53 protein-coding genes (1 of these 53 only partly in view) are annotated in these 57,321 nt (G+C 60.5%); 17 read left to right on the forward strand and 36 right to left on the reverse strand.

Translation table 11 applies throughout. From position 1 onward, the window contains the following. Positions 1-125: 125 nt before the first annotated feature. The gene (locus QO033_RS23205; protein WP_268987217.1) at positions 126-479 is read left to right on the forward strand and encodes an SDR family NAD(P)-dependent oxidoreductase; all 354 of its coding nucleotides are present in this window, start codon (positions 126-128) and stop codon (positions 477-479) included. 10 nt (positions 480-489) lie between these two features. On the opposite strand, the gene QO033_RS23210 is transcribed toward QO033_RS23205, so the two are convergent. From QO033_RS23210 to QO033_RS23220, 3 genes are read right to left on the reverse strand one after another with little or no spacing between them, the layout of a single operon-like run. After that, on the reverse strand, positions 490-1,656 hold the full coding sequence (locus QO033_RS23210) for an acyl-CoA dehydrogenase family protein (RefSeq protein WP_142494837.1): 1,167 nt from the start codon (positions 1,654-1,656) through the stop codon (positions 490-492). A gap of 16 nt (positions 1,657-1,672) precedes the next feature. Then, a complete protein-coding gene (locus tag QO033_RS23215; RefSeq protein WP_027264384.1) occupies positions 1,673-2,911 on the reverse strand; it encodes a thiolase family protein in 1,239 nt (412 codons plus the stop codon). 16 nt (positions 2,912-2,927) lie between these two features. Continuing rightward, entirely contained in the window at positions 2,928-3,716 is a 789-nt protein-coding gene (locus tag QO033_RS23220) for an enoyl-CoA hydratase/isomerase family protein (protein ID WP_028288592.1), read from the reverse strand. A 113-nt stretch (positions 3,717-3,829) separates the two neighbouring features. Here QO033_RS23220 and QO033_RS23225 point away from each other — a divergent pair, with 113 nt between their 5' ends. Beyond that, entirely contained in the window at positions 3,830-4,933 is a 1,104-nt protein-coding gene (locus QO033_RS23225) for a CaiB/BaiF CoA transferase family protein (protein WP_036540260.1), read from the forward strand. 25 nt (positions 4,934-4,958) lie between these two features. On the opposite strand, the gene QO033_RS23230 is transcribed toward QO033_RS23225, so the two are convergent. The 18 genes from QO033_RS23230 to QO033_RS23315 all read right to left on the reverse strand — a co-directional run bounded on the left by QO033_RS23230 (position 4,959) and on the right by QO033_RS23315 (position 25,705). After that, positions 4,959-5,747 carry an SDR family NAD(P)-dependent oxidoreductase gene (locus tag QO033_RS23230; RefSeq protein ID WP_028288590.1) on the reverse strand — a complete coding sequence of 263 codons (789 nt, stop codon included), beginning with the start codon at positions 5,745-5,747 and terminating at the stop codon, positions 4,959-4,961. A gap of 13 nt (positions 5,748-5,760) precedes the next feature. Beyond that, the gene (locus QO033_RS23235) at positions 5,761-6,552 is read right to left on the reverse strand and encodes an ABC transporter ATP-binding protein (protein WP_028288589.1); all 792 of its coding nucleotides are present in this window, start codon (positions 6,550-6,552) and stop codon (positions 5,761-5,763) included. A 61-nt stretch (positions 6,553-6,613) separates the two neighbouring features. Continuing rightward, positions 6,614-7,852: an ABC transporter substrate-binding protein gene (locus QO033_RS23240; protein ID WP_051630972.1), complete on the reverse strand. Its 1,239-nt coding sequence runs from the start codon at positions 7,850-7,852 to the stop codon at positions 6,614-6,616. 34 nt (positions 7,853-7,886) lie between these two features. After that, positions 7,887-8,939 carry a branched-chain amino acid ABC transporter permease gene (locus tag QO033_RS23245; protein ID WP_028288587.1) on the reverse strand — a complete coding sequence of 351 codons (1,053 nt, stop codon included), beginning with the start codon at positions 8,937-8,939 and terminating at the stop codon, positions 7,887-7,889. Positions 8,940-8,942: 3 nt separating this feature from the next. Next, the gene (locus QO033_RS23250) at positions 8,943-9,827 is read right to left on the reverse strand and encodes a branched-chain amino acid ABC transporter permease (RefSeq protein ID WP_028288586.1); all 885 of its coding nucleotides are present in this window, start codon (positions 9,825-9,827) and stop codon (positions 8,943-8,945) included. Between the two features lie 15 nt (positions 9,828-9,842). Then, entirely contained in the window at positions 9,843-11,798 is a 1,956-nt protein-coding gene (locus QO033_RS23255) for an AMP-binding protein (protein ID WP_233145719.1), read from the reverse strand. Positions 11,799-11,844: 46 nt separating this feature from the next. After that, positions 11,845-12,624 (reverse strand): ABC transporter ATP-binding protein, encoded by a 780-nt coding sequence (locus QO033_RS23260; RefSeq protein WP_028288584.1) that lies wholly within the window; start codon positions 12,622-12,624, stop codon positions 11,845-11,847. Between the two features lie 211 nt (positions 12,625-12,835). Continuing rightward, positions 12,836-13,675, reverse strand: a complete 840-nt coding sequence (locus QO033_RS23265) for an FAS1-like dehydratase domain-containing protein (RefSeq protein ID WP_028288583.1) — start codon at positions 13,673-13,675, stop codon at positions 12,836-12,838. Between the two features lie 10 nt (positions 13,676-13,685). Continuing rightward, positions 13,686-14,849, reverse strand: a complete 1,164-nt coding sequence (locus QO033_RS23270; RefSeq protein WP_028288582.1) for an acyl-CoA dehydrogenase family protein — start codon at positions 14,847-14,849, stop codon at positions 13,686-13,688. Positions 14,850-14,852: 3 nt separating this feature from the next. Beyond that, positions 14,853-15,662: a citryl-CoA lyase gene (locus QO033_RS23275; RefSeq protein ID WP_284483206.1), complete on the reverse strand. Its 810-nt coding sequence runs from the start codon at positions 15,660-15,662 to the stop codon at positions 14,853-14,855. Further along, positions 15,647-16,561: an SDR family NAD(P)-dependent oxidoreductase gene (locus QO033_RS23280; protein ID WP_028288580.1), complete on the reverse strand. Its 915-nt coding sequence runs from the start codon at positions 16,559-16,561 to the stop codon at positions 15,647-15,649. Before QO033_RS23280 ends, QO033_RS23275 begins: the two co-directional genes overlap by 16 nt. Before the next feature lie 12 nt (positions 16,562-16,573). Beyond that, positions 16,574-17,533 carry a hydroxymethylglutaryl-CoA lyase gene (locus QO033_RS23285; protein WP_028288579.1) on the reverse strand — a complete coding sequence of 320 codons (960 nt, stop codon included), beginning with the start codon at positions 17,531-17,533 and terminating at the stop codon, positions 16,574-16,576. Between the two features lie 4 nt (positions 17,534-17,537). After that, positions 17,538-19,544 carry an acetyl/propionyl/methylcrotonyl-CoA carboxylase subunit alpha gene (locus QO033_RS23290; RefSeq protein ID WP_142494836.1) on the reverse strand — a complete coding sequence of 669 codons (2,007 nt, stop codon included), beginning with the start codon at positions 19,542-19,544 and terminating at the stop codon, positions 17,538-17,540. A gap of 10 nt (positions 19,545-19,554) precedes the next feature. Next, on the reverse strand, positions 19,555-21,162 hold the full coding sequence (locus tag QO033_RS23295; RefSeq protein ID WP_028288577.1) for an acyl-CoA carboxylase subunit beta: 1,608 nt from the start codon (positions 21,160-21,162) through the stop codon (positions 19,555-19,557). Further along, positions 21,159-22,550, reverse strand: coding sequence for a phenylacetate--CoA ligase family protein (locus tag QO033_RS23300; RefSeq protein ID WP_028288576.1), 1,392 nt, complete (start codon positions 22,548-22,550; stop codon positions 21,159-21,161). Before QO033_RS23300 ends, QO033_RS23295 begins: the two co-directional genes overlap by 4 nt. A 27-nt stretch (positions 22,551-22,577) precedes the next feature. Then, positions 22,578-23,738 (reverse strand): acyl-CoA dehydrogenase family protein, encoded by a 1,161-nt coding sequence (locus tag QO033_RS23305; RefSeq protein WP_028288575.1) that lies wholly within the window; start codon positions 23,736-23,738, stop codon positions 22,578-22,580. A gap of 9 nt (positions 23,739-23,747) precedes the next feature. Next, positions 23,748-24,527 carry an enoyl-CoA hydratase/isomerase family protein gene (locus QO033_RS23310; protein ID WP_028288574.1) on the reverse strand — a complete coding sequence of 260 codons (780 nt, stop codon included), beginning with the start codon at positions 24,525-24,527 and terminating at the stop codon, positions 23,748-23,750. Next, the gene (locus QO033_RS23315; protein WP_028288573.1) at positions 24,524-25,705 is read right to left on the reverse strand and encodes an acyl-CoA dehydrogenase family protein; all 1,182 of its coding nucleotides are present in this window, start codon (positions 25,703-25,705) and stop codon (positions 24,524-24,526) included. The genes QO033_RS23310 and QO033_RS23315 overlap by 4 nt, the downstream gene beginning before the upstream one ends. A 126-nt stretch (positions 25,706-25,831) precedes the next feature. Between QO033_RS23315 and QO033_RS23320 the strand changes: the two genes are divergently transcribed. Together QO033_RS23320 and QO033_RS23325 are read left to right on the forward strand one after the other, a co-directional pair. Beyond that, positions 25,832-27,832 (forward strand): NADPH-dependent 2,4-dienoyl-CoA reductase, encoded by a 2,001-nt coding sequence (locus QO033_RS23320; RefSeq protein WP_142494838.1) that lies wholly within the window; start codon positions 25,832-25,834, stop codon positions 27,830-27,832. Between the two features lie 26 nt (positions 27,833-27,858). Further along, on the forward strand, positions 27,859-29,379 hold the full coding sequence (locus QO033_RS23325; protein WP_028288571.1) for a class I adenylate-forming enzyme family protein: 1,521 nt from the start codon (positions 27,859-27,861) through the stop codon (positions 29,377-29,379). 461 nt (positions 29,380-29,840) lie between these two features. Here QO033_RS23325 and QO033_RS23330 read toward each other — a convergent pair whose 3' ends face one another. Together QO033_RS23330 and QO033_RS23335 are read right to left on the reverse strand one after the other, a co-directional pair. Continuing rightward, on the reverse strand, positions 29,841-30,545 hold the full coding sequence (locus tag QO033_RS23330) for a glutathione S-transferase family protein (RefSeq protein WP_204114574.1): 705 nt from the start codon (positions 30,543-30,545) through the stop codon (positions 29,841-29,843). Then, positions 30,542-30,976 carry a DoxX family protein gene (locus QO033_RS23335; RefSeq protein ID WP_028288569.1) on the reverse strand — a complete coding sequence of 145 codons (435 nt, stop codon included), beginning with the start codon at positions 30,974-30,976 and terminating at the stop codon, positions 30,542-30,544. The genes QO033_RS23330 and QO033_RS23335 overlap by 4 nt, the downstream gene beginning before the upstream one ends. A gap of 98 nt (positions 30,977-31,074) precedes the next feature. Between QO033_RS23335 and QO033_RS23340 the strand changes: the two genes are divergently transcribed. After that, positions 31,075-31,503 (forward strand): MarR family winged helix-turn-helix transcriptional regulator, encoded by a 429-nt coding sequence (locus QO033_RS23340; protein WP_043753647.1) that lies wholly within the window; start codon positions 31,075-31,077, stop codon positions 31,501-31,503. Positions 31,504-31,590: 87 nt separating this feature from the next. Here QO033_RS23340 and QO033_RS23345 read toward each other — a convergent pair whose 3' ends face one another. The 6 genes from QO033_RS23345 to QO033_RS23370 all read right to left on the reverse strand — a co-directional run bounded on the left by QO033_RS23345 (position 31,591) and on the right by QO033_RS23370 (position 37,246). Then, on the reverse strand, positions 31,591-32,091 hold the full coding sequence (locus QO033_RS23345) for a DNA-3-methyladenine glycosylase I (RefSeq protein ID WP_204114573.1): 501 nt from the start codon (positions 32,089-32,091) through the stop codon (positions 31,591-31,593). A gap of 305 nt (positions 32,092-32,396) precedes the next feature. Next, positions 32,397-32,852 carry a PaaI family thioesterase gene (locus tag QO033_RS23350; protein ID WP_027264411.1) on the reverse strand — a complete coding sequence of 152 codons (456 nt, stop codon included), beginning with the start codon at positions 32,850-32,852 and terminating at the stop codon, positions 32,397-32,399. Between the two features lie 21 nt (positions 32,853-32,873). Beyond that, on the reverse strand, positions 32,874-33,578 hold the full coding sequence (locus tag QO033_RS23355) for an AraC family transcriptional regulator (RefSeq protein ID WP_229669253.1): 705 nt from the start codon (positions 33,576-33,578) through the stop codon (positions 32,874-32,876). 4 nt (positions 33,579-33,582) lie between these two features. After that, complete coding sequence (locus QO033_RS23360) at positions 33,583-34,437, reverse strand: SDR family oxidoreductase (RefSeq protein ID WP_218394044.1); 855 nt, start codon at positions 34,435-34,437, stop codon at positions 33,583-33,585. Next, on the reverse strand, positions 34,434-36,371 hold the full coding sequence (locus tag QO033_RS23365; RefSeq protein ID WP_204114571.1) for an AMP-binding protein: 1,938 nt from the start codon (positions 36,369-36,371) through the stop codon (positions 34,434-34,436). The genes QO033_RS23360 and QO033_RS23365 overlap by 4 nt, the downstream gene beginning before the upstream one ends. A gap of 113 nt (positions 36,372-36,484) precedes the next feature. Then, positions 36,485-37,246, reverse strand: a complete 762-nt coding sequence (locus QO033_RS23370; protein ID WP_204114570.1) for a glucose 1-dehydrogenase — start codon at positions 37,244-37,246, stop codon at positions 36,485-36,487. Between the two features lie 89 nt (positions 37,247-37,335). Between QO033_RS23370 and QO033_RS23375 the strand changes: the two genes are divergently transcribed. Continuing rightward, positions 37,336-38,736 carry a TetR/AcrR family transcriptional regulator gene (locus QO033_RS23375; protein WP_284483207.1) on the forward strand — a complete coding sequence of 467 codons (1,401 nt, stop codon included), beginning with the start codon at positions 37,336-37,338 and terminating at the stop codon, positions 38,734-38,736. On the opposite strand, the gene QO033_RS23380 is transcribed toward QO033_RS23375, so the two are convergent. Genes QO033_RS23380 through QO033_RS23405 form a run of 6 tightly spaced genes read right to left on the reverse strand, consistent with a single transcriptional unit; the run spans position 38,718 to position 43,701 of the window. Continuing rightward, positions 38,718-39,119, reverse strand: a complete 402-nt coding sequence (locus QO033_RS23380; protein WP_204114568.1) for a PaaI family thioesterase — start codon at positions 39,117-39,119, stop codon at positions 38,718-38,720. The genes QO033_RS23375 and QO033_RS23380 overlap by 19 nt on opposite strands. Further along, positions 39,119-39,601, reverse strand: a complete 483-nt coding sequence (locus QO033_RS23385) for a PaaI family thioesterase (RefSeq protein WP_204114567.1) — start codon at positions 39,599-39,601, stop codon at positions 39,119-39,121. Before QO033_RS23385 ends, QO033_RS23380 begins: the two co-directional genes overlap by 1 nt. A 12-nt stretch (positions 39,602-39,613) precedes the next feature. Further along, positions 39,614-40,426: an enoyl-CoA hydratase-related protein gene (locus QO033_RS23390; protein ID WP_321170059.1), complete on the reverse strand. Its 813-nt coding sequence runs from the start codon at positions 40,424-40,426 to the stop codon at positions 39,614-39,616. Next, positions 40,410-41,264: an SDR family NAD(P)-dependent oxidoreductase gene (locus QO033_RS23395; protein WP_057796873.1), complete on the reverse strand. Its 855-nt coding sequence runs from the start codon at positions 41,262-41,264 to the stop codon at positions 40,410-40,412. The genes QO033_RS23390 and QO033_RS23395 overlap by 17 nt, the downstream gene beginning before the upstream one ends. A gap of 9 nt (positions 41,265-41,273) precedes the next feature. Continuing rightward, positions 41,274-42,473: an acyl-CoA dehydrogenase family protein gene (locus QO033_RS23400; RefSeq protein ID WP_204114565.1), complete on the reverse strand. Its 1,200-nt coding sequence runs from the start codon at positions 42,471-42,473 to the stop codon at positions 41,274-41,276. A 13-nt stretch (positions 42,474-42,486) separates the two neighbouring features. Further along, positions 42,487-43,701: an acyl-CoA dehydrogenase family protein gene (locus QO033_RS23405; RefSeq protein WP_204114564.1), complete on the reverse strand. Its 1,215-nt coding sequence runs from the start codon at positions 43,699-43,701 to the stop codon at positions 42,487-42,489. A 134-nt stretch (positions 43,702-43,835) separates the two neighbouring features. On the opposite strand from QO033_RS23405, the gene QO033_RS23410 reads away from it, so the two are divergent. From QO033_RS23410 to QO033_RS23430, 5 genes are read left to right on the forward strand one after another with little or no spacing between them, the layout of a single operon-like run. Next, positions 43,836-44,621 carry an enoyl-CoA hydratase-related protein gene (locus tag QO033_RS23410; RefSeq protein ID WP_204114563.1) on the forward strand — a complete coding sequence of 262 codons (786 nt, stop codon included), beginning with the start codon at positions 43,836-43,838 and terminating at the stop codon, positions 44,619-44,621. Between the two features lie 21 nt (positions 44,622-44,642). Beyond that, the gene (locus QO033_RS23415) at positions 44,643-46,442 is read left to right on the forward strand and encodes an acyclic terpene utilization AtuA family protein (protein WP_043753627.1); all 1,800 of its coding nucleotides are present in this window, start codon (positions 44,643-44,645) and stop codon (positions 46,440-46,442) included. 12 nt (positions 46,443-46,454) lie between these two features. Then, on the forward strand, positions 46,455-47,924 hold the full coding sequence (locus QO033_RS23420) for an acetyl-CoA carboxylase biotin carboxylase subunit (protein ID WP_043753624.1): 1,470 nt from the start codon (positions 46,455-46,457) through the stop codon (positions 47,922-47,924). Continuing rightward, positions 47,912-48,427 carry an acetyl-CoA carboxylase biotin carboxyl carrier protein subunit gene (locus QO033_RS23425; RefSeq protein WP_028288558.1) on the forward strand — a complete coding sequence of 172 codons (516 nt, stop codon included), beginning with the start codon at positions 47,912-47,914 and terminating at the stop codon, positions 48,425-48,427. The genes QO033_RS23420 and QO033_RS23425 overlap by 13 nt, the downstream gene beginning before the upstream one ends. Before the next feature lie 2 nt (positions 48,428-48,429). Further along, positions 48,430-50,037 (forward strand): acyl-CoA carboxylase subunit beta, encoded by a 1,608-nt coding sequence (locus QO033_RS23430; RefSeq protein ID WP_138424259.1) that lies wholly within the window; start codon positions 48,430-48,432, stop codon positions 50,035-50,037. A 111-nt stretch (positions 50,038-50,148) separates the two neighbouring features. On the opposite strand, the gene QO033_RS23435 is transcribed toward QO033_RS23430, so the two are convergent. Further along, positions 50,149-50,760 (reverse strand): acyltransferase, encoded by a 612-nt coding sequence (locus QO033_RS23435; RefSeq protein WP_204114562.1) that lies wholly within the window; start codon positions 50,758-50,760, stop codon positions 50,149-50,151. A 253-nt stretch (positions 50,761-51,013) separates the two neighbouring features. On the opposite strand from QO033_RS23435, the gene QO033_RS23440 reads away from it, so the two are divergent. From QO033_RS23440 to QO033_RS23465, 6 genes are all read left to right on the forward strand, one after another. Further along, positions 51,014-52,198: a lipid-transfer protein gene (locus QO033_RS23440; RefSeq protein WP_204114561.1), complete on the forward strand. Its 1,185-nt coding sequence runs from the start codon at positions 51,014-51,016 to the stop codon at positions 52,196-52,198. 24 nt (positions 52,199-52,222) lie between these two features. Next, entirely contained in the window at positions 52,223-53,053 is an 831-nt protein-coding gene (locus QO033_RS23445) for an SDR family NAD(P)-dependent oxidoreductase (protein WP_204114560.1), read from the forward strand. A 179-nt stretch (positions 53,054-53,232) separates the two neighbouring features. Next, positions 53,233-53,862, forward strand: coding sequence for a TetR/AcrR family transcriptional regulator (locus tag QO033_RS23450; protein WP_057817049.1), 630 nt, complete (start codon positions 53,233-53,235; stop codon positions 53,860-53,862). A gap of 4 nt (positions 53,863-53,866) precedes the next feature. Further along, positions 53,867-55,465: an acyl-CoA carboxylase subunit beta gene (locus tag QO033_RS23455; RefSeq protein ID WP_204114559.1), complete on the forward strand. Its 1,599-nt coding sequence runs from the start codon at positions 53,867-53,869 to the stop codon at positions 55,463-55,465. A gap of 9 nt (positions 55,466-55,474) precedes the next feature. Continuing rightward, on the forward strand, positions 55,475-56,269 hold the full coding sequence (locus QO033_RS23460; protein WP_138424255.1) for a crotonase/enoyl-CoA hydratase family protein: 795 nt from the start codon (positions 55,475-55,477) through the stop codon (positions 56,267-56,269). Further along, positions 56,266-57,321, forward strand: partial view of an acetyl/propionyl/methylcrotonyl-CoA carboxylase subunit alpha gene (locus QO033_RS23465; RefSeq protein WP_284483209.1) — the 5' portion only. It continues 948 nt past the right edge of the window; 1,056 of the gene's 2,004 nt are visible here — the first part of the coding sequence; the start codon lies at positions 56,266-56,268; the stop codon falls past the right edge of the window. The genes QO033_RS23460 and QO033_RS23465 overlap by 4 nt, the downstream gene beginning before the upstream one ends.

Consider the following 57,321-nt stretch of genomic DNA (forward strand, 5'->3'; position numbering starts at 1 on the left):
TGACGGCCGTGTGCAACGATACCGGCGCGGCGACGATGATCGCCGCGCAGTGAACGAGCAGCACCAGCTATGAAGAAGCAGGTGGACGCCAGTTCCTACACCATCTCCCGGGACACTACCCACGTATCGCCGCCAAAGCGATGATTGATGCCGGACGCGGGGGCTGTATCGTCAATGTCGCCTCGATTCTGGGCACACGGGTGGCCAGCCATGTGTCCGCCTATGCCGCGTCCAAGGAAGGGCTGATTCAACTGACCCGGTCTCTGGCGCTTGAATGGGCGCGGCATGGCATCCGGGTGAATGCCATCTGCCCCGGTTATATCGAAACCGACCTGAACCGTGAGTTTTTTGCCACTGACGCGGGACAGGCATTGATCAAACGCGTCCCGCAGCGCCGGTTGGGGCATGATCCGTTGGCCGCCCCCCCGGACCGGGGGCCTACGATAAGGCGACCGGGAATCCCCGGCCGCAATTCTTAGAGTCACGATTTCAGAACGCGTTAAGCCCGGTCAGGTTGCGCCCGATGACCAGTTTTTGGATTTCGGTGGTGCCATCGGGAATCGGCATGACCTTTGCATTGCGGAAGTGCCGTTCAACGGGGAACTCTTTGGTGATGCCGTTGCCGCCGTGGATCTGCACCGCTTTGCCGGCGATTTCGACGGCCATTTCGGTTGCATACCATTTCGCCATCGAGGTCTGGGTGTCACAGCGCACGCCCAAGTCCAGAAGTTGCAGCCCGCGCTGGCACAACAGGCGCGCGGCATCCAGGTGCGTGGCCATGTCGGCCAAGTAGCCTTGAATCAACTGGTGCCCGCCGATCGGCTTACCATGTTGTTGGCGATCCTGCGCATATTTGACGGCACATTCCAACGCCGCCTGCGCTATGCCAATGCTCGTCAGGCCGACAAACACGCGAGCGCTCTCAAACAGTTTCAATGTCTGGAACAGGCCGCCGCCTGCATTACCCAGAACATGGTCAGCGCTGGTTTCGGCACGGTCGAAAAACAATTCGCAGGTCGATGCACCGATAAGCCCCAGCTTGCGCAATTCGCGGCTCTCGTAGTTGCCGGTATCGCGGTCGACGATGACCATGGAAATACCGTCGTCCAGATTGCAGACAACGATGGCGAAATCCGACTGGGCCCCATTGGAAATCCAGAGCTTCTGGCCAGTGACGAAAATCTTATCGCCCTCGCGGTCCGCACGTGTCTTGACCTCGCGTACGTTCGAACCGACCTCTGGTTCGGAAATACAGGTGGCACAGATCCGTTCGCTGCGCAGGAGCGGCTTCAGATAGGCCTCTTTCTGCGCCACATTTCCCAAGAGGTTGACCGCGAACACGGCATGACCCTGAATCAGCACCGCGATTGCCAGATCGGCCCATATCCGGGCCAGTTCCTCGTATAGGATGCCATAGGTCATGCGGTCGATTCCGGCACCGCCGTCCTCTTCGGGGATCAGGCCGCTGATCAGCCCGAATTCCTCGACCTTGGCGAACAGGGACTTCAGGGTTTTCGCATCGGGGGGGTGGCCGAGGTTCTCGTATTTCTCGGCCAGCGGCGCGAACTCTGCCTCGGCCATCTTGCGGAAGTTTTCCAGCAACATGCGTTGCTCATCTGTATAGATTGCCTGAGCGGCGGCGATCACGTTTTCCATGGTTCGTCTCCTTGTTTCAACGGCCCAGAATGGTGACGCAGGCGGCCGCTTCTTCTACCCCGTGCAACCCCCCGCCGTTTTCGGCGATGGCGTTCTTTGCCCCTTCGACCTGACGCGCGCCAGCTTCGCCGCGCAGTTGCGTGACCAGTTCGAAAACCTGCCCTATCCCTGTGGCACCGACCGGGTGGCCCTTGGATTCCAACCCGCCCGAGGGGTTCACCGGAATGCGTCCACCGATCTTTGTCTCGCCGCGCAGACTGGCGGGACCGCCCTCGCCGAATTCGACAAATCCGAGGTTCTCGATCTGGATCACTTCGCCCACGGCCGTGGCGTCATGCACTTCGGCCACCGATATATCCTCGGGGCCGATCCCGGCCTGTTCATAGGCCTCAAGCGCGGCAAGCCGGGTCAGGTGGTTCTTGTAATCTTCCGGCGGACGATCGGTGCCCGAGCGCAGGATCGCGGCCTTGACCTTGATCGCGCGCGCGGGATCTAGGCCCAGACGTTTTATCCCCTCGCCGGTGCATAAAACGGCCGCAGCGGCCCCGTCCGAGATCGGGGCGCACATCGGCAGGGTCAGCGGATAGGTGATCGGCGGCGCGGCCAATACCCGATCGACGCTCATGGCTTCTCGGTATTGCGCCAGTGGATTATGCACGGAATGCGCATGGTTCTTGGCGGCGACGGCGGCGAACTGTTCCTGAGTTGTGCCAAAGGTCTTCATGTGCAGCCGGGCGAAGCCTGCGTAGACATCCATGAACACGCTGTAGGGCTTGGGCGATTTCGATCCTTCGGGTTCCTCGACCCCTGCACCCAGATCGGCCAGCCGTTGCGCGACCTCTTCGCTGTTGCTGACGTCCCAGCCGCTGTCGAAGGCCGAAAACATCAACGCACGGTCGTCAGAATACATCTTTTCGGCGCCCACGGCGAGACAGCAGTCGCCATTGCCGGCCTTGAGGAAATCGACTGCCAGTTTGAACCCGGTCGAGGCGCTGGCGCAGGCGTTTTCGACATTCACCACCGGAATGCCCTGAATGCCCATTTCACGCAGCGCGATTTCGCCGCGGATCATGTGCTGGCCCTCCATGTGGCCCTGCACCGCGTTCGAGAAGAATGCGCCGTCGATACGATCTGCCGTCACTCGGGCATCGGAAAGCGCGGCGGCGACGGCCTCGCCGGTCATGTCCTTGATGGTTTTGTCCCGGAACTTTCCGAACGGCGTCATCCCGATGCCAACGATGTAAATGTCCTGCATCGTTTGTCCTCCTGACCTAGTATCCGCGAAACTGCGGTTTTCGTTTTTCATTGAACGCCGACAGACCCTCGTGCATGTCCCAGGATCGCATGTGCGCGCGCAGGTTCAGCATCTCTTCGGAAAGCGCGGCGGTTTCGTCCACGTCCAGCGACCGATTGGCAACCGTCTTCATGCGGCGTAAGACCGCCGGGCTTTTTTCTGCCAGCCTGTCGGTAAAGGCCTGCACCGCTTGTCGCAGGTCTTCGTCCGCGATGACCTTGTTCACCAGTCCCCAGTCCATCATGTCCCGTGCCGAAACGTTCTCGCCCGAGAACAGCAGGTATTTCGCGCGGTTCAGGCCAATCCTACGCGGCAGGATCGCCGCACCGCCGGCCCCGGGAAAGACGCCAAAGTTGGAATGTGCGTCGCCCAGTTGCGCGCTTTCGGCGGCAAAGACCAGATCGCAGGCCATCACCATTTCCAAACCGCCCGCCATCGCCAGCCCGTTCACTGCGGCGATCACCGGTTTCGGGCCATGTCGCATCAGCCCAAACGTGTGATCGACAAGATCCAGAAGATCCGGCTCGCCTGGTGCATGTTTGGCGCCAGCAACTTCTTTCAGATCGGCACCGGCGCAGAATGCCCGGCCAGAGCCGGTCAGGACAATTGTACGCACCCCATCGTCGGCCAGCGCCGATTCCAGTGCTGCCGCCATCTCGCGCAGCATCTGCGTTGACATTGCGTTGAGCTGTTCGGTGCGCTGGAAGGTAATCCATTCAGTTTTTGCGACCCGCTCAACGAATAGCGTCTGCTTTGCTTCACTCATGCTAAGCTCCTGATAATTATACATATTATTGGTTTTTCGCCTTGTCTTTTGCGGCGATTTGCGCTGCACTCGGGCGGACCCGCACGTGGAAAACAAAAGAGCTGGAGATTGATATGAGCACTGCACCCCTGGCCGGCCTGAAAATTCTCAGCCTTGCCGAACAGTTTCCCGGTCCCTATGCCACAATGCTGTTGTCCGACATGGGAGCCGAGGTGATCATGATCGAACGACCGGGTGTCGGCGATCCGGCCCGGCAATTTCCGCCCTTGTTCCGGGCACTGAACCGAGGCAAGCGCAGCGTTGCGTTGGATCTGAAATCGGCCGAGGGGCTGGCACGGTTTCGCGAACTGGCCAAGGAATCGGATGTCATCGTCGAAGGGTTCCGCCCTGGCAAGCTTGCGGCCTTGGGTGCCGGTTTCGAGGACATGCGTAGTGTCAACTCGCGGCTGGTTTATGTATCGATTTCGGGTTACGGGCAGGACGGCCCCTATCGTGACAGGGCTGGCCATGACCTGAGCTATGAAGGGGTTGGCGGTTTGCTGGCCGATCAGGCCGATGCAAAGCAGCCCGGCCCTGTGCCGCCGATCCCCCTTGCGGATGTTGGCGCGGCGTTGTTCGCGGCGATCGCAATCCTGTCGGCGGTGGTGTCGAGCCAGCGCACAGGGCAGGGGCGTTACGTGGACGTGTCCATGTCGGATGCGGTGGTTTCGATGTTGACCGCATTCCTCGTTCCCGCCGCCAATGGAACACCGCTGGGCGAATTTATCGCCGAGCCGGGCTATGGCGTGTTCACCTGCAAAGACGGCAAGCTCTTGACCTTGTCCATCGCGCATGAGGACTGGTTCTGGAAACCGTTCTGCGATGTGATCAACAGGGCGGATCTTGCGCCGTTGACAGGCCGCGACCGTGTCGCCCGCAAGGCCGCGCTGCGCGAAGAAATCGCGGCGATTTTGGTCAACAAGACGCGCGCCGAATGGGGCGACCTTCTGGATAAGGCGGGGGTGCCATGGGGTCCGGTCAATTCCCTGGTCGAAACGTTGGACGACCCCCATGTGCGTGCGCGCCAGCTGCTGCGCAAGATTACGCATGACGGCGGCAAGGCCGAGACTTTTATTGTCCAGCCGTTGAAATTCGATGGTTTCGAAACCGCGATACCGGATCTGCCCCCCGAGCTCGGGGCAGATAATGACAGCGTTTTTTCGGACAGCTCCAACTAGAGGCGGCAGCCGTCCGATGGCGGCTCTAGCAGGCAAAAGAATACCCGCCATTCACCGGATAAGTTTGACCGGTGATCCAGCTGGCAGCATCCGAGCAGAGGAACAGGATCATTCCGGCGGGGTCTTCCGGCTCGCCCAGACGGCGGATCACGTATTGCGACAATGCCCGCTTCTCGGTCTCTGCATCCGGGATCAGGTCGGCGACAGCCGGAGTTCTTGTGCCCCCCAAGGCGACGCAATTCGCGGTGATCCCGAACCGACCACCGGCTTTTGCAATTGCCCGCATGAAGCCGGCCGCGCCGGCCTTGGCGCCGGAGTAGACCGCCAGATGCGGCTCGCCCACGCGGCCCGCGTCGGAGATGACTGTCACGATGCGCCCATAGCCGCCCTTGACCATCAGGGGCATTGCGTGACGGGTGCAGTTCAACACGCCGTCGAAATTGGTCGCCATCCAGCGCTTCCATTCCGATGGGTCTGAGTCCCAGAAGGGCACCAGATCATCGAGCCGCGAGGTCGGCCCCGCGTTCCCGGCGTTGTTGACCAGGATATCCACGCCGCCGAACGCGGATTGCGCCTCGGCGAAAGCTGCGCCGACCGCCTCGAAGTTCGAGACGTCAAAGGCGATTGGCAATGCCTTGGCGCCAGCTGCTTCAACTTCTGCGGCAACGCTTTCCGCCCGATCGGCGTGAAAATCATTGATCACAACAGCGCCTGCGCCATGTTCCGCCAGATAAAGCGCGACCTGCCGGCCCACGCCCTGTCCGGCGCCGGTCACCAGCGCGGTGCGGCCCTTGATATCCAGGATGGTGCTCATGAATTCCTTCTCCTCAGCCCAGCCATCTCTTCCGGCGGCGATAGTGTTTGATATCTCGATAGCTTTTGCGCTCGCCCGATGCGGTGACGCCGAGATAGAATTCCTTGATGTCCTCGTTGTCAGCGAGCTTGTCGGCAGGGCCGTCCATCACGATCCGGCCGTTCTCCATCACATAGGCATAGTCGGCGATCGATAGCGCCGCGGCGCTGTTTTGTTCGACCAGGAAGAAGGTCGTGCCTTCTGACTTGAGCTGCTTGAGCACTTCATAAACATCCCGGATCATCATCGGGGCCAATCCCAACGACGGTTCGTCGATCGCGATGATCTTGGGGCTGGCCATCATGGCCCGGCCGATCAGCAGCAGTTGTTGTTCGCCACCAGACATGAAGCCAGAGGTGCGGTTGCGCAGGTCCGCAAGCCGGGGCATCAAGGTGTAAACATGGTCCAAGCGCTTTTTCAGCTCGGCGGAGTTGGGCACCATGTGCCCGCCGACGATCAGGTTTTGCTCTGACGTCAGATGCCGCAAAACGCGCCGCCCTTCCATCACATGGATGAGACCGTTCTTCACGACTTCCGAGGCTTCCATGTTCTGAATGGGAGTTCCGTCCAGAACGATGGACCCCGCCGAAACGGTTCCATCCTCGGATTTGAGCGTTCCCGAGATGGCTTTAAGCGTCGTGCTTTTTCCTGCGCCATTGCCACCGAGCAGAGCAACACATTGTCCCGCACGGACTGTCATGGACACGCCTTTGAGCGCCAGGATGACGTCGGAATATGTCACCTCTACGTTGTTGAGTTCCAGCATGGTCATATTGCCCGGGGCTAAGGATCAGAACGGGCGCCGCGACTGCGGCGCCCGGATTAATTCACCATTTCTCAACTTGCGGAACGTCGACACCCGTTGCCGCGATGGTGATTTTCCCATCTTTGACGGTGCCCACATTCACTTTGAGGCCTTCCAATGGGAACGGTGCTTCTGGCGTAAAGGACAAGGTCGGCAGGAACCCATGGGTTTCTTCGGTGGTGATCGGTTTGGCAAAAAGCGCCTCACGTACCATCTCTCCGGTCAGGCCCTCGGCGCCGTTCGCCTCGATCGCGTGATCGATCACGGTCACGGTATAGAGACCCTGAGATACGCCCATTGCGGTCACGACGTTCCAAGGTGCTTCGAGTCCGTAATCGGCAACCAATGTCTCGTAGAATTGTCGCGCGGGAGTGTCCTCATCGGCCGCAATCGCCATGCCGTAGGCTTCAAAGTCCCCCTCCATTTGCTCAAGCCCGCCAAGCGCGCCACCCGAGGCTGGAAGCCCGTTATGCGAACTCATCATGATCGGGATGTTCGCCCCGTTGGCCTGCAGCCCACGTTTCGCGGCAACCACGATAGAGGTGTTCGTTTGGATTACCAGCGCCTCGGCCCCGGCTCGTACAACGCGGCGCATTTGCCCCGTCAGATCGGTGGGTTGAACTTCGGTATAGATGACCTCGACGAGGTCGATCTCCTCGGGGTGCTCTTCGGCATAGAGTTCAAGGCCCTTTGCCATGTCGACATAGGCAGGCGATGCTTCGGAGGCGAGGATCGCAACCTTGAGCGGTTCGTCTCCTCCGCGCTGTTCACGCATCCAGTTTAGAAAGCCGACACTTTCGTGCGAATAGGTCGGACGTGGGTTGAAAATCCAGGCATCCGGTTGCCAGGCAAAGCCGTAGGCCGCTGTGGCCATGAACATCGGGATTTTGTCTTCCGGCAGGCGTTCGGAAAGGGCCGCGACGTCAGGCCCGCCGAGGCCGACAACCGCAATCGGGTCCAGTTCCGATTTGATCCCGGGCCAGAGACTTGCCACCTGTGCCGCGTCATAGCGGGTTTCGTAGTTTTTGTAGTTCAGCGTGACGCCAAGTTCCTTGCCGCGGGTTTCATTCCACCAGGTGAACACAGCTTCGCGTCCGCCTGCCAGGATGGGCATGATGTCAGCATAAGGGCCGGAAAAGTCCGACAGCAGGGCCAGATTATAGGTCTCTTCGGCCTGCGCCTTCAAAGGCATGGTCGCCGCGGCCGCCAAGGCAGCCGCTGCCAGTAAGCCGCGAAGACCTCGATTCGATTGGTAAGTCATATTCTTCCTCCCAGGTTTAGAGCCGCTCTATTTCTCAGTAAGGAAACGGCCAGATACGGTATGACGACTTCAGGATGTTCCAGCGGTGCATCAGCCCCTTGGGTTCGAGGATCATAAACAATGCGATCACGCCGCCAAGAACGACATTCATGCCAGCGAACACGATGTCACCGCCAAGGAATGATACCGAGTCGGCGATATTGGGGCCGACCGTCGCGATAATTTCCTGGATGATGCGGATAATGAAGACGCCGATCAGGGCCCCCACGATTGAACCCATCCCGCCGACGATGATCATCGCGACGAAGAAGATCGAGTGAAACAGGGTGAACTGGTCTACCCCCACGAAGCGGATCAGATAGGCCCAAAGCGCCCCGCCGACGCCCGCATAGAAAGCGCCGATCAGGAAGGCATTTGCCTTTGTGGCCGCGACATTGATCCCCATTATACCCGCGGCCACGTCATCATCCCTGACCGCCACGAAGGCACGGCCGAAGCGTGACCGAACGATCCCGAACGCGCCCGCCACCATGATCGCGGTCACGGCGAAATTCAGATAGAACTGCGAAGATTCGCTGACAAATCGCTGCCCGAAAAGCTCGGCCGGGGGCACGGTGATACCGTTCGATCCACCCAGCCAGGTTGACGGCAGGTTCAATACGGCAAAGTGGAACAGGAACTGAGCTGCAATCGTGGTCAGTGCCAGATAGAACCCCTTGATCCGCGCCGCGGTCAAGCCAAAGAGAAAGCCGAACAGCGCAGCCGAGAGCCCGGCCAGAGGAATGGTCAGCAGAAACGTAAGGCCGGTCTTCGAGGCCAGTATCGAGGCCGTATAGGCGCCGACCCCCATGAACGCCGCCTGACCCAGGTTGATCTGGCCCGCATAGCCGGTGCAGATCTGAAGCCCGACGGCGATGACGGCGCTGATCATCATCATATTCAGGATAGCGATGATACGGCTGCTCACCAGGTAAGGCGCCAACAGCAGTAGAGCCATGAATACGACGAGGGCCAGAAACTGCCAGCGCGTTCGGATCAAACGTCTGTCACTGCGATAGCTTGTCGGGAATACGCCAGAAGGATCCATGGATTACACCCGTTCGATTGTGCGCCAGCCGAACAGGCCGGTCGGCCGGATCAGCAGAATGGCAAGCATTATGATATATGGAACGACACTGCCGAGCGAGCCACCGATCAACGGATCAAGGTAGTTGGTGGTCAAGCTCTGCGCGATGCCGATGATTATTCCTGCCAGGATAAGCCCGCCGATGGATTCCAGCCCGGCAAAGAGCGCCACCGGCAGGGCCGCGAACCCGATATCCGAGGCCAGGAAGGTCAGCGATTTGCCGCTGAGAAAGATCATCGCACCAATTGTGGACAGGATTGCCCCGAGAACCCAGGCAACGGCAATCGAGCCTTTCACCGAAATGCCCATCGAGGAAGCTACGACGTGGTCCTCCGCCACAGCGGTCATACGGAGGCCGGACCGGGTCCGGTTGAAGAACCACGACAGGCCGACGGCCGCGACAATGGTGATGATCCCACCTATCAGGAGGTTCATCGGGATCAACATATCGCCGAGGAACAAGGGTTTCAGCGGAAAAATGATCGGGAAGGGTCTTACCGCGGGACCGAACACAAGCAGCACCAAACCGCGCAGCAGGATCAAAAGGCCGACGGTGACCATGACCATCGAGAAAACCGATTCACCGATCAGCTTTGTCAGGAAAATCCGTTCGATTGCGTACCCGACCAGCCCGGCCAGAACCAGCGAAAGGGGTATCGACAACCAAAGGCTAAGCCCCGCTTGCATCGTTGTGAACCAGACGATGAACCCGCCGATGATCACAAGCTCGCCCTGCGCGAAGTTGAACACCTTGCTGGCGCGGTAAATCACAACAAAGCCCATGGCCACCAGCGAATACAGAAGGCCGATCAAAGCCCCGGTAATGATGTCATTGATGAAATAGACCATTGTCGCCGACCTCCTTTAAGATTTGGACTGCCGCTTGGCAGCCTTCGATGCGTTTTCAACATCCGACACGCGAACCGTGGTCTTGAGAACGCCTTGACGGCCGTCCTGATAGGTCACAGCGATTTCGAGATCTGTCTCGTCATCGCCAGCATAGATCGCCTCGACGAGCTTGGCATACCGTTCCTCCAGAAAGGCCCGGCGAAGCTTTCGGCTGCGGGTCAACTCGCCTTCATCCGGGTCGAGTTCCTTGGGAAAATTCGCAAAACGTGCCACGCGCGAGCCTTCGGGCAGGAGCGCATTGATGCGCGCCACTTCGCCTTTGATAAGGTCCAGAACTTCGGGTTTCTGCGAGAGATCGGTGTAGGTCGAAAAGCTGATCTTGTTCTCTTCCGCCCAACGCCCGAGAACTTCCATATCGATATTGATAAGCGCGCTGACGAAGCTCCGGGTTTCGTCGCCCAAGGTCATGAGATCCTTGATGAAGGGGCTATACCGCAACCGCGTTTCGATGAATTGCGGCGGATAGCTGTGCCCATTTGCCAGGCGGCGCATATCCTTGACACGGTCAAAGAACAAAAGCTCGCCGTCGTCGGTCATCGACACCGCGTCACCGGTCTTGTACCAACCGTCTTCGGTCAATTCCTCTGCGGTCTTTTCGGGCTTGCCGTGATAGCCACCGAAGCCCGATCCGCCACGCACCTGAAGCTCCCCTTCGTCCGAGACCCTGTATTCCAGCGGTTCGCCGTAGTTCGTGTTGCTTTGCATCCAGCTGCCGCTGGTTTCCAGCTGATAGCTTTCGCCGACATGCGCGGTCAGAAGGCCGATTTCGGTCGCGCCATACACGTTGCGCAGCTTAACCCCCATCGCGTGGAACATACGAAAGACGTCAGGTGCCATCAGGGCGCCGCCGCTCATTGCGTTTTTGGCCTTACCAAGGCCAAGATTGTCGCGCAGGTGATGCAGCACCAGAGCTTCGGCAAAGGGAAGCTGCAGGCGTGCGGCAAGGCTGGGGCTACGCCCCTCCAGCCGTTCCACATAAACGTCGTGGCCGACCTTCATACCCCAGTTGTACATCGCATTGCGGATTTTACCCGCCCCCAGCATCCGGGCCTGAACGATGGAGGCGAGATTTTCCCACTGGCGCGGGCTGAACACCAGTGCGTCGACCGCCAGTTCGCGAATGTTGGTCAGTACGTCTTCAGGGCCTTCGGGGAAGTTGACGACCATGGGCGCGATCAAACCGATCGACAGGCCGAAAATCTGTTCCGTGACCCAGGCCGGCGAAATGTAGGTCAGGTATTCGGTGCCCGGCGCGATTTCGATTGCCCCCATCACCCGCGAGCAATTGTCGAACAGGTAGCGATGGCTGATGACAACGCCCTTGGGTTTTCCCGTGGTACCCGAGGTATAGGACAGCAAGGCGGTATCGTCCGCCCGTCCACGTTTTACGTGTTCTTCAAATCTGGCGGGTTCCTTGGCGTGGATCTGACGCCCGGCCGCGCTCACACTTTCAAACGAATGCAACAGGGGATGATCATAGCCCCACAGACCGGAATCGTCCCAGTAAACGACCGCCAGGGCGCCCGAGTACTTGCCCGCAATCTCGATGCATTTATCGACCTGCTCCTGATCCTGTGCCAGAAAAATCCGCGTTTGCGAGTCTTCGGCCAGATACAGAATCTCTTCAGCGTTTTGATCCGGATAGACAGACAGGACTTTGCCGCCTAACGACTGGACGGCGTATTCAGCCCAGAAATGTTCGGGTTCGTTTTCGCCAATCATCATGACGGATTCGCCAGCCGACAAGCCCAGGTTCTCCAACCCGAGAGCCAGGGCGCGAACCCTGTCAAGAACATCGGCCCAGGTGAATTCACGCCAGATGCCCAGGCGCTTGTGCCGTTCGGCGAGGTTGGTCGGTGTGGATGTCGCTCGCGCGAGCAAAACCTGCGGCAGGGTTTCGCTATGTGTCACTGCTGGGTCCGAAAAGACCATTGCTGTCCGTTGTTTGACCATGCCGCTACCCCAGATATGCCTTTATGACAGCCGGGTCCTTCTGGATTTCTTCCGGGGTGCCTTCAGCGATGACCCGCCCGAAATCCAGCACCACGATCCGGTCGGCAAGGTCCATCACGACGCCCATGTCGTGCTCCACCAGAACTACCGGAATCTTGCGCGCCTCGCGCACATCGAGAATGAAGCGCGCCAGGTCTTCTTTTTCCTCCGAGTTCATGCCGGCCATCGGTTCATCCATCAGCAGGATCGACGGTTCCTGCGCCAATGCACGGCCCAGATCGACACGCTTGCGCAACCCATACCCCAACGTGCCCACGGGCCGGTTGCGGATTGCCTCGATCTCGAGAAAATCGATGATCTCCTCTGCGGCTTCACGATGTTCCGATTCCTCGCGCATCACGGGACCGAACTGGAAAAAAGCCTGGACTACATTCGATTTCATCAGCATGTGGCGGCCGATCATAATGTTTTCCACCACCGTCTGCCCGGCAAAAAGATGGGTGCCCTGAAACGTCCGCGCCAGACCGCGCCGGGCGATCTGGTCAACACGCAGGCCGGTCACGTCCTGCCCGGACAATTCGACACGGCCCTTCTGCGGACGGTAGAAGCCCGCAGTCACGTTTAGAAGTGATGTTTTTCCGGCTCCGTTCGGTCCGATAATTGCAAGCAATTCATCGTCGGCCACAGAAATGCTCACATCGTCGAGCGCGGTCACACCGCCAAATTTCAAAGTTGCACCACGCACCGCAAGCGGTGAGGATACGTGCCCGTTATTCGTGGTCATGTTGCGGCCCGTGCTTTTGCCCCACACCTCATGGAGGCGCGCATAGCCTGACCGCACGGTTTTTCGTTGGTTACGAGTTTTCCTCGCATTGTTCCTCCTCCCACCTCTAAATTCAGAGGTTTGCCTGGTTTATTTACCAAGTCTCTCCGCGAAGCCTAACAGATGTTAGAAAAATTGGTCAACAACTGAATTCGCTACCGAAGAAGACCGATCAGACGGCCGCGTACTCTGCGGAAAAGCTTCGAAGACCTTTTTGATCCTGACACCAGACTGTCCCGGAGGTGCCGGTCCCTTCATTGTGCAGTTGCAATTCGCAGGGCAGGGTGAGTGGCGCGAGGCCACGGAACGAAAACCGGTGGGGCGATGTTTTCAACGCACCCGCCGCCAGATTCAGAAGCAGCGTGGCCTGCAATGGGCCATGCACAACAAGTCCGGAATAGGCTTCGGTTTCGGTGGCGTAGACGTAATCATAGTGAATGCGATGGGCATTGAACGTCAGCGCCGAATAGCGAAACAGAAGAACAGGATCCGGTGTCAGCGTCGATCTAAGCGTGTTGGGGTCACCCGCGTCAGCTGCGCTCTCGCCCGTGCGGGGGGTGGAAATCTCACGATAAACGATCGTTTGCTGCTCCCGGATACAAAGCCGGTTGCCACTCAGATACTCATGTTCGACGGTCACAAAGACCAATGGTCCACTACGGCCCTGCTTGGCCACAATATTCCTGATCGAAGAGCGTCGGGTGATGGTTTCGCCGATTTTCAGCGGCGCGATATGCGTAACATCGCCGCCAGCCCACATGCGGGCGGGCAGCAGAACAGGGGGCAGAAATCCACCCCTCGCGGCGTGGCCGTCTTCTGACAGGGCGGCAGCTGGCACGGTATCAAGGGCAAGGCACCAATGAACCCCCAGCGGGACATCGCCGGCTTCGTCCCAAAGATGCGGACCGAGCGTGGCGCGGAATTTGTCGATCAGCCCCTGCGTCAGAACATCTTCCTTGGTCTCGGTGCGTCCCAGCCAGGGCGCCAGCGCGTCAAGGTCGATCTCACCCATGTTTCTGGCCTCAGAAGGATCGGGGCATGCCGAGGATATGTTCGCCGACATAGGAGAGGATCAGGTTGGTCGAGATCGGGGCGACCTGATAGAGGCGCGCCTCGCGAAACTTGCGCTCAACATCGTACTCCCGTGCGAAACCGAAGCCGCCGTGGGTCTGGATGCAGGCATTGGCCGCTTCCCAGCTGGCTTCCGAAGCCAGCAGCTTGGCCATGTTCGCCTGTGCACCACAATCCAGTCCGGCATCGAACCGCCTGCAGGCTTCAAAGCGCATCAGATTGGCGGCCTCGATGTTCACATAGGACCTGGCGATAGGGAATTGCACACCTTGGTTCTGGCCGATGGGACGGTCAAAGACCACGCGGTCGCCGGCATAGGCGCGGGCCTTGTCAACGAACCAGTATCCATCACCGATGCATTCCGCCGCAATCAGGGTCCGTTCGGCGTTCAGCCCGTCAAGAATATGGTAAAACCCGCGCCCCTCGGTGCCGATCAGGTTCTCGGCGGGGATTTCCAGGTTGTCGAAAAACACTTCATTGGTTTCGTGGCCGGGCATGTTGGCGATGGGGCGGACCTCCATCCCGTTGCCGATTGCCTCTTTCAGATCGACCATAAAGATCGACAGGCCCTGCGACTTTTTCTTGACCTCGCTCAGCGGCGTAGTGCGGGCCAGCAAGATCATCAGGTCAGAATGCTGGATACGGCTGATCCAGACCTTCTGGCCATTGATCTCATACCGGTCACCCTTCTTGACTGCGATGGTCTTCAGTTTGGTGGTGTCGGTCCCGGTTGTCGGTTCGGTCACGGCCATGGATTGCAGGCGCAACGCGCCGCTGGCAATACCGGGCAGGTATGTCTGCTTTTGCTCATCCGAACCATGCCGCAGCAGCGTGCCCATGTTATACATCTGCCCGTGGCAATGGCCCGCGTTTCCGCCGCAGCGGTTCACCTCCTCCATGATGATCGAGGCTTCGGTCAACCCCAGACCCGAGCCACCGTATTCCTCTGGGATCATCGCGGCAAGCCAGCCCTCGCGGGTCAGCGCATCGACGAATTCCTCGGGGTAGGTTTCGTCTTCGCCGAACTTGCGATGATACTCTGGCGGAAACTGCGCGCAAAGTGCGCGCAAGGCATCGCGCAGATCGGTGTGAGTGTCTGGGGCTGACGTCTGCATCGTTCAAGCCGCTCCCGGGCCGGAGGTTTCGAGGATTTCCTCTTCGGCGCGCTGCCACAATTCATAGGAGATCGGGTTTTCGCTCTCTTCGAGGATATGACCGACCAGGCCGATGGCGCGCGCCATGACGCCAAAGCCCCGCACGATCTTCCAGGGAAAGCCGAATTCACAGCAGATCGCTCCGATCGCACCAGTGGCGTTAATCGGCAGCATCTTACCCGATTTTTCTTCGGCAACGGCCTGAATTTTCTGGATCAACTCGATGTATTCACCGGACTTGCCGTTCTCGGCAGCGATCTGGAACAGGCGCGGGGTGCGCGGATCGACCGGTTTGTGCACCGGATGTCCGAGCCCCGGCACGATCATCTTGCGGGCGCGGAATTTTTCTACCGTCTCGACGGCCAGCGCATCCAGATCGACACCGGTGCCCAACTTGTCCTGTGGCAGTGCCTCGTAAAGCATTTTCGAGGCACCTTCCATAGAACCGACAAAGACGGTGCCCAGCCCACACAAGCCAGCCGCCACAGCCGCCTGAAGCGATTCCGGCGCCCCCATATAGGTCATCCGCGCCGCCAGGGCCGAGGGCGTGATACCATGTTCGACCAGGGTAATGACGATGGCGTTGAACACCCGGCTTTCCTCGGGTGTGGCCTTGCGGCCCGTCAGTTGCAGGAACGCCAGATCGCCGAGGTTCATGTGGCCCAGGATCTCGTTGGGCAGGTCGAGGCCACGCACGCTGATCTTGTCAGGGGTGCTCCAGGCAATGCTGGAGCTGATTTTTTCTTTGCGTTTTCCCATTAGACCGGATCCCATGAAAAGACATCCGCCGAAACTTCGAGCGGCGTGAACTGCGATTTGAGCGCGGGAATGGCGCGATCGGCGATTTCATCGGCGGTCCAGCCATCACCGGAATGAACCGACCGCACCGGGCGGGGCTGGTTGAACAGGAAGATCTCGTTCTTGCGAACCGCAAAGATCTGTCCTGACACGTCAGCCGCGCGGTCGCTCATCAGGAAACAGGCCATCGGTGCAACCTTGGCCGGTGTCATCTCCTTGATCTTTTCGACCCGTGCCACCTGTTCCGGGGTGTCTGTCTTGATCGACGAGATCATCCGGCTCCAGGCGAAGGGCGCGATGCAGTTTGACCGCACGTTCCAGCGCTTGAGATCAAGCGCAACAGATTTTGAGAAGGCCGCGATGCCCAGCTTCGCGGCAGAGTAGTTCGCCTGGGCAAAATTGCCGATCAGCCCCGAGGTCGAGGTCATGTGCACGAGCGCGCCGCTTTCCTGTTCGCGGAAATAGTCGGCGGCCGCGCGGCTGGTATTGAAGGCACCATAAAGATGGACCTTCACCACCGCGTCGAAATCCTCATAGGTCATCTTGTGGAAGTAACCGTCGCGCAGAATGCCGGCGTTGTTTACCACCGCGTCGATGCGACCGAATTCCTTGACCCCGGCTTCGATCATCGCGCGCGCGGCATCGGGATCGGTGACAGAGCCGCCATCGGCAATGGCATCGCCCCCAGCGGCCCTGATCTCTTCGACGACTTTCTGCGCCGCAGTTTCTGTCTGACCGGTGCCTTTCAGGGATGCGCCCAGATCATTGACCACCACGGCGGCGCCTTCGGTAGCTGCCATCAAGGCGATATCACGCCCGATCCCACCGCCGGCCCCGGTGACCAGAACGACCTTTCCGTCAAGTGCTTTTGTCATCTTCTTGCTCCCTCAGAGTGACTTGCGGTATTTGTCCAACCCGCCGGTGTGCATGACCCGGCCCATGAGCGGCACACCGATGATCTCTTCTGCTTTGACCGCCGCTGCGATCAGCTTGTCCAGATCAATGCCGGTTTCGATGCCGAGCTCGTGACACAGGAACACTGCATCCTCGGTGCAGACATTTCCTGCGGCGCGCGCGTGGCCGTGGCCCGCGAAAGGACAGCCGCCAAGACCGGCGACGGAGCTTTCGAACATGTCCACGCCCATCGACAGGGCCGCATAAACGTTGGCGATCCCCAGCCCACGTGTGTCATGGATGTGCATACCGATGCGCGCCTCGGGCGCCAATTCGCGCAGGGCGCCGATCATCCGTTTGACCGCCTCGGGGTTTCCCCAACCCATGGTGTCGGCGACCACGAGGATCGGCACGGGGATGTTCTCTTCTTCGCATAGCTGAAGGATAAAGCGGAAATCGTCCAAGATGCGTTCTTGGGGGATGGGGCCCTCGAGGTTGCAGCCGAAAGCGGTCATCACATAGGCCGCGTCGACGGTATATCCCTCTTCCTTGTAAAGACGGACCCAGTCACGTTGTTTTTCCCGCATCTCGGCCGAGGAACAATTGTTGTTCGATTGGGCGAATGCTTCGGAAGGATAGAACAGCAGACGCGGGTCGATATCGACCTCATGCGCGGTCAGGGCCTTGCGAAACCCTTTGTCGTTCAGCCACAGCGATGTGTAGTTCACGCCCGGTTTGCGCTTGATACGCTGGAACAACTCGCCGGTGTCCGCCATCTGAGGAACGTATTTCGGGCTGACAAAGCTGCCGACCTGAATGCGTTTCAAGCCGGTTTCGCTGAGCATGTCGATCAGTTCGATCCGCTCTTCGATCGGGTAAATCTTCTTTTCGATCTGAAAACCCTCACGCGGGCCTTCTTCACGAAATTCTACGAATTTGGGAAAGTCGCTCATTTCATCACTCCTCGGATGGCAGGATCTCGGCGATGACCTGGCCGCGATCGACCATGTCCCCATTCGAGACGGATATATTGCTGGCGATCCCGGCCGCGGCCGCCCGGATCGAGATTTCGAGTTTCATGGATTCCATGACCGCGACCACGTCGCCTTCGGCCACGCTCTGACCATCGGAGACCTTGATTTCGACAATCATGCCGGTCAGCGGAGAGGTCACGGCGCGATCCGCCGCGGCATCGCCGCCGGCAAAGGCAAGGGGCGCGGCGGGCCGAAAGACCAGGCGGCCTTCGGGCGTATCCAGTTCGATCACGCCCGCGTGCAGGCGCGCGTCGATCAGATGGACGGTGTCGCCTTCGCCGACACGCCAACGGCCCGGGGTCAGTTCACGTGCCGACAGTATCAGCGCCTCGCCTTTCTCCGAATGGATGGTGTACTTGGCACCCGGTTTGACTGGACTGACGCGCAGTTCTTCGGATACCTCGTCAGAATCGGTAAGCGTCACGCGCTGCCCCGCTTCAATCGCATCGCCGCCCAGTCCAAGCCGCCAGCCGGTAAAGGCATCACGGTTGGTCCAGGGATTGGCGTCTGTGTCGCTGCGCGACTGGGTCACGAAGAGAATGGCAGCGGTCGCCTTCCACAGATCTGGGCGGGTCAGGCCGGGTGCCTGTGTCAGCTCATCCAGCCTGCCGTCGATCCAGCGGGTATGCACCTGCATCCGTTCGAATTCATGGTTTCGCGCCAGCGCCGTTAGAAAGGCGCGATTGGTCTCGACACCTTCGACCGCGACATGATCAAGCGCCGTGGCCAGACGTGCCAATGCGGTTTCCCGGTCGGGCGCGTGCACGATCAGCTTGGCGATCATCGGGTCGTAGTAGGGCGTGACGGCATCGCCTTCTTCGACGCCGCTGTCGATGCGCAGGCCCGATGGCAGGCTGAGCGTGGAGAGCGTGCCCGTCGACGGGGCGAATTGCATCGCCGGATCTTCGGCGTAAAGCCGCGCCTCGACCGCGTGGCCGTTGATCGTCAGATCGTCCTGCACCAGTCCAAGGCCCGCGCCTTCGGCAATCCGCAGGTGAAGCGCGACAAGGTCCAGCCCGGTGATCGCTTCGGTGACGGGATGTTCCACCTGAATGCGCGGGTTCACCTCAAGGAAGAAATACTCGCCACCCGCGACCAGAAATTCGACCGTGCCCAGCCCGCGATAGTCCAGCGTTTCGCCCAAGCGCACCGCGTCGCGTGCGATGTCGTCCAGAAGCGTTCGGGGCAGACCCCAGGCCGGGGCTTCCTCGATGACCTTCTGGTGGCGGCGCTGAAGCGTGCAATCGCGTTCGAACAGATGCACCACATGGCCCTTGCCGTCACCTGCGATCTGCACTTCAACATGGCGCGCCTCGGGCAGGAAACGCTCCAACAGCAGCCCTTCGGAGCCGAAGGTGGATTTTGCTTCGCGCAGCGCGCCTTCGATGTCCTCGACCAGCGTGGTCTCGTCAGTGACGAGCCGTTGTCCGCGCCCACCACCGCCGCCGACCGCCTTGAGCAGCACCGGCAGGCCCATTTGGCGCACCTCCTCGGCAATCTGCTCGGGATCGGACCGCGCACCTTCGGCGCCCGAAATCACCGGGACGCTGGCCGCCACGGCGGCCTCTTTGGCGCTGGCCTTGTCGCCGAAACGTTCAAGCGTTTCCGGCGTCGGCCCCATGAAGATCATGCCGGCGGCTTCGACCGAACGAGCAAAATCGGGGTTTTCGGCCAGAAAGCCATAACCGGGATGGATCGCATCCGCGCCCACTGATTGCGCAGCGGCAATCACCGCGTCGATTTTCAGATAGCTCTCGGATGCAGGCCCGGCACCGATACAGACAGATTTGCCGATCTCGCGGACATGCAGGGCATTGGCATCGGCCTGCGAATGCACGCCGACAGGGGTGATACCGCTGGCCCGCGCGGTGCGCGCGATCCGGCAGGCAATTTCGCCGCGGTTGGCGATCAGAAGCGTTTTGATTTTCACGGTTCGCTCCTCACATCCTGAACACGCCGAAGTTGGTATCGACCTTGGGTCTGCGCGATGTCACATCCAGCATCAGCGCCATGACGTCACGGGTCTCACAGGGCTCGATCACGCTGTCGATCCAAAGGTTGGAAGCAAAATTATAGGCTCCCTGAAAATCTTCGTATTCCTTGCGGATCGGTGCCTTGAAGGCTTCCTCCTCCTCGGGGGTCCAGCTTTTGCCTTCGCGTTCGTTGATCTGCGCGCGGACCTGAGCCAGCACGCTGGCGGCCTGTTCCGGCCCCATGATTGCCGACCGTCCCGTCGGCCAGGCGAACATTGCGTCCGGCTGGAACGGGCGGCCCAGCATCGCCAGGTATCCGGCCCCGTAAGAGCCACCGGTGATGATTGTGAATTTCGGCACCCGGGCCGAAGACATGGCCGTGATCATCTTGGCGCCAGCCTTGGCAATGCCCATCTGCTCGACCTCGCGGCCCACCATGAAGCCGTTCACATCGGCCAGGAACAGCAGCGGAATATCACGCTGGACGCAGAGATTGATGAAATGCGTCGCCTTCAGCGCGGCTTCGACGAAAAGCACGCCTGTATTGGCGATGATCCCGACCTCGTGGCCGTGGATGCGCCCCCAGCCGGTCATGATCGTGTCGCCATAAAGCGGCTTGAATTCGTGAAAATCGCTCTCATCGACCAACCGAGCCACGATTTCGCGGTTGTCGGTCGGCACCTTGGGGTCGCGGCTGATGAGCCCATAAATCTCTTCGACCGGGTAGGCGGGCGCACGGGGCGTTTCGGGCGTCTTGCGGGGTTGGGGTTTTTCGCCAAGATGGCTGACAATTTCGCGCGTGATGGCCAGAGCGTGGGCGTCATCTTCGGCCAAATGGTCGGTCACACCGGAAACGGACGAATGCATCTTGCCGCCACCCAGTTCTTCGGCTTCGACCTTTTCGCCGGTTGCGGCAAAGGTCAATTCCGGTCCGCCCAGATACATAAAGCCCTGACCGCGCACGATCACCACTTCGTCACAGAGCGCGGGGATATAGGCACCACCCGCGGTGCAGGGCCCCATGACCACGGCGATTTGCGGCACACCATCGCCAGACATGCCGATCTGTTGGTGAAAGATGGAGCCGAACTGGCCTTCGTCGGGGAAAAGGTTGGCCTGGTCGGGCAGGAAGGCACCGCCGGAGTCCACGAGGGTGATGACGGGCAGGCGGTTTTTCCAGGCAATTTTCTGTGCCCGGACGTGTTTGCGGCAGGTGATCCCGAAATAGGTGCCGCCCTTTACGGTGGCATCATTGGCGATGATCATGCACTGACGGCCTTCGATCACGCCAATACCGGTAATGATGCCGGCGCCGGGTGGAACTCCCTTGTGCATATTCAGTCCGGCCAACTCGCCGAGTTCCAGAAATGGTGTGCCCGGGTCGATCAGCCGTTCGATCCGTTCGCGCGGCAGGATTTTGCCTTTGTCCACATGACGTTTGCGCGCCATTTCGGGGCCGCCGACGCGCTGTAAGAGCCGGAGGGCATGTAGTTCATCGACCTTTTCGCGGTAAGACACGTCGTTGGCGCGGAAGTCGTCCGACCCGCTGTCGAGAAGGGATTTCATTCTAGTCATGGCAGGTCTGGATATTTCCTGAGAACGAAGGCGACCTTAGCGGCGCCAGGTTTTTCGAAAGTGTCGGCCGCAACCAGGTGAACGTCGGCCTTGAAGACCAAGGAGTCGCGAAGCCGCTGCTCAATTTTCTTTTTGAGGGTGACGTCATCGGCCGGATCGCGATCGGGGCCCCGTTCGACAATCACCGTCAGCGCGCCCTGCGTGGTATGGCCCTCGAAATCGGCCACGATGCGCATGACGCCGTTGGTGTCCGGCACCATTTCGGTAACGATGCTGTTGATCGCCGACGGGAAGACATTGGCCCCGCGCACGATCAGCATGTCGTCGGTGCGGCCGGTGCAGCGGATCTTCGGTCCGGTGCGGCCGCAGGAGCATTCGGTATCGATCACTTCGATATAATCGCCTGACCGGAACCGCACGAGCGGGCTCGCCTGGCGGCCGAGCGCGGTATAGACCATCTCGCCTTCTGCGCCTTTTTTCCAGGGAATGATCCTGCCGCTCTCCGGGTCGAGCAGCTCGGTCAGGACATAATCCATGTTGACCATGTGCATACCCGACTGGGCGTCGCACTCGGCCCAGTATGTCACGCCCAGATCGGTGCCGCCCAGCATCTCGGTGCATTTCGCACCCCAGGCCTTTTCGATCTTTGCCCGAATTGCGGGAATGCCGCCGCCGGGTTCGCCGCCGACGATCACGCGCTCGATACCCAGTTCGCTGGCCTTGCAGCCAAGTACCTCGGGAGCCTTTTCGGCCAGGTGCAGCACAAAGTTCGGGGCGCCGACCACGCAACGCGTGCGGGTGTCGGCGCAGGCGCGCAGCAGCCGTTCCGCACCGCCATCGGCGCCCACCGGGACATCGATCGTGCCCATGTACTGCAATCCCTGCATCACGGGGATGCCGCCGACAAAGCCCTTGGCGAGCGAAAACGCGTGCAGCACCATGTCGCCCGGCCGCACGCCATTGGCAAAGAAACAGCGTGCCGTCATCTCGTGCCACATTTCGGCGTCGGATTCGGTCAGGGCCACATATGAGGGGCTGCCGGTCGTGCCCGACGATGCCTGCATTTGGATGATCTCGTACATGGGCGCGGCGCGGTGTTTGCCGAACGGCGGATCGGCGGCCAGGCTTTCGCGGATCTCGGTCTTGTAGGTATAGGGCAGTTTCTGCAGGTCTTCGATGGTGCGGATATCGTCGAATTCCACACCGGCTTTCGCGAACTTCTCCTGATAGAAAGTCGAGTTTGCCTTGAGATAGGCCATCTGATCGCGCAGTCGCTCTTCCTGAATACGGCGCACCTCGTCGAGCGGCGTGCCCTCGATCGCGTGCCAGAAGCGATCATTTACCTTGTCGGCGGCATCTTCCCGCCGGAAGCGCATTCCAAATTGCATGTCGTTCTCCGTTCCTAGCCGTGGCGATCAATAGGATCGTGGCAGGCCCATGACCTTTTCGCCGATAAAGCTCAGGCACAGTTCGCGGTTCACCGGCGCTGTGCGCAGCAGGCGGACCAGCGGGTACATTTCGTAAAGTCCCGTATCTTCGGTAAAGCCCGATCCACCATGCGCCTGAAGCGCCGCGTCGACCGCTTCGATCCCGGCTTCGGCGGCGGCATATTTCGCCATGTTCGACGACGCACCGGCAGGCAGCTTGTTGTCGAACTCCCATGCCGCGCGCCGGGTCATCAGACTGGCCATTTCGACTGCCGTATGCGCCTTGGCCATCGGATGCTGCACGCCCTGGTGCGCACCGATGGGTTGGCCGAACACATTGCGCTCGGAGGCATAGGCCACGCCCTTGTTCAGGGCGAACCGGCCGATGCCGCAGCACAAGGCGGCCAGGATAATACGCTCGGGGTTGAGGCTGTCGAACAGGATCGAGAACCCTTCGTCCACCTCGCCGACCACATCCTCGGGGCCGAGATCCACATCGTCGAAGAACAGTGTCCACTGCTCCTCGGGCAGGGGGATCGAGATCTTCACCCGCTGCTTGTGGACGCCTTTTTTCTTCAGATCCACGGCGAACAGGGTAAAGCCGTCGGTCTTGCGGCTGACCTCGGTATGCGGTTTGGTCCGCGCCACCACGAGGCAGTAGTCGGCCACTTCGGCCCCGGTGATGAAGGTCTTTTCGCCCGACAGGCTGAACCGGTTGCCTCGACGCTTGGCCAGCGTAGTGGCCTTCATCGTGTTCGACCCGGCCCCCGGTTCGGTGATCGCGAAACAGAACTGGATATCACCGCGGCAGGCGGCCGGCAGCAGTTCTTTCTTGTGGAACTCGCTCCCGTGGCTGGCGATATGGGCCAGCGACATGGTCGGCCCGACCACCATCATCAAAAGCGGAATGCCGTGATTGGCGGTGCCCTCCATGAACAGGGCCATTTCAGTCATACCAAGGCCCGCGCCGCCGAATTCCTCGGGCACCATGATGCCCAGGAAACCGTCATCGGCAATCTGCTTGAACATCTCGTGCGGGAACTCATGCCTGCGCGCGTGGTCCAGCCAATACGCATTGTCGTATTTCTGCGCCAGCTGGCCGCCATACTCGTAAATCTGGCGTTGTTCGTCGTTCAAAATGAAATCCATGTTTCGTCCTCAGGCCTTGAATTCGGGGGCGCGCCGGTTCTCGAATGCGTCGAGGCCCTCGGCCACGTCATCGCTGGGCAGTGCACGCACCGCGGCATCGCGCTCAAGCCGCATCTGCTGGTCGATACCAAGGTCCGCACCTTCGCGCGCCAACCGCTTCATCTCGGCGATGCCGGGACGCGAGCGGGTGGCGATCTTCTGGCAGTATTCCAGCGAGATCTTGTGCAGGTCCGCATCCGGCACGATGTAGTTGACCAGGCCGGCCTCTTTGGCCTCGTCCGACTTGAGCCAGCGGGCCGAGAACATCAGGTCGAGCGCCCGGCGCTGCCCCATCAACCGCGTCAGCCGCTGCGAGCCACCCCAACCGGGAATCAGCCCGAATTGCGCATGCTGATCGCCAAACTGGGCGCTTTCGGCCGCAAAGCACACGTCGCAGGCCAGCATCAGTTCGATCCCGCCGGCCAGACACAACCCCTGCACTGCGACTACGACAGGGAGGGAGGAGGTTTCGAGCGCACGCAGGTTTTTCATGCCAAAGGCGATGAAATGGTCCAGCGCGGCGGGATCGTTCAATTTACCTTTCACTTCCACCAGATCGGCACCGGTGCAAAAGTGCTTGCCCTGCGCCCGGATGAGGATCGCCCGAATAGCGGGGTTCGCCTCGAATTCCGCACGCGCGACAGAAATACGCTCATGCACCTCAAGTGACAGGCAATTGAATTTCTCGGGGCGGGCCAGTTCGATGATGCCGGTGTTGCCCTCGGAAGTGACGAGGATGGGGTCGCTCATTTCGAGGCTCCCTTCGCCTTCTTGTCATACTGCAGCGCCATGCGACCGACCTTCTCGCGGGCGATCACCAGCTTCTGGATCTGCGCGGTGCCGTCACCGATCTGCAAGCCGAGCACATCGTTGTAGCGCTGGTGGTGGGGCAGGTCGGTGGTGTAGCCGTAATGTCCGTGCAGGATCAGGCACTGGTGCAGGATCTCGCAGGCGGTTTTGGGCAGGTACCATTTGCACATGGCGGCCTGAGAGGTGTGGGGCAGGCCACGGTCGCGCAGGTCCAGCGTGTAATAGCAAAGCTGGCGCATCATGGTCAGTTGGGTCTCGGCCTCGGCCAAGGGAAAGCTGACACCCTGATACTGCACGATCGGGGCTCCGAATGCCTCGCGCTCCTGAACGTAGGCCCAGGTTTCATCCACCGACGCTTGCGCGGCCCCCAGGCACTCCAGCCCGATCAGTGCGCGGGAATAGTCGAAGCCCGCCATGATCGTGCCAAAGGCACGGTCCTGTTCCGCCATCATGTTTTCAGCCGGCACGAAAACATCGTCAAAGAAAACCGAGCCGCGCCCGACAGGCTTGGTGCCGATGTCGTCAAAATGGGTGCGCTTGATGCCTTCCTGGTTCAGATCGACGAAAAAGGCGCTGACCCCGCGTGAGCCGCCGTCAGGATCGCCGGTACGGGCAAAGACGACCGCCGCATCCGCCTGACTGGCAAAACTCATGGATGTCTTTTCACCGTTCAGCCGCCAGCCGTTGCCGGATTTCTCGGCCCTCAGAATCAGGTTCGCCGCATCCGAACCGCCGCGCGGCTCTGTCAGGCCCAGGCCAATGACCGCATCACCCGAAACAACCTTGGGCACCCATTCCGACGCGATGTCCTTGGAGGCATGTTTGGCAACCATTCCGCCCATGAGAGAGCCCAGAAGCTGCACGTAACTTGCGTTGAAATCGGCATAGGCGATCTCTTCGACGATCAGCCCTGACGTGACAGAGCTTTCGCCGAGACCCCCGAATTCCTCGGGCAGATCGGCCCCGATCAGCCCCAGTGCGCCCATCTCCTTGATCAGCGCACGGTCGAATGTATGGCCGCTGGCGCGTTCTTGATATGTGGGCGAAAGCCTTTCAGTTGCGAAGCGCTTTGCGGTCTCGCGAAACGCCTTCTGATCGTCTGTAGGCTGGAATTGCATCGGTGCTCCTCCTCGTGAGCGAAAATCTTCTTTCCAAAAATCTAACAAATGTTAGAATGTATATCAAGTGCAGTTTTGAGGAGGAGAACCAAAGTGAAAAATAGACCAGATGGAAGCTTTGAAACCATGCTCTCGCCCATCCGCGCAGGCCAGCATACATTGCGAAATCGTGTCATCATGGGGTCGATGCACACGCGGTTGGAAACCGAGCCTGACGGCATAGCTAAACAGATCGCTTTTTACTCTGAGCGGGCGCGGGGGGAGGCGGCGATTCTGGTCACCGGCGGGTTTTCGCCCAATGCCGAGGGCATATTCGATCCAGAAGGTCCGAGAATCGATGACCCGGAAGAAGCGCTTGACCTGCGCCCGATCTGCGAGGCGGTGCAGGCCGAAGGCAGCCTGATCTGCGCGCAACTCCTCCACGCCGGGCGCTATGCCAAGATCGAAGGGTGTGTGGCCCCGTCGCCGATCCGCGCCCCGATCAACCGTTTCATCCCGCGTGAAATGACCGAAGCCGACATTCTCCGTACCATCGAGGATTTTGCCGTGGCGGCCGCCAATGCGCTGGCCGCAGGCTTTGATGGCGTCGAGATCATGGGGTCCGAGGGATACCTGATCAACGAATTCACCGTCACCCACACCAACAAGCGCCAAGACGACTGGGGCGGCAGCGCCGCGAACCGCCACCGATTCCCGGTCGATATCGTGCGCGCGGTGCGCGAACGTTGCGGCCCCGACTTTCTGGTCATCTACCGGATTTCGGCGGCCGATCTGGTCGAGGGCGGCGCGCCCGCCGATGAAATTGCCGCACTGGCCCGCAAGATCGAGGCTGCGGGTGCGGATATCCTGAACACCGGCATCGGCTGGCATGAGGCCCGCGTGCCGACGATCGCCTACCCGGTGCCGCGCGGTGCCTGGCGCAAGGCGGCAGCCAACGTCAAAGCGGCGGTGTCGATCCCGGTAGTCGCCTCGAACCGGATCAACACACCCCAGCTTGCAGAAGACATACTTGCCTCTGGCGATGCGGACATGATCTCGATGGCGCGCCCGTTTCTGGCCGATCCGCATTTCGTGAAAAAGACGCGCGAGGGCCGCGCAGACGAGATCAACACCTGCATTGCCTGCAACCAGGCCTGCCTGGATTTCATTTTTTCGGACCGGCCGGTCGGATGTCTGGTCAATCCAAGGGCCGGGCGTGAAACGGAATTCCGGGATACGCCAACCGACACGCCAAAGAAAGTGGCCGTCGTTGGCGGTGGTGCCGCGGGCATGGCCACAGCCGCCGAGGCGGCACGGCTGGGCCACGATGTCACCCTGTTCGAAGCGCAGGACAAATTGGGCGGTCAGCTGAATCTGGCCCGCGCCGCACCAGGCAAGGACGAATTCGACGAAACCCTGCGGTATTATGCCGGTCAGATGCAGAAACACGGGGTCACGCAGCGTCTGGGACAGCGGGCAGAGGCGAGCGATCTTGAGGGATTTGACCATGTGGTCATCGCCACCGGGGTCACGCCGCGCATTCCCGACCTGCCGGGTATCGACCATCCCAGCGTCGCGACCTACGCCGAAATTCTGTCCGGTGACCGCGAGGCGGGCGACCGTGTCGTGGTGATGGGGGCGGGGGGCATCGGTCATGATGTGGCCGAGTTCCTAGTGACCAAACCCGCCGAGACCGCGAATTCCGACGTCTTTTGCGAAACCTGGGGAGTGGACCCCGAATTTGTCTCCTCGGGTGCCCTGGCGGGCGACCCTCTGGCACCGAAGCCGTCGCGCCGCAAGGTCGTCATGCTGCAGCGCAAGACCGCTAAACCGGGCGCGGGGCTTGGTGTTTCGACAGGGTGGATCCTGCGCAACGCGCTGCGCAAACATGGGGTCGAGGCAATGGGCGGGGTGACCTATGAACATATCGACGATGCGGGGCTGCACATCGTCGCGGACGGAAACCCGACGGTCATCGCAGCCGATACAATTGTGCTGTGCACCGGTCAGGAACCGGAACGGGCCCTGGCCAAAGAGGTTGTAGCGCGCGGCGTCCTGGTTACGATGATCGGCGGGGCAAAGGAGGCCGCCGAACTGGATGCGCTGCGCGCCATTGATGAGGGCGTGCGCCTGGCGCAGGATCTCTGAACCGAGGCTCGGGCAAGGGGGAAACTATGCTGACCGGCGTCATCCGCGCGGGGCGCGCTGATCTGTATTCGATCTTTCGAACCCGCGCACATGACTGCGCCCGCGCCCTCGCCATCGAGGACGGCAGCAGGAAACTGACCTATGCAGAACTGCTGGAGCGGGTCGATCGTCTGGCGGCTGTCTTTCTGGCACGAGGCGTGGCGCCCGGAGACAGGATCGCGATCCTGTCGCATAACCGCTCAGAATACCTGGAGGTCGAACTTGCAGCAGCGGGAATCGGCGCGATCGTCGCCTGTCTGAACTGGCGGCTTGCCCCCGATGAACTGCGGCACTGCATCGATCTGGTCGAGCCGGTTCTCGCGGTTGTCGAACCGGAACTTTCAGAAGCTTACCGCGCCGTCGCGTCGACACCCTGTCTAACCGTCGGGCCAGACCTGGAAACGGCCATTGCCGGGGTCGAGCCGGACCCGCGCACCGGAACCATGGTTGACGACCCCGAGGCCGGTCTGACGATCCTCTATACCTCGGGGACCACGGGCCTGCCCAAGGGGGCGCATATCAGCCACCGCGCGCATATCGCCCGATCCATGGTTTTTGCGGCCCAGCTGGCGCTGGATCCCGGCGACGGGTTCATCGCCTGGGCGCCGATGTTCCACATGGCCTCCACCGATCATGCGCTGGCAACGATCCTGCGGGGTGGGACCGTGGTGATGGTGGACGGGCTGCAGCCCGCCGTCATCAACGAGGCGCTGTCACGCCACAGGATCGGCTGGTTCGTGATGATGCCCGGGGCACTGGAGGCTTTTATTAACGAACGGCACGCCAACCCTTTGCCGCTGAAGGGGATCAAGGTTTGCGGCGCAATGGCTGATCTGGTGCCGCCGCATCAGATCGCGGAACTGACCGGTCTTCTGGACACGCCCTATCTGAATTCCTTCGGGGCGACCGAAACCGGCCTGCCGCCGGGAACCGCCGATCTGATCGCGCCGGGTGTGACCCCGGACCGGCTGTCCAAGCGCATCAGCGCCTTTTGCGAGGTGCGGCTGGTCGATCCCGACGACCGCGAAGTCCCCGATGGAACGCCGGGCGAAATGGCGCTTCGGGGTCCGACGCTGTTTTCCGGGTACTGGAACGCCGACGACACCAATGCCCGTGACTTTCGCAACGGCTTTTTCCACATGGGCGATCTGTTCCGGCGCAATGCGGACGGCACCGTCGACTTTGTGGATCGGGCGAAATACCTGATCAAGACCGGAGGTGAAAACGTCTATCCGGCGGAAATCGAACGTGTGCTTCTTTCTCATCCCGATGTGATCGATGCCGCCGTGGTAAGGGCCTTCGACGCGAAATGGGGGGAAAGCCCGGTGGCCTTTGTCGCCTGTGACGATGACGGGCCGGATGCCGAGGCGCTGCTGAACTTGTGCCGCGAAAGCCTCGCTGGCTATAAGCGACCACGCGAAATTCGCTTCATCGCGTTCGAGGATTTTCCCAGATCGACCAGCGGCAAGATCCAGCGGCATATCCTCGAAGCCCGGCTCGCAGATTAATTTTCGCTCTGACCCGATCGTCAGCCAGCCACGCCAGTTCGCCCCAATAGCGATAAAAGCGTTCTTATCCTCGTTGCCACGAGCTTCTTATCCCCGCCCTTTGGAGTAACCCCCTGAAAGTGATCCACCATCTGGGATAGATTGACCCGCGATTGATGCGCAGCCCTCTGTCGGACTACACGGCTAGGGTTTTCCGGGTGTTTGAGCTCAGGAGGATTCGTAGATCCCTGAGCCATTCATCAATGCGATCGGTGGTTTGTTCCCGGTTTCGCTGTGGGGGCAGCAGTAACCCTGCGCATCGCACGGACGGGCATGGACTGCCGGCAATTGCCGGTTGGGGCTGCTGCGGGCCTTCAAGGGAAAGTCGGCGACTATCCGATGTGCGGGACAAAGCGGACATTCGCCAAGCGACCTCAAACGTCCGGTTCTGTACTGCGGCCCGACAAAACGATATCAAGTGATCAGCGGTCAGCCGATCGCACCTGTGTAACTGTCTTCTTCGGCCCTCCTGTCTGCATGATCTGGGACAGGTAAGAATTGCGCCGTCTGATGAAGTCACGCAGAAGGGTCGGGTAATCTTCACTGACGGCATTCTTCACAGAAACCCGACGCTCCAGTTCATGTCGCCAGGCCCTTACACGGGCAAGCCCTGTGAAGACGCCAAACTCTCCGATGGTGTCAAAAACGTCGAAATAGCGGAAGACCGGGCCGAATACGACATCGACGAGGCTGAACCGGTGGCCATCGAACCATGGTCCCTCCCCAAGCTCCGCGTCCAGCCGAAGGAACTTTGCGCGGAGCGCCGCCACTTTTTCTTCCAACGCTTTCTCGTTCGGCGCCGAGTAGAACCCCGCAATGTCGTTCAAGACAGCAGATCCAAATTCAATCCAGGCACGGTGGCGGGCGCGATCAAGAGCGTCGTGCGGATGAAGCGCGTGGGGTTGTGTATCCTCAAGATATTCGAGGATAACCGCAGATTCGAAAATCGGCGTCCCGTCCACAACCAGGACAGGCGTCTTGCCCAGCGGAGATATGGCAAGAAACCAGTCGGGCTTGTTCGAAAGATCGATGTCAGTTCTCTCGAACGTGACACCTTTCTCAGTGAGCGAGATCGCCGCGCGCTGCACATATGGGCAGGCCGCATGGCTAATGAGGTGGAGGCTCATGTTGTCTCTCCCTCCATCTGCACGTTACCGGGCGCGAAGGAAGGGCTGAGGGCGAAACGGCCGTCGCCCAGAAGCCCTTGCACGATGGCAAGCAGCGTCAGATAGGCCGGGTATTCCCACCCGCCGTTCTCGTATCCGAACATCCAGCCGTTTCCGGAGTGAGCCCAGGTCGCTCCGGCCAGGATGGGCACGGTCGCCGACGCGACCCACCGCGCCTGTATGCCGAGGACCAAAAAGGCACCGGCAATCGCCTCGACTGCAAATACCATATAAGCAAACCAGCCGGGCAGCCCGATCGAAATGAAGAACTGCGCCGTTCCGGGAAGTGTGAAAATGAAGAGCTTGAGAAACAGGCTGTGCGCCAGGAACATGATACCGAGTGCTATACGGAGCAGGAATATCCCAAATTCTGTGAGGTGCGATTTTGACATGATATGATCCCATATGTCGATGCATTTGCATCTATATATAGCGCGTTACATGCGACGTCAAGGTTGATGCACTTGCATGCACATGATAGGTGCTGGATATGAACGAGATTGACCATGCTACTGAGGCCGCCTGGACAGCCCTCATGACTAAAAGCCGCGTTTTGCTTGAGGCTGTCGAATCGTCTCTGAAATCGGCAGGATACCCGCCACTTGCATGGTATGACGCGCTTCTCGAACTCGAGAAGGCAGGCCCGGACGGACTCCGTCCATTCGAACTCAAAGACCGGATATTGTTACCCCAATACGGTACATCGCGGTTGCTGGACCGCATGGTGAAAGCAGGGCTGGTGGACCGACGGGACTGCTCGGAAGATGGGCGAGGTCAAAACATTTCTATCTCTGAAAAGGGTAAATCTGTCAGGAGGGCGATGTGGCCGATCTATGAACGGGTTCTGTCGGAAAGGATCGGCGCAAAGCTGAAACCCAAAGACGCCGCTCAATTGGCCACGCTACTCTCAAGGCTCTGAAGTCTCGGTCGACTGACGCGAAACCTGTCTGTGACTTTCCACGCTAAGTGGCCTTGATTTTTTTCACGTTAATTGGCCGACAGTTGCCTATGTCGGTGTGCGAAGGGTATTTCGGGCTGTTTCGACGTCCTTTCGCATCCAACAGACTTCTGCGTGATCGTTGATACATCCCATGGCCGGCATGAATGCATATACGGTGGTCGGTCCCACGAATTTGAAGCCAAGCTTTCGTAGGTCTTTGGAAAGGGTCTCGGACGCTGTTGATTTGGACCGCATTTGTGGCAGTGCGTCGTCCTTGGCAGGTTCATATAGCCAGATGAATGCGGCGAAGGAGCCTTCCTCTTGGACGACCTCGAAAGTACGGCGAGCGTTGTTGATCACGGCTTCGATCTTGCCTCGATAGCGAACAATTCCTTCATCGGCAAGTAGGCGCTCAATGTCGTTGTCGTCAAAGTTCGCAACTCCCCGAAAGTCGAACCCGGCGAAGGCAGCACGAAAGTTCTCGCGCTTGGCCAGAATGGTGCGCCAGCTCAGCCCTGACTGGAAACTCCGGCGTGACGGCAGCCCATCGGCACCGTGGGCGTCCATCCGTTCCAATTACGGTTGCAGCATCAGGCCGCTGCCGCATAAACTTGAACAGAAACCGAACCAGATCCTCCGTTACGATACAGTCTCAGCTCTCCGAAAAACCCTGACGACGGACAATCGGCGACCGCACTGCTAAAAGCTAACATTACCGCTTGACAGGTCTGAACCTGCTGGCGGCGATCTGGATACCGCGCGCGCCTACGGGAAACGGTTGGCCGAGGTCGCGAGCCGCTGGAACAGCTGATCCAGCTGTCTGAATAATCGGCCCGGCCGCCCGGATCGGATGTGCTGCGGCCGGGTTGCGCTCAGTCCGCGACCCCCGCCCGCCCGATCAGCGCCATGAGCGTTCCGGTCATCGTTGCGACGAGCTTTTCATCCTGGCCCTTCACGGCATAGGCACGCGCCTCGCATATGGTCAGCGTCCTGCCTGGTTTCACCACGTCAGCGACGAAGCGAAACCGTTCGCCGTCCGCCGGGTTGAGTAGGTTGATCTTGAATTCGGCCGTCAACACTGCCGCGTCCGCTGGCATCAGCGAAAAGGCCGCGTATCCGCAGGCGCTGTCCAGCGCTGTCGACACGATTCCGGCATGCAAAAACCCATGCTGCTGGGTCAGTGCAACCTGATGTGCCATTTCCAGAACGATGCGGCCGGGTAACAACTCGGCAATGCTGATCCCCAACGTGTTCATCACCTTCTGGCGATCGAAACTGTTGCGCACGCGTGCGTCATAGTCGGGGTTTTTCGGTTTGAATTGTGTCATGGCGGGTCTTCCTCTTCGATTTCATTCGTCAATGACCAATCTTAGGCGGTCTTTGAGGCGCGTATCTTGTAGCGAAAGGTCAAAACGACGCGGAATAGACAGAGCGCGCAACGCGCCGGGCGGTTTGCCGGCGAAGATCCGGCAAGCGGCGGACAAGTGAGATTGATCGTAATATCCGGCGTCCAGCGCCAGATCGCTCAGCGGCAGGGTCTTTGACGCAAGCTGCCCGAGAGCCCGGCGAAAGCGTCGCAAGGTCGCAAGCCGCCGCCGCGACACGCCGGTTTCCGCCCGCACCTTTCGACGTTTGGTCCGGTCGCTGTAAGCTCCGGGTGGTGCGGCAAAGCGCAGGTCTCTCGCAAGGCCGTCAAGCACCGCGATGAGCGCAGGCAGGTCATCGTCCCCGGTCTGAACCCGGGCCAGTTCTGAGGCCAGCATGTCCAGCCCTTTGGAGTCGGGAAATCGCTGCGGTCGTGACGACAGTCGCAGCCCGGCCACGACACCCTGGAATGGCCTTGGGCGGGGCGAAAAATAGGGGCGCGGTTCTGCCAGCGATACGCGCCCGCCGCCGCTGTCGTCGCGCGTTACCGAAAGGGTAAAGAGGTCGGTTGCGAACCGCCCGCGTCCACCACCGCTCAGCACACCGGTATCGCGGAACACGAACAAATGGTCGATCTGTTTGGCCGCTTCCTCAGGCGGCGCCAGTTCGAGATAAAGCGGCGCCGCCATCAGGTTACTTGACGAAAGCATCCCGGTTCTCGGCGACGAAATCGGCAAATCGGCGCGCCGGGCGTCCCATCACATCGCTGACCGTGGTCTCGATGCCGGCAAGGTAGCCCTTGGGCGCGATGGAAGCCAATTCGACCATGGCTCTGGCGACCTCGTCCTGCATTCCGCCAGCCACCATGCCCGCCTTGGCATTTTCGGCCGGCAGGGGTGCGCAGGAGACAGTGCGCCCGGTCACCCTGGACAGGAGGGCGGCGATATCTTCTCCGGTAAGAGCTTCGGGCCCGGTCAGACCAAGAGCCTTGCCTTCGTAACCCGGAGCGGTCAGCGCCTCGGCGGCGACATCCGCGATGTCGCGGGCGTCGATCCAGGCCACGGGGCCGCCCAGATCGTCATAGTACACGGCGTCCTTTGCAATGTTACCGGCCTGCCACAGCAGGTTCTGCATGAAATAGGTCGGCTGGACAAAGGTCCAGTCAAGGCCGCTTTGCTTCAGCAGCTCCTGGGTTTCGGAATGCCACTTTCCAAAGGTCAGCCCCGCCTTGGGCGACGCGCCAAGCCCCGTGGCCACAACGATATGGCGCACGCCCGCGGCCTTGGCCGCCTCGATCACGTTCGCCTTCCACTGGCGCATGTTCAGATGGGCAGGCGTGACCAGGTATATCTTTTCTGCCCCGTCACAGGCCCGCGCCAGCGCGGCAGGGTCCGTGAAATCCGCGACGACCGCCTCGCATCCTTTGGCCTTTAGCGCGTCTAACTTTGAGAGGTCGCTGGTGACAGCGCGCACGGTCGCGCCTTTTGCCAGAAGCGTGTCGACGAGGGGCGCACCAGTCGTGCCCGTGGCTCCGAAAACAGTGATCATGACTTTTCCTTTTGCAGGTCTGCGATGGGCTGAATGGTTTCCGGGTTGCTGATCGACGACAGATCGCCTGGATCTTCACCGAGAAAGGCGGCGCGCACGACACGGCGCATGGTTTTCATGCTGCGGGTCTTGGGCAGCGCTTCGACAAAGTGGATCTCGCGCGGGCGGAAGGGTTTCGAGACGATCTCCCCGACACGATCCTTGAGCCGGTTCACGAGCTCCGCGTCCGGCGACACATTTGGTGCCGCCACGCAGACGCAGACGACAGCCACGCCCTTGATGTCATCAGGTGCCGCGATGGCCGCGGCGTCCACCACCTCTCCGGTTTCGGTCAGGGCCGCCTCGATCTCGGGCGGGCCGATGCGTTTGCCGGCGATGTTCAGCGTGTCGTCCGACCGGCCCAGGATATACCATGTCCCGTCCGGATCGCAGCGCACCCAGTCGCCGTGCCGCCAGAGGCCGGGGAAGGTGGACCAGTAGGTGTCAAGGTAGCGATCGCGGTCCCCCCTGATGGCCGGGGTCAGACCCAGAGGCGGCTGGGTCACGACCAGTTCGCCGACCTCGCCCGGTGCGGCTTCGCTGCCGTCCTGGCGCAGAACCTTGGCCCCGACACCCAGGGCCTGGGCCGAAAATCCGCCGGGCTTGAGCTCGTGCAGCACGGTCGAGGTCAGGATCGCGCCAAAAAGCTCGGTCCCGCCCGAGATGTTCAGCGGCACGGCGCGGCGGCGACAGATATGATCGAGCTGCCAGAGCCAGGCATCCTCGGTCCAGGGCTCGCCGGTCGAGGCGACGATGCGCAGGGACGACAAGTCGTAGCCCGACAAAGATTCAGTATCCTGCGTCATGAACTGCCGTACCAGGGTCGGGGCCACGCCGAGATGCGTGACCTCCATCTCGGACGCAAGACGCAGCAGCCTGAAGGGATCGCCGGGCATTGATGGTGCGCCCTCGGCCAGCACCAGAGTCGAACCGGACAAGAGCACCGATAAAAGGGTGAGCGGTCCCATGACCCACCCCATGTCGGTCATCCAGAGGTGCCGGTCATCCCGTTTCATGTCGAGGCAAAGCAGGAAATCGGCCGTGGCCTTGGCCTGCACGCCCAAATGGGTATGCACGACACCCTTGGGCCGCCCGGTGGTGCCCGATGTATAGGCGATGAGAAAGGTGTCATCGGCACTGACGGGAACGGCGGCAAACTCCGGACTGGCGCGGCCCACTGTTTCGGTCCAGTCCAGATCGCGGGCCGGATCGGCCACCGCATCGCCAAACCGTCGCAGGCTGATCACGGTATGAACCGATGGTACGTCGGTCAAAGCTTGGGCAAGGGTCGCTTCCATCCAGACCGGCTTGCCTCGCCGGGGTGTGGCATCCGCCGTCAACACCGCCACGGCATCCGCGTCGTTCAGGCGCGATACGATGGCATGGGGCGCAAAACCGGAAAACAGCGGCACCGCAACCGCGCCCAGCCGGGCAATACCCAGAAGCGCGGCCTCGATTTCGGGGATCATCGGCATATAGATGCCCACCGCCTGACCGGGCCTTACACCGCGCGTGGCAAGGGCCGAGGCGACGCGGGAGGCTTCGGCGGTAAGGTCGGAATAGGTCCAGCGGCGGCGGCTTCCGTCTTCGCCGACCCAGTCGATTGCGACCTTGTCGCCCAAGCCATCGGCAATTCGGGCGTCAAGACAGGTTTCCGTCAGATTCAAAGTACTCCCGACGGCCCACCGGATCGATTCGGGCCCTTCGGAGATATCTCGCAACCGGCTGTAGGGCCGCGCGAACCGTATCCCGGCATGGTCAATGATCTGCCCCAAGAACCAGTCTGGGTCTTCATTCGAACGGCGGACGAGTTCCTCGTAACTGTCAATGCCGCAGCCCCTCAGAAATGCGGTCAGCGTGCTTGTCCGCTGGATGTCAGAGCCTGGCTGAAACATTCGCAACCTTTCTAGAATGAAAAAGGGCCGCATATAAGGCGCGGCCAGTCGGGGAGGTAACTCTTGGCACGGTATGGCAGCAGCGCCTTGAGTCCGGCGCTGCTGCCAGCGTTTTAACCGTGCATGGACAGGCCGCCCGAAACCGAAATCACCTGGCCGGTAATGAACCCTGCGTCGTCCGACGACAGGAAGCAGATGATGCCAGGGTAATCCGTCGGCTGCGCAAGACGCTTCATCGGAATCGCCCGCTTGAGACCTTCGGCGATCTTTTGACCGGCCTCGCCCTCGGCAACCTGAGCGAACAGCGGCGTATCGGTCGGGCCGGGGGCGACCGCATTCAATTGAATACCTTTACGCGCCAGTTCGCGCGCTACGGTTTTGGTGAACGAGATGATGCCACCCTTGCAGGCCGAATACACGGCTTCGCCGGATGATCCGACGCGTCCGGCGTCGGACGCGATGTTGACCACACGGCCGCCGCCGTTCTTGACCATGCCCGGAAGCACCGCGTGATGCATATTCAGCGGACCGTAAAGATTTATGTCGATGACCTTTTTCCAAAGGTCGGGATCGGTGTCGAGGAACGGTTTGATCACGTCCCAGCCCGCGTTGTTCACCAGCACATCAATCGGTCCGCCGGATTCGAACTCGGCGACGGCCTTGTCGACCTGTGCGCGATCGGTGATATCCGCCTGAAATGCAGTCGCTTTTCCGCCGGATTCAGTGATTAGTTTGGCGGTTTCATCCGCTCCGGCTTTGTTCAGATCGAAAACGGCGACTTCGGCACCCTCCGCGCCGAACCGTTCGCAAACCGCTCGGCCAATGCCGCTCCCACCGCCGGTCACGACGACCCGTTTTCCACTCAACCCTCGCATGTGGAGGTCCTCCTCTTCCGTTGCACCTTGAAAAGAGCTTGATTCGACACTCTCTCCGATGTAATCTAACAGTTGTTAGATTAATTGCAATGGACAGCCTCATCTACGACAAGTATCGACACTGGATGGCACGACAGATTGAAGATACCAGGATAGTGAATGACGATCTAAGCAAGTCGGAGAGGACCCGCGAAGCCATACTCGCTGCGGCCGCGCGACTTTTTCGGTATGAAGGCTATCACGCAACGACTATGCGCGACATCGCGCAGGAAGCTGGCATTGAGGCCGGCAGCATTTATTATCATTTTCAATCCAAGGACCAGATTCTGAGCGAAGTTCTCGATCTTGGCGTCCGTCAACTATATCAGGCGGTCAGTGAAATTGTTCGGTCGGCACCGACAAGTTCGGAGGATTTTCGCAAGACTTTCGGACTGCTGATTGAAACACATCTGACCTATCTCTTGACCGACAGCGACTTCACGTCAGCCAATATTCGGAACTATCCGATGTTGTCGGACGAAACACGCGCCCCGCATCGCGAATTGCGTGCATCATATGCAGGGGCCTGGGGCAAATTCCTGAATGACGCCAAACGCGCCGGCCACCTTCGAAGCGACATATCCACTGCTGTGATCCGCCAGTTCATCCTGAGTGCCATGAACTGGACCGTAGAATGGTACGATGTCGACAAGTATCCGGTGCGCATCCTCGCGGAACGAATGAGTAAGCTGATACTTGACGGAATGTGTCCACATCGCAAGGCGGGTACCGAAGGCTTGAAGCTGTGCCCCGCCACTCCCGCCAAAACCCCGGATCCCGACAGCAAGGCGGCTAAGACCCGTGCAGAAATTCTAAAGGCCGCAGCGCGCGTTCTGAGGGACAATGGCTACAAGGCGACCACGCTGAGAAAGATCGCGGAAGAAGCGGACATGAAAGCGGGCAGCGTCTATTACCATTTCAACTCCAAAGAAGCGATCGTTGACGAAGTTCTAAACGCCGGACTGAGGGACTTGCTATCAGGTGTCGAAGCCGCCGTTCGGAAATTCGATGCCCCGTACGATCATCACGCCAAGATAGCGACTGCAATCTGGGCGCACCTGGATTTCCTCTTCAAGGCAAGTGAATTCACCTCGGCGAATATCAGAAGCTATGGAATGCTCCCCAATCATTTCAGGGAGAGGCACAGGGGTATTCGCCATGAGTATGGAAAACTCTGGGATCGGATACTCCGTGAAGCTCAGGACGACGGTGCCATACGGTCGGATATCAAGATCGGCCCCTTGCGCCAGGTGATGTTGGGTGCCTTAAACTGGACGGTGGAATGGTTCGACCCGAACAAGGCAGGAGTGGAAGGATATCTATCACTGCCTGAATTCTCCAGCATGCTCATCTATCTGTTACTGGAAGGCATTTGTAACCGGGAAGCGGCCCCGTCCACAGGACAAGGTAGCCCTGAAAGCGGTTGCCCCGGTCAGACCAGAAGGAAGTGATACAGCCCTTCGGCAACCGCCTTTTCCCGATCCGTCTGCCAGCTGAGCACGCTGACGCTTGCCATCCGCTTGCCTTTGCGCGTGACGTTAGCGCGCGCAAAAAGCGGTCCCTTCACACCGGGTCTGAGGTAATCGACGGTCAGGTTGATCGGCTTGGCCGGAACGTCGGCGAAATCGGGCTGTACCGCGATGGCGGCAGTGGCCTCCATAAAACTCGCGATTATGCCGCCATGGTAGTACTCCATGATCGGGTTACCGATATGGGGGTCATCAAAGGTCATCTCCGCCTCAGCATGGAGACTGTCTAGACTTCTGACCTCAAAGTTGAGAAATCGGAAGAACGGCACCCGGGAAACATTGGCATTGACAGTTTGCACGTCCATCACGAGGTTTTTCCTTTTGTCATTGCGTCAAACAGGCTGGTTTCGCCGCGCGTCAATGCAAACGAGGCGGTTCCCCTGGCTATTTCAGCATCCTCATGGCCCGCGAACCAGACGCTGCCGGAATTGAAGGCGATGTGGCGGGTCTTGCGAAAACAATGCGCTTGAACGATGACATCCGCGCGCGAACGGGCCGGGCGCAGGTAATCAACTCTGAGGTCAAGAGTGGCCATGGTACTGACGCCTTCGATGGCAACAAAGTTCGCCAGTCCAAAGACACTGTCCAGAAGTGCCGTCAGGATACCACCGTGGAGCAGCGATTGTTCCGCATCGACGCAAAAGTCCGGATTGAACGGCATCCGAACCCGAACACGTTCGGTCGAGACCTCTTCGATCTCAAGCGCCATATGCGTTATCAGACCCTTGCCGCGCGCATTCCACATCTGCGCGATTTGCTCCATCTTCTTTTGGGTGATGTCTGACATGCGATCTTTCCTTTAACGCCCCGTGAAATTGGGTTTTCGTTTTTCGACGAACGCAGCAACCGCCTCGTGGTGGTCTTCGGTCTGATGCATGAGCGCCTGATAGGCCGCCGCGGAATTCAGAAAATCCGGCAGGTCCATCCGTTCGGCATTGCGCATCAGACGCTTGGCGACCCGCACCGCGCGCGGCGGTTTCGCGGCGATGACAGCGGCCCGTTCGCGGGCCCGTTCCATCAATTTTTCATGAGGCACAAGTTCAAGCACCATACCAAGCTCCAGCGCTTCCTTGGCCTCGACCATGCGCCCTGAGAAGGTCAGATCGGCGGCCTTCTGGTGGCCCAGACGACGCAACAGGAACCAGCTGCCCGCATCGCCCGGAATGATTCCGAGATTCAGAAACACTTCGCCGAACCTTGCTTTTTCCGACGCGATGCGCATGTCGCACATCATGGTCAGGTCGCACCCCGCGCCCACCGCCGGGCCGTTGACTGCGGCGATGGTCGGAATATCCATGTTGTAGAGCGCAAGCGGCAGCCGCTGCACCCCATCAACATAGCTCTGCGCCGCCGCCAGCGGCTCCTTGCGGAACACGCTGTCGGGATCGTTCATTTCCTTGATGTCGCCGCCGGCACAAAAGGCCGGGTCGGCGCCGGTCAGGATCATCACGCTGACCTGAGGATCGGCCTGCACCTTGGCGAAGGTCTCCAGAAGGGCAGCGATCATGTCGTTTCCGGTGACCGGGTTGCGCCGCTCGGGATCGTTCAGCGTAACCGTGGCGATCCTGCCGGAAATCTCCAGAAGGACTGGGTGTTTACTCATTCTTGCCATCTCCCCGTTCGCGTTTCTCGAACATCGCGGGGTTGATCATGTCCCGCGCGTCATGACCCATATGCAAGGTCTCACCGCCGTCTACATAAATGTCTTCTCCGGTGATGAAACCGCCAAGTTTCGAGGCCAGGAAAATGATCGTGCCTGCGATGTCCTCGGCCGCCCCCATCCGGTTTAGCACCGAGCGGTTCAGCTTTTTCCACTGTTCCGGCGGAATCGGATAGCGGCCAAGCGCATCGGTCTTGATCGTGCCCGGCGCGACACAGTTCAGCCGGATGCCGTACTCGCCCCATTCGGCGGCCAGCGTTTTCATCATGCCCGTTACACCGGCGCGGGCGGCGACGGTGTGTGTAAAGCCGGTAAGCGCGGTGCGCGCCGAGATGGCGGTGACAAACACAACCGATCCACCATTGTCGTACATGAAGTGATCCGCCGCTGCCCGGGTCATCTGCCAAGACCCGATCAGGTTGTTGCGGATCACGGCTTCGAAGCCCTTGTTGGTGATATCGCGGGCGGCCGCGATATACTGGCCGCCGGCATTGTTCACCAAAACATCCAACTGCCCATAGTGGTCCTTGATCCGCCCCATCGCAGCTTCGATACTGTCTTCGTCGCGGGTGTCTCCGGGCACGACAAAGGCCTCGCCCCCCGCCGCCCGGATCATTTCGGCGGTCTCTTCCAGCGGCTCTTCGCGGCGCGCGAACAGCGCAAGCCTGGCCCCGCAAGCGGCCATTTCGATCGCCGTCGCCCGGCCCATTCCAGATCCGGACCCCGTGACCAGGGCAACCTGGCCCGCCATGAGATCCGACGCGTAACGCCTTGATTTCGCTTCGCTCATGTTCCGCCCCTAATTCTTCAGCAATTCGCCAGAAATGATGAGTTTGCGAACCTCCTGGGTGCCTGCGCCGACCTCAAGCACGCGACCGGTCCGGTACAGCCGGTTCACTTCTGTATCACGCATGTAACCCGAGCCGCCGTGAATCTGGACAGCTTTGTCCAGCACGAAGGATGTCGCCTCAGCGGCCTTGTAGATCGCCGCAGCGGTGAGCTTGTGGATTTCGCCGCGCCCGCCTTCGCCCTCTTCGAGGCCTTCACACATGGCAGCGGTGCGCAAGGACAGGCTCCGCGCGGCCTCGATCTGCGTATACATGTCGGCCAGCATCGCCTGAACCATCTGAAAACTGGCGATCGGTTTGCCGAATTGCTGGCGTGTCTTGGCGTAGTCGATGGAAATATCCAGCGCCCGCTGCGCAATGCCCAGAGCGTTGAAACAGACGATGGCACGTTCCAGATCAAGTCCGGACATGGTAACGGCAACCCCGCCATCCAGCTTGCCGACCATGTTTCTGGCCGGAACACGGCAATCTTCGAATACCAGTTCGCCCGTCGGCGAGCCGCGGAATCCCATCTTGTTGAGCTTCTGCGCCACCTTGAAACCGGGCGTGTCGGTTTCCACGATAAAGGCGGAAATGCCCTTGGCCCCTTTTTCGGGCGATGTCTTGGCATAGACCAGCACCAGATCGGCAATCGGCCCATTGGTGATGTAGATCTTGGCGCCGTTCAGGATGTAGTCGTCGGCATCCTTTTTGGCCGTGGTCCGCATCGAGCCAAGCGCATCAGACCCCGCGCCGGGTTCGGTCAGACCCAGGGCGCCGATCAGCGTTCCGTTGCACAGACCTGGCAGGTATTTTCGGCGCAGATCGTCATTGGCGTTGCGATAGATGTTGTTGACGCACAAATTGTCATGCGCCACATGAGTCAGCCCAATCGCGGCAGAGGCCCGCGACAGCTGTTCGGTGATGATGCAGGCCGAGGTGAAATCCAAACCAGCGCCGCCGAATTCCGGCGGCACGTTCAGTCCCAGATAGCCCATTTCGCCCAGCTTGGGGAAAACCGAAGACGGCAGGTCATCAGTATCGTCCATTTCCGCATTCAGATGGTGGAATTCGGACATGAAGAACTTGCCGGCCTGATCGGCCAGGGCCTGCTGTTCGTCCGTCATGAAATGTGTTGGCAGAGCGGTGTCGTTGCGCAGTTGCTTGTTCATTGTCTCGTCCCCCTCAGGCGCGCAAAAGTTCTTCGGCAATGATGATCTTGCGGACTTCGCTTGTTCCCGCGCCGATCTCCAACAATTTGTTGGCGCGGAACAGCCGGTTGATCTCGGTGTCCTGCATGTAGCCAGAGCCACCATGAATATGACAGGCTTCGGTCACCGCCTTGTTGAATGCCTCGCCTGCGTAAAGACAGGCCGCCGCGGTCAGTTTGTGGATTTCGCCACGGCCCCCGGCCCCTTTTGGTAGGCCCGTACAGGCGGCCAGTGCCCGATAACCGAATGCGCGCGCGGTTTCGACCTCGGTGTAGATCTCGGCCAGTTTCGACTGCATCATCTGGAAACTTGCAATCGGTTTGCCGAATTGTTCGCGAATCTTGGCGTATTCCAGCCCTAGTTCCAGGGCGCGTTCGGCCATGCCAACGCAGACTGAGGCAACCATAGCACGCTCCAGATCCAACCCGCTCATTACCACCGAAACGCCGGTGTTTTCCGGTCCAACCATGGCGGATGCGGGTACGCGGCAATCCTCAAACACCAGTTCTCCGGTTGGCGAGCCGCGAAAGCCCATTTTGTCAAGCTTTTGCGCCACCTTGAAACCGGGATTGTCCGTCTCGATGATGAAAGCAGAAATGCCCTTGGCGCCCTTCGACTTGTCGGTTTTGGCATAAAGCAGGATCACATCGGCAATGGGGCCGTTGGTGATGTAAATCTTCGAGCCGTTGATGACATAATCATCACCGTCGCGGCGGGCAGTGGTGGCCATGGATCCGAGCGCATCGGATCCCGCACCCGGTTCGGTCAGGCCCAAAGCACCGACGAGCTCGCCCGAGCAAAGGCCCGGCACGTATTTCTTCACCTGCTCTTCGGAGCCGTTGCGCAGCAGGTTATTCAGGCACAGGTTGTCATGCGCCCCGTGCGAGAGGCCCACAGCCGGGTTCCACTTCGAAATCACCTCGGACACCAGCGCCTGGGTGAACTCGTTCTGCCCCGATCCGCCCAGCTCCTCCGGCGCGGTAATCCCCAGCAGGCCCAGCTCGCCCATCTGCTTGAACAGATCATCGGGCCACCATTCCTCGTCATCCATGCGCGCCTGCAGCGGGTGCAGCACCTCGCGCGATACCCGATCCACGTGATCGACGATCTGGCTTTGCTCATCAGTCAAAGAATAGTTCGCCCTGATGGCTTCCAGATCAGCCGCGATAGCCTCACTTTGAGTGGTCATATCATCCTCCCGAAAAATGTCGTCCGCAGTGTTGACCAAAATCAAACATATGTTAGAAAATAGATCAAGCCAAGCTTTTGACGACCTGACGTAAGAAAGCGCGGTGTCCTGAATACAGGGGGGGAGCTTCGGAAATGACTGAGAGCGTTGTTCAATCGCAGGCGCTCGGCAAAGAAGTGCGTATCACGATTCGACGTCCTGACAATCGAAATGCCCTCAACCGTGAGGTCGCAGACGGGATCATGGCCGCCATATGTGCTGCCGAGACGGACAGCGATTGCCGCGTGATCGTTCTGACCGGCGAGGGCGAGCGCGCCTTCTGTGCCGGGGGCGACATCAAGGCGGGGGCGGATGGCGGCCCGTTTGTTCAGGATCCGGCGGACCCGGATCATTTTGCCGGAAGGTTGTTCGAGACGATACAGGCGTGCCGAAAGCCAACGATCGCGCGCATCAATGGCGTCGCGATGGGGGCGGGAGCGGGCATCATCTGTGCCTGCGATCTGGCTGTGATGGCGGATCATGCCCGCATCGGAACGCCGGAAGTGAAGGTAGGTCTGTTTCCCATGACGATCGTGCCACCCATGATGCGCGTGCTGCCCCGGCGGAGGCTGATGGAGATGTTCATCACCGGCGTTCCTCTGACGGCCGAGGAAGCCCTGCAGTTCAATCTGGTCAACTATGTGACCGATGCCGCGGGGCTGGACGACAAGGTTGCAGAACTGGTTGCCCAGATCGCCGCGCAGTCGCCGAGCGCGATCCGGCTGGGAAAATACGCCTGTCACGCGATGGAGGACATGACCTATCCGCAGCAGATGCGGTTTGCAGAAACACTGTTACCGCGTGTGGCGCAGACCGAAGACGCGCGCGAAGGCTTTGATGCCTTTATTGAGAAGCGCAAACCCGAATGGACGGGCCGCTGATCAAACGGGGAGGAGAGGAATATGTCGGAACGAAAGCTGCGCATCGGATGCGCGTCGGGCTTCTGGGGCGATACGCCGGAAGCGATCGGTCAACTGGTCTCAAAGGGCGAGATCGACTATCTGGTGTTTGACTATCTGGCAGAGGTGACAATGTCGCTGATGGCGCGGGCCCGCGCCAAAGCGCCCGAGTCGGGCTATGCGCCGGACTTCGTCAAGGCGCTGGCACCCTGGTTGTCGGATATCAAGGCAAAAGGGATCAAGGTCGTTGCCAATGCAGGGGGCGTGAACCCGCGTGGCTGCAGCGATGCGCTTGCCAAAGCCGCCGCCCAGGCCGGGATCGATCTGTCCATCGGAGTCGTGCTAGGCGATGACCTGTTGCCTAGGGCCGATGAAATTCGCAAAAACGGTCAGACGGAAATGTTCTCGGGTGTCGCATTTCCAGATGATATCTGGAGCATGAATGCCTATCTGGGTGCCCGCCCCATCGCTGCCGCGCTGGATGCCGGGGCCGACATCGTGATCACCGGACGCTGCGCCGACAGCGCGGTCGCGCTTGGTCCCCTGATGCATGAATACGGTTGGGGCGACGATGACTGGGACAAGCTCAGCCAGGGATCGCTGGCCGGCCACCTGATCGAATGCGGCCCCCAGGGAACCGGCGGCAACTTCACCGACTGGCAGGACGTGCCGGGTTGGGACAATATGGGCATGCCCATCGTCGAGGTGTCCGAAGACGGCAGTTTCATCATGACCAAGACGCCTGACACCGGCGGGCTGGTCGTGCCCGGGTCAGTCGGAGAGCAGATGCTCTATGAAATCGGGGACCCGCGCGCCTACCTGTTGCCCGACGTGATCTGCGACTGGTCCGGGGTCACCCTGGAACAGGTCGGACCCGACCGGGTGCTGGTCAAGGGCGGCAGGGGGCTTGGGCGCACCGACAGCTACAAGGTGTCGGCGACCCATGCCGATGGCTGGCGCGCGGTCTCTACCCTGACACTGGCCGCGATTGACGCACCCGCCAAGGCCGAACGTGTGGCCGAGGCGATCCTGACCCGCTGTCGCCGGATTTTCCGCGACCGCAACATGGGAGATTTCCGGCAGGTCAGCGTCGAGGTGCTGGGGGCCGAGGCGGCCTATGGCGCAAATGCGCGCGCCCGGACCCGCGAGGTGGTGCTCAAGATCGGCGCGGTCCATGACGATCGCGCCGCGCTGAACATCTTTGCCGGCGAAATCGCACCGATGGCGATTTCGACCGCGCAGGGTCTGACCGGGTTCTTCGCCGGACGGCCAAAGGTGCAGCCGGTGGTCCGTCTATTTTCCTTCCTTCAGAGCAAGGCCGAGACCCCCGTCGCGGTCGAGGTCGACGGCAAGGATGTGCCCGTGAGCGTGGCCGCCACGCCAGTCCACCTTGATCCGCCTGCCGCACCGCCCGCAGATAGCCGCGAGCCCGGTCCGGACGTTGTCAAGGTCCGCCTCGTCGATCTGGCCTGGGGCCGCTCGGGCGACAAGGGGGACATCGCCAATATCGGCATCCTCGCGCGCAAGCCGGACTACCTGCCATATATCCGCTCGGCTCTCAGCGAAGAGGTGGTGAAGGACTATTTCGCCCATGTCTGCGACGGCAGGGTAGAACGGTTCGACCTGCCCGGAAGCCATTCGCTGAATTTCCTGCTGCATGACTCGCTGGGCGGGGGGGGCATCGCTTCGGTCCGCATAGACCCGCAGGGCAAAGGGTTCGCGCAGATGCTGCTTGATATCGAAATTCCCGTGCCAGCCGATCTGGCCGCACGTGACGGACTGAATGCCGCGGCCCGGAACTAAGAGGACGACACCATGACCATTTCGAAACTCCTGGTCGCCAATCGGGGCGAGATCGCGGCGCGCGTGTTGCGCACCGCTAAGGCCCGCGGGCTTGCGACTGCCGTGTTGCGTCATGTCGCCGAGCAAGAGGGGCCGGCGCATCTGATTGCAGATGAGGTCGTGATGATCGACGGCCCGACGCCCGTGGCCGCCTATCTCGATATTCCTCAGATCGTCGAAGCCGCCAAAGGGATCGGCGCGGACGCGGTTCATCCCGGCTATGGCTTTCTGTCAGAGAATGCCGGTTTTGTCGCGGCGCTGGAAAAAGCCGGAGTGACCTTTGTCGGCCCGACGTCCGAGGTCATCGACCTGATGGGGGACAAGGTCCGCGCCCGCGCCTTCGTCGAGGAACGCGGGTTTCCCGTCGCCCCCTCGGCCATCGAGGATGATGATCCGGCGAGCTTTGTCGAACGCGCCCGCGCCGTTGGCTATCCGCTGCTCATCAAGCCCTCGGCCGGCGGTGGCGGCAAGGGCATGCGCGTCGTACGCGAGGACAGCACGCTGGAGACCGAAATCGAAACCGCGCGCCGCGAAGGCGAACGATATTTCGGCGACGGGCGGCTTTTCGTCGAACGCTATATCGAACGCCCGCGCCATATCGAGGTGCAGGTGATGGGCGACGGACAGGGCAACGTGGTCCATTTCTGGGAACGTGAATGTTCGATCCAGCGCCGGTTCCAGAAGATTATCGAGGAAACGCCGTCACCGGCGCTGACCCCCGAGCAACGGGATGAGATCTGCGAGACCGCTGCCGGAATTGCCCGCGCCGTCAAATACCGCGGGGCAGGGACTGTCGAATTCATCTATGCACAGGATGGGGCCTTTTATTTCCTGGAAATGAACACCCGCCTTCAGGTCGAACATCCGGTGACCGAGATGGTAACCGGCTTTGATCTGGTTGCCGAGCAGCTGCGTGTCGCGGCGGGCGACGGGCTGAGCGCCGTGCAGGCGGATATTCCCCAAACCGGACACTCGATCGAACTGCGCATCTGTGCCGAGGATGCGACCGCCGATTTTCGCCCCGCGATCGGCAATATCCTGCTGCTGGACGAACCCCAGGGCGAGGGGATCCGCGTAGACAGCGGCATTCTGGATGGCGGCAAGGTAACGACCGACTTCGACCCGATGTTGTCCAAGCTGATCGTGCATGGCCCGGATCGCGCGCAGGCCATCGCCCGTGCCCGGAGCGCGGTGCAAAGCTATGTGATTCTCGGGGTAACGACCAACACTGGTTACCTGGATGCAATCCTTGCACATCCGGATTTCGCCTCTGGTGACGTTTCAACTGGCTTCCTGGCTGAACAATCCGAAACGCTGACCGCGCCGGGCGAAGATGTCTCTGACTTGCTGATGGCGGCGGCGGCCCTATCGGACGAGCGCCTGGTGAGTGACGTAATGCAGATACCGGAAATGTACCGCAAGATGGGTGGGTGGAGAAACTGATGCAACGGATTTTTCAGATGGACGGAGAAGAGACTGATTGCTGGCTGGGTCATGATGGCAGCCGGTTCGTGCTCAATACCCCCACTGGCGCTGTTGCCTGCCAATTGGACCCGACGGGTCTGCCGGGCGGTTACAAGCTGAGGGCCAAGGGTGTTGTGCGCGAATTGCGACTGGCCGTGGGGCCGGAAGCAACTTTTGTGCACATGGACGGGCGAACCTACGAAGTCGGGCGGGTTGATCCCGCCGAACGCCTGGCCGGAAGCGACGGTGGCGCGAGCGACGACCGATTGGTGGCGCCCATGCCGGGTGTCGTGGTGTCGGTTGCGGTTAAACCCGGCGATGCGGTTGAAGAAGGCCAGCCGCTTCTGGTGATCGAAAGCATGAAGTTGGAAACCACACTGACGGCCCCGCGCGACGGGGTCGTTGCCGAAATGCCATTCGCCGAAGGCGACAGTTTTGGTCTGAAAGACATCCTGGCCCAATTGGCCCCGGAGGAGGAGTGACAATGCGCAGGATTGAAAGTCTGATCGACACCAATGCCGCCGACTACAAGGCAAACTATGCCGCCATGTCTGAACGGCTGAAGGAATTCCACGCCCGCCAGCACGCGGCGCGTTTCGAACGCCCGCAACGCGATATCGACCGCCTTGCCCGCCAGAACAAACTGGGCGTGCGCGAGCGGTTGAAACTGCTGCTGGACCCCGGCACTCCGTTTTTGGAGTTTTCCACACTTGCCGCCTGTCGCGAATACGATGGAACCGTGCCTGGCGCCGCTGTGGTGACGGGCATCGGTATTGTGCAGGGTCGCGAGGTCGCCATCCACGCCAACGACGCTAGCGTCAAGGGCGGGGCTTGGTATCCACATACGGTCAAAAAGGTCGTGCGTCTTCTGGATGTCGCGCTGGAAAACCGCCTGCCGGTCATCCATATCTGTGACAGCGCGGGCGGTTTCCTGCCGCTGCAGCACGGGGTGTTTCCCGACCGGTATCTGGGCGGGCGGGTGTTCCGCAACCAGGTCAAGCTGAGCCAGGCCAATATCCCGCAGATTGCCGTGGTCGGCGGTCACTGCACGGCTGGCGGCGCCTATGTGCCGACGCTGAGCGACTACAACATCATCATCGAAGGCACAGGGGCGATTTTCCTTGGCGGTCCCCCGCTGGTCAAGGCGGCTACCGGCGAAGAGGTCGGTGTTCAGGAGCTTGGCGGCGCGGTCATGCACACCTCGGTATCGGGCACCGGCGACTATCGCGCCGCGACCGAAAAACACGCCTTTTCACTGGCCCGCGAGATTGTCGGCCAGTGGAAGCGCACGCCGAAAACGATCATCGAAACCGCGGCCTATGAAGAGCCTTACTATGACCCCAAAGAACTCTACGGGATCATTCCAAAAGACCGGAAAACCCAGTTCGACATGCGCGAGGTTCTGGCCCGGATCGTGGACGGCTCACGCTTTCACGAATACCAGCCGGACTATGGCACCACGATGGTGTGCGGCTTTGCCCATATCTGGGGTTACAAGGTCGGCATCCTTGCCAACAACGGGGTGCTGTTCAACGACAGTTCGCTCAAGGCAGCGCATTTCATGCAGTTGTGCAACCAGAACCGCACGCCTCTGGTCTTTTTCCAGAACATCACCGGCTATATGGTGGGCCGCGAATACGAAGAACGAGGCATCGCCAAGGATGGCGCCAAGATGCTGATGGCGCAGGGCGGCTCGGTCGTGCCGAAGTTCACAGTAATCGCCAATGCGTCTTACGGGGCCGGCAACTACGGGATGTGCGGACGGGCCTGGGACGCGCGCACGCTGTTCATGTGGCCCCAGGCCGAGATCGGCGTGATGGGGGCGGATCAGGCCGCAAATACCATGGCGGACGTCAAGATTCGGCAGCTTCAGCGCGAAGGCAAAGAGCTGACCGAAGAAGAAATCGCCGCGATCCGCGAACCGGTGCTGGAAAAATACAAGCGCGATGTCGAGGCTTATACCTCGACCTCGGAATTGTGGGACGACGGCATCCTCGACCCGGCGGACACACGCAACGCGCTTGGCATGTCGATTTCTGCCTCGCTCAATGCACCGATCGACGATCCGCACTACGGGATCTTCCGTCTGTAAAGGCTTGAGGGACGGCACACCGGGTCGGGGGGTGCCGTTCCGCGTCAAGGCGCTTGCATCTGGCGCTTTCGGAATCTGAAGTAGTCCTGACCGGTCCGGTTCCCGGACAGGTCAGGACGATGTCCGCCGCGCCTCCTGAATGGAGACGACGTCAGAGGCCGCCATGCCGGGCCGGTCTGCCTCGACCGCCTTCAGCGGCTCGACCGGCCTCAATCCGGCCAGACAATCGCGCGCAAGTTGCTGGTATTCCGCGGTGCCGCGCGTTTTCCACGCGATTTCTTTCTCGCTGACCTCGCGGATCACCTTTGCCGGCGATCCCACCACCATCGAACGCGCCGGAATCACGGTTTCGCCACGCACAAACGCCTGCGCGCCGACAATCGATTCCGCCCCAAGCTCTACACCATCCATAATGACGGAATTCATTCCGACCAGAGCGTTCCGGCCCACTGTGCAACCGTGCAGGATCGCGCCATGGCCGATGTGGCCGTCGCTTTCCACCACGGCGTCGCGGCCGGGAAAGGAATGGATGATGCAATTGTCCTGAACATTGGCTCCATCCCCGATCACGATCCTGCCGAAATCGCCCCGCAAGCTTGCTCCGGGGCCGATGTAGCATCCATGACCCAAGATGACATTTCCGATCAGAACGGCCTGGGGGTGGACATATGTATCCTCGGGCACGACGGGTATAAAACCCTTGAACTCATAACAGTATGCCATTCCGACCACCTTTCGTAAGCTGAGTGCTAAACGCTTGTCAGCGGTTGCGCCGGGACCAGAATCCCTCAATTGTGCCGCCGATCAGGGCGTGTGGCCCGAAAACAAACACAAGTTAGAAAATAGCGCAAGCTCCCTACGTCACAGCTTGGCGATATTGACACTTCCCAAGGTTGGGATTTAAAATCTAACAAATGGTAGAAAATAGGCTGGCGGACCGATTAGGGTGGCCTGACCGAACTAGGGAGAGAGAGAAATGACAGACAAAGCCTATGTTGCAGGCGTTGGGATGGTCCCGTTCCAGAAGCCGGGAAAATCCGAAAGCTACGATGTGATGGCGACCGCTGCGACCCGGTCCGCTCTGGCAGACGCGGGGTTGGATTATGATAAAGTCCAACAGGCCTATGTGGGCTATGTCTATGGCGACAGCACCTGCGGTCAGCGCGCCTTGTACCATGTCGGAATGACAGGCATCCCGGTTCTGAATGTGAACAACAACTGCTCGACCGGATCGTCCGCCCTGTTCCTGGCCAGGCAGGCAGTTGAAAGCGGCGCGGTCGAATGTGCTCTGGCACTTGGGTTCGAACAGATGCAGCCTGGCGCAATCGGTGCGATGTTCCATGACCGGGTCAGCCCGTTTGCGGCATTCGACAATGAAACCGACGAACTGGTTGGCAGTGCCGAGATCCCGCTGGCGCTGCGGTACTTCGGCGGTGCCGGCAAGGCGCATATGGACGAGTTCGGCACCCCCCTAGAAACCTTCGCAAAAATCCGCGCCAAGGCCAGCCGACATGCTGCGAAGAATCCGGTTGCCCTGTTCCGGCAGAAGGTGACGGCGGAAGACGTCATGGCCGCCCAGGTCGTCTGGCCCGGCGTCATGACCAAGCTCATGGCCTGTCCGCCAACCTGTGGCGCGGCCGCCGCGATCATTTGTTCCAAGGAATTCGCCGACAAGCACGGACTGGACAGTTCGGTTCGGATCGCGGCGCAGGCCATGACGACCGACGGCCCGGAAACTTTCGAAGCCCATGACATGCGCGAAGTGGTCGGCTTTTCGATGGCCAAGCGCGCCGCCGATCAGGTTTACGAGGACGCGGGCATCGGGCCCGAGGACGTGGATGTGGTCGAACTGCACGACTGTTTCGCCCACAACGAGCTTATCACCTATGAGGCGCTTGGCCTTTGCGGTCGCGGCGAAGCGGCGAAATTCGTTGATGATGGCGACAACACCTACGGCGGAAAATACGTGACCAACCCGTCGGGCGGTCTTTTGTCCAAAGGCCATCCGCTTGGGGCGACCGGCCTAGCGCAATGTACCGAGCTCGTTCAGCAGCTTCGCGGCCAGGCAGATGCGCGCCAGGTTGATGGCGCACGTCTGGCGCTTCAGCACAATCTGGGCCTCGGCGGGGCCTGCGTCACCACGCTTTATGAAAAAGCCTGATAGCGCCTTTCGGGAGGAATCAATATGACTGGAAAACTCGACGGGCGCGTGGCGCTGGTCTCGGGCTCGGGCCGGGGCATTGGCCGCGAAATCGCTCTCAAACTGGCCTCGGAAGGGGCCCGGCTGGTGATCAACGATCTGGACGCCGGTCCGGCCAATGAAACCGCCGAGGCGGTGCGCGCAATGGGAGCTGAGGCCGTGGTCTGTGCCGGCAGCGTTACCGAAGTCGGTTTTGCCGAACGGTTCATCAAGACCGGCGTGGACAGCTTTGGCGGGTTAGACATCATCGTGAACAACGCAGGCTACACTTGGGATAGCGTCGTTCAGAAGATGTCCGACGAACAGTGGCAGGCGATCATCGACGTCCACCTGACGGCACCTTTCAAGATCCTGCGCGCTGCCCAGCCGGTGATCAGCGCCAAGGCCAAGGAAGAGGCCGCCGCCGGGCAAGAGGTGTTCCGCAAGGTAGTCAACATCTCGTCCATCGCAGGGACCGGCGGCAATGCTGGCCAGATCAACTATTCCGCCGCTAAGGCCGGTATCCTAGGGGTCACCCGGACGATGGCCAAGGAATGGGGCCGCTATAAGGTCAACGTCAACGCCGTCGCCTTCGGCCCGATTCGCACCCGCTTGACCGAAGGCAGCGCGGATGGCGACAGCACGATCAAGGTCGAAGAAAAAGAGATCAAGGTCGGCGTGAATCCCGATCTCCTGTCCCAGATGGAGCGCATGATCCCGCTGGGCCGGGTCGGCACTCCGGAAGAAGCTGCCGGTGCCGTCTATCTGTTCTGTGCGCCGGAATCGAACTTCATTTCAGGCCAGCACGTCATCTGCGGTGGCGGTTTCGTGATCTAAGGCAGTTGCCCGGACCCGATGACGTGGTCCGGGCAAGCACATTAATGTCTGGGCGGCCTCTTGGCGGTCGCCAATGCGGAATTTTCCGCAAACTCTAGTCTGGCACGATCACGACGATTGACTCACTTGAGTTATTAACCTAACAGGCGTTAGTTAGGCGTTGGGGGATACGAAAGTCTATGGCACAAAACACGGCAATCAAAGTCAACGAGACATCGCGCAGCGCGGTTGGACGGGACGGGGTGCTGGACATTGCCGCGCGGCTTTTCCGCGAACAAGGCTACGGGTCCGTTTCGCTCCGAAAAATTGCCGAGGCCGCCGGGATCAAGGCGGGTAGCATATACTATCATTTCGGTTCCAAGGACGAGATCGTCGCGGCCGTTCTTGATGCAGGGATTCGAGTCGTTCACGCGAGCATGAGAGACGCCATCACCGACCTGCGGGCCGATACCGACGGCGAAACGGTACTGCGCGCCGCGATCCGGGCGCATCTGCGCGCACTTCTTGATGTGAGCGATTATACATCGGCGAATGTGCGTATTTTCGGGCAGGTGCCGCAATCCGTCCGGGATGCCAACTTGCCTACGCGAAGGGCCTATGAGGCAGAGTGGGACAGTCTTCTGTCCCAGCTTAAGAAAGACGGCACGCTGAAGCAAGACGTCGATATCCGTCGCCTGCGCCTGATGCTGATCGGTACATTGAACGCCACGCTCGATTGGTTCGACCCGGACCGCGGTAGCGCCGATGCGTTGTCACGCACCTATGCCGATGTGTTCCTCAACGGGATACTCCAAAGACAGGATACCTGACTTCATGGCACGTCTTGAAACAGCGGTGCTGACCGCATCAGAGACCTACACCCGCAACCACGCCGCACTAAGCGAGCGCGTCGAAACGCTGCGCGCGCGGATCGCCGAAGCAACGGCTGGCGGCCGCCCCGATATGGTCGCGCGGCATCGCAAGCGCAGCAAGCTGTTGGTCCGCGAACGGATCGACCTGCTGGTGGATCCGGGCACTGCGTTTCTTGAGCTGTCGTCGCTTGCCGCCTACGGTCAATACGGGGGCGAGGTGCCCGGTGCGGGGATCGTGACCGGTATCGGGATCGTCCACGGGCTGCCCTGCGTTGTGATCGCCAACGATGCGACAGTGAAGGGTGGGTCTTTCTATCACGAAACCGTGCAGAAACACATCCGCGCCCAGGAAATCGCAGCCGAGAACCGGCTGCCCTGCCTCTATCTGGTGGATTGCGGCGGTGCCTATCTGCCAGAGCAGGACCGGGTTTTCCCCGATGCCCGCCATTTCGGCAATTCCTTTTATCGTCAAACCAACATGTCCGCGAGCGGCCTGCCGCAGATCTCGGCGGTCTTTGGAGGCTGCACGGCCGGTGGGGCCTATATCCCGGCCCTGTCGGACGAAGTCATCATGGTACGCGGCAACGCACGCATCCATCTGGGCGGCCCCTCGATCGTCAAGGTGGCGATCAACGAAGAGGTTGATGGAGAAACATTGGGGGGGGCCGAGATGCATTCGCGCTTCTCCGGTGTGTCTGACCATCTGGCCGAGGACGAGTATCATGCGCTTGCTCTGATGCGCGACATCGTATCCGAACTGGGCCTGTCGCGCCCGATGGGTCCCGATGCAACCTGCGCGCCGCCGGCGCGCAACCCAGAGGAACTGCTTGGCGTCATCAGCGCCGATCGCAAACAGCCCTATGACATGCGCGAGGTTCTGCTGCGCATGATCGACGCCGGCGAATTCCGCGAATTCAAGCCCGGATGGGGTGAGACGCTGGTCTGCGGCACCGCGCGGATTCACGGCTATCGAGTGGGCATTCTCGCAAATAATGGGGCGCTTGTGTCCGACAGTTCGCTCAAGGGCGCGCAATTCGTGTCGATGTGCGATCAACGCAACATCCCGCTTTTGTTCCTCCACAACATCTCGGGCTTCATGGTCGGCACCGAAGCCGAGCGCGGCGGCATTGCCAAAGACAGCGCCAAGCTGGTCTATGCCATGTCGGTTGCCAAGGTGCCGCGCCTGTCGGTCCTCTTGGGCGGCTCATACGGGGCAGGCAACTACGGCATGTGCGGACGTGGTTTCGCCCCGAATTTTCTCTTCGCCTGGCCCACGGCGGAACTGGCCACCATGTCTGCCGACATCGCCACAAATGTGATGCTGGAACTGCGCCGCCAGAAAGGGGGCGACCCGGGCAAGATGGAGGCCGACATGAAGCTAATCGAGGAGCAGGTTCGGGCCCAGTACGGTGAACAGTCCGATCCCTATTATGCCACCTCGCGGCTTTGGGATGACGGGCTGATCGAACCCGCGCAAACCCGCGATATCCTTGGCCTGTGTCTGGCCATCGTGACATCGGTGCCCGAAGCCGGTCGCCATACGCCTGTATTCAGAATGTGAGGCTTCAAGTTGACCAATACCTACAACACGATCCTTATCGAAACCGATGCGCGTGGCGTCGCCAGGCTGACGCTCAACCGCCCCGACAAACACAATGCGCTGAATGGCGAATTGATCGCAGAGCTATACGATGCCGCCGAAAAGCTGGCTGCAGATGACGATGTGCGTATTGTGGTCCTGACCGGCGCGGGCAAGAGCTTCTGCGCGGGCGGCGATTTCAACTGGTTCGCCTCTAATGTCGAGAAAACCCGTAGTGAAAGGGTCGCACAAAGCGCCACGCTGGCGCGGCTGTTGCGCCGCCTTGACACGCTGCCCAAGCCCTTGATCGGGCGGATCAACGGCCCGGCCTACGGTGGCGGTGTCGGCATGATCTCCGTCTGCGACTACACCATCGGCGCCGAAGGCGCGCGCTTCGGTCTGACCGAGGTCAAACTGGGCCTTCTGCCCGCGAATATATCGCCTTATGTGGTGGCCCGCATCGGCAAGGTGCATTCGCGTGAAACCATGCTGTCGGGGGCGTTGTTCGACACGGCCCGCGCCGAGCGGATCGGTCTGTTGACCGAGGTTGTCGCGCCGGGCGACTTGGACGCCACGGTGAACCGGGTGGTGCATGATCACCTTCAGGCCGCGCCGGGTGCCGTGGCCGATACCAAGGCGCTGATCGCCTATGTCGCGTCCCACGATCTGGAGACCAACATGATCTACACCGCCGACCGGCTGGCCGATGCGTGGGAGACGGAGGAAGGTATCGAAGGCATCAACAGCTTCATCAACAAGGGCGTTCCGTCATGGCGGGTGAAATGAGCTTCACCCGCGTTCTGATCGCCAACCGGGGCGAGATTGCCCGGCGCATCCAGCGCGGGTGCCGCAAACTGGGGCTGGAAAGCGTAGCGGTGTTTTCGGACGCGGACCGCGACGCGCCCTTCGTGGCCGAGGCCGATCATGCCGTCTGCATCGGTGGGGCCGCCCCGTCAGACAGTTATTTGAACGTCGAGGCCATCCTTGAGGCCGCGCGGGCGACGGGCGCGGGTGCGGTGCACCCGGGATATGGTTTTCTGTCTGAGAATGCCGGTTTCGCGGCGGCGGTCGAGGCGGCGGGCCTTGTGTTCATCGGGCCGGAACCCGACGCTATCGCGCGGATGGGCTCCAAGATCGAGGCCAAGGCTGCCGCCGAAGCCGCAGGCGTGCCCGTCCTGCCCGGCTATCGCGGCGAGGATCAGTCCGATGCGCGCCTGCTACAAGAGGCCGAGGCGCTTGGCACCCCCTTTCTGGTCAAGGCCAGCGCCGGCGGCGGCGGACGCGGGATGCGGCTTGTCTCCGATCTGGGCGACGCACCCGAAGCGATTGCATCTGCCCGGGCCGAAGCGCAGAGCGCCTTCGGCGATCCGGCGGTGTTCCTCGAACGCTATGCGCCCCGTGCCCGCCACGTCGAAGTGCAGGTTCTGGGCGACACTCACGGCACCGTGCTGCATCTGGGCGACCGCGATTGTTCGCTGCAACGCAACCACCAAAAGCTGATCGAAGAAGCCCCCGCCGCCGATCTTCCCGAGGCTGTGCGCGACCGCATGCGTGCGGCAGCGGTGCGGTTGGCGCAGGCGATCGGCTATCGCTCCGCCGGAACGGTGGAATACCTCTATGACCCCGGGCGCGGTGAATACTACTTTCTGGAAATGAATACCCGGTTGCAGGTGGAACACCCCGTGACCGAGGCGATCACCGGCATCGATCTGGTCGAATGGCAGTTGCGCATCGCGCGGGGCGAGCCGCTGGCGCTGACGCAAGGCGATGTGCAGTTTGACGGGCACGCCATTGAAATCCGCATCGCCGCCGAAAACCCGGCCGAGAATTTTCACCCC

It is taken from the genome of Pseudodonghicola flavimaris, assembly GCF_030164425.1.
Lineage (GTDB): Bacteria > Pseudomonadota > Alphaproteobacteria > Rhodobacterales > Rhodobacteraceae > Pseudodonghicola > Pseudodonghicola flavimaris.

Coding starts and splice junctions, on each gene's coding strand:
- QO033_RS23250 (WP_028288586.1), bottom strand. CDS start 9,827: ATGGTCTATTTCATCAATGACATCATTACCGGGGCTTTGATCGGCCTT.
- QO033_RS23415 (WP_043753627.1), top strand. CDS start 44,643: ATGTCGGAACGAAAGCTGCGCATCGGATGCGCGTCGGGCTTCTGGGGC.
- QO033_RS23455 (WP_204114559.1), top strand. CDS start 53,867: ATGGCACGTCTTGAAACAGCGGTGCTGACCGCATCAGAGACCTACACC.
- QO033_RS23360 (WP_218394044.1), bottom strand. CDS start 34,437: ATGATCACTGTTTTCGGAGCCACGGGCACGACTGGTGCGCCCCTCGTC.
- QO033_RS23370 (WP_204114570.1), bottom strand. CDS start 37,246: ATGCGAGGGTTGAGTGGAAAACGGGTCGTCGTGACCGGCGGTGGGAGC.
- QO033_RS23350 (WP_027264411.1), bottom strand. CDS start 32,852: ATGACACAATTCAAACCGAAAAACCCCGACTATGACGCACGCGTGCGC.
- QO033_RS23355 (WP_229669253.1), bottom strand. CDS start 33,578: ATGGCGGCGCCGCTTTATCTCGAACTGGCGCCGCCTGAGGAAGCGGCC.
- QO033_RS23275 (WP_284483206.1), bottom strand. CDS start 15,662: ATGGGATCCGGTCTAATGGGAAAACGCAAAGAAAAAATCAGCTCCAGC.
- QO033_RS23235 (WP_028288589.1), bottom strand. CDS start 6,552: ATGCTGGAACTCAACAACGTAGAGGTGACATATTCCGACGTCATCCTG.
- QO033_RS23430 (WP_138424259.1), top strand. CDS start 48,430: ATGCGCAGGATTGAAAGTCTGATCGACACCAATGCCGCCGACTACAAG.
- QO033_RS23270 (WP_028288582.1), bottom strand. CDS start 14,849: ATGCAGACGTCAGCCCCAGACACTCACACCGATCTGCGCGATGCCTTG.
- QO033_RS23220 (WP_028288592.1), bottom strand. CDS start 3,716: ATGAGTGAAGCAAAGCAGACGCTATTCGTTGAGCGGGTCGCAAAAACT.
- QO033_RS23345 (WP_204114573.1), bottom strand. CDS start 32,091: ATGGACGCCCACGGTGCCGATGGGCTGCCGTCACGCCGGAGTTTCCAG.
- QO033_RS23440 (WP_204114561.1), top strand. CDS start 51,014: ATGACAGACAAAGCCTATGTTGCAGGCGTTGGGATGGTCCCGTTCCAG.
- QO033_RS23380 (WP_204114568.1), bottom strand. CDS start 39,119: ATGGACGTGCAAACTGTCAATGCCAATGTTTCCCGGGTGCCGTTCTTC.
- QO033_RS23210 (WP_142494837.1), bottom strand. CDS start 1,656: ATGGAAAACGTGATCGCCGCCGCTCAGGCAATCTATACAGATGAGCAA.
- QO033_RS23280 (WP_028288580.1), bottom strand. CDS start 16,561: ATGACAAAAGCACTTGACGGAAAGGTCGTTCTGGTCACCGGGGCCGGC.
- QO033_RS23365 (WP_204114571.1), bottom strand. CDS start 36,371: ATGTTTCAGCCAGGCTCTGACATCCAGCGGACAAGCACGCTGACCGCA.
- QO033_RS23330 (WP_204114574.1), bottom strand. CDS start 30,545: ATGAGCCTCCACCTCATTAGCCATGCGGCCTGCCCATATGTGCAGCGC.
- QO033_RS23215 (WP_027264384.1), bottom strand. CDS start 2,911: ATGCAGGACATTTACATCGTTGGCATCGGGATGACGCCGTTCGGAAAG.
- QO033_RS23315 (WP_028288573.1), bottom strand. CDS start 25,705: ATGCAATTCCAGCCTACAGACGATCAGAAGGCGTTTCGCGAGACCGCA.
- QO033_RS23245 (WP_028288587.1), bottom strand. CDS start 8,939: ATGGATCCTTCTGGCGTATTCCCGACAAGCTATCGCAGTGACAGACGT.
- QO033_RS23325 (WP_028288571.1), top strand. CDS start 27,859: ATGCTGACCGGCGTCATCCGCGCGGGGCGCGCTGATCTGTATTCGATC.
- QO033_RS23400 (WP_204114565.1), bottom strand. CDS start 42,473: ATGAACAAGCAACTGCGCAACGACACCGCTCTGCCAACACATTTCATG.
- QO033_RS23265 (WP_028288583.1), bottom strand. CDS start 13,675: ATGGGTGAGATCGACCTTGACGCGCTGGCGCCCTGGCTGGGACGCACC.
- QO033_RS23390 (WP_321170059.1), bottom strand. CDS start 40,426: ATGGCAAGAATGAGTAAACACCCAGTCCTTCTGGAGATTTCCGGCAGG.
- QO033_RS23405 (WP_204114564.1), bottom strand. CDS start 43,701: ATGACCACTCAAAGTGAGGCTATCGCGGCTGATCTGGAAGCCATCAGG.
- QO033_RS23320 (WP_142494838.1), top strand. CDS start 25,832: ATGCTCTCGCCCATCCGCGCAGGCCAGCATACATTGCGAAATCGTGTC.
- QO033_RS23385 (WP_204114567.1), bottom strand. CDS start 39,601: ATGTCAGACATCACCCAAAAGAAGATGGAGCAAATCGCGCAGATGTGG.
- QO033_RS23420 (WP_043753624.1), top strand. CDS start 46,455: ATGACCATTTCGAAACTCCTGGTCGCCAATCGGGGCGAGATCGCGGCG.
- QO033_RS23310 (WP_028288574.1), bottom strand. CDS start 24,527: ATGAGCGACCCCATCCTCGTCACTTCCGAGGGCAACACCGGCATCATC.
- QO033_RS23450 (WP_057817049.1), top strand. CDS start 53,233: ATGGCACAAAACACGGCAATCAAAGTCAACGAGACATCGCGCAGCGCG.
- QO033_RS23295 (WP_028288577.1), bottom strand. CDS start 21,162: ATGACTAGAATGAAATCCCTTCTCGACAGCGGGTCGGACGACTTCCGC.
- QO033_RS23410 (WP_204114563.1), top strand. CDS start 43,836: ATGACTGAGAGCGTTGTTCAATCGCAGGCGCTCGGCAAAGAAGTGCGT.
- QO033_RS23340 (WP_043753647.1), top strand. CDS start 31,075: ATGAACGAGATTGACCATGCTACTGAGGCCGCCTGGACAGCCCTCATG.
- QO033_RS23300 (WP_028288576.1), bottom strand. CDS start 22,550: ATGCAATTTGGAATGCGCTTCCGGCGGGAAGATGCCGCCGACAAGGTA.
- QO033_RS23335 (WP_028288569.1), bottom strand. CDS start 30,976: ATGTCAAAATCGCACCTCACAGAATTTGGGATATTCCTGCTCCGTATA.
- QO033_RS23240 (WP_051630972.1), bottom strand. CDS start 7,852: ATGACTTACCAATCGAATCGAGGTCTTCGCGGCTTACTGGCAGCGGCT.
- QO033_RS23445 (WP_204114560.1), top strand. CDS start 52,223: ATGACTGGAAAACTCGACGGGCGCGTGGCGCTGGTCTCGGGCTCGGGC.
- QO033_RS23375 (WP_284483207.1), top strand. CDS start 37,336: ATGGACAGCCTCATCTACGACAAGTATCGACACTGGATGGCACGACAG.
- QO033_RS23285 (WP_028288579.1), bottom strand. CDS start 17,533: ATGAGCGACTTTCCCAAATTCGTAGAATTTCGTGAAGAAGGCCCGCGT.
- QO033_RS23305 (WP_028288575.1), bottom strand. CDS start 23,738: ATGGATTTCATTTTGAACGACGAACAACGCCAGATTTACGAGTATGGC.
- QO033_RS23230 (WP_028288590.1), bottom strand. CDS start 5,747: ATGAGCACCATCCTGGATATCAAGGGCCGCACCGCGCTGGTGACCGGC.
- QO033_RS23435 (WP_204114562.1), bottom strand. CDS start 50,760: ATGGCATACTGTTATGAGTTCAAGGGTTTTATACCCGTCGTGCCCGAG.
- QO033_RS23260 (WP_028288584.1), bottom strand. CDS start 12,624: ATGACCACGAATAACGGGCACGTATCCTCACCGCTTGCGGTGCGTGGT.
- QO033_RS23225 (WP_036540260.1), top strand. CDS start 3,830: ATGAGCACTGCACCCCTGGCCGGCCTGAAAATTCTCAGCCTTGCCGAA.
- QO033_RS23395 (WP_057796873.1), bottom strand. CDS start 41,264: ATGAGCGAAGCGAAATCAAGGCGTTACGCGTCGGATCTCATGGCGGGC.